Raw genomic sequence first — 57,671 nt, 5'->3', positions numbered from 1 at the left:
CACCGCCCGCCAGCCGGCCGCCTTCAGCGCCTTGGCCCGGGCACCGAAGGCGATGGCCGCATAGACCATGCCGCCCACCACGCCCACCGACAGCAGATAAGCCAAGATGCGGCCAAGGATTTCCATGGCGCGAGCTTCGCGCCGGCTGCAGCTTGGCGTCAATGCGCGGAGCGCCGCAGGAAATAGTTGACATAGAAACCATATGAGATAGTTTCCTAGTCAATCACGAGGCTCATCATGCTCGACACTGCGTCCGTCAGCCCGCTTGAGACCCATCTCGGCTACTGGCTCCGCTTCGTCTCGAACCAGGTCTCCCACGCCTTCCGCATGCGTCTTCAGGAGCAGGACACGACGGTGGCGGAATGGGTGGTGCTGCGCGATCTTTATGACCGGGAGGCCACGGCCCCGAGCGAGGTGGCGGAGCGGCTGGGCATGACGCGCGGGGCCATCACCAAGCTGGTTGACCGGCTATTGGCCAAGGACCTCCTCACCCGCAGCGCCACCACATTGGACCGCCGCTATCAGGCGCTGGCCCTGACGCCCAAGGGCCGGGCGCTGGTGCCCGCGCTCTCCGCCGAGGCCGATGCCAACGACGCCGACTTCTTCGGCCATCTCGACCCGGCGGCGCGGACCGTCATTGAAAGTGTGCTCAAGGACATCGTCCGCCGCCACGGCCTGCGCGCCGTGCCGGTGGACTGACCCTCACCAACTGGAGAGACCCATGGAACCGCATGTGACCGCGGCGATGGAGGCCGCCACCCGCGATTCGGACGCCGAGCGCGTCACCTTCCCCGAAGTGGTGGCGCAGCTCATGGAAGCCGGCATCGAGCGCTATCACGCCGACCTCCAGCGGAATGAGAAGACCTATTACCTGCCCTCCGGCGCCTCCCACGTGGTGGCGGCCCACGAGGTGGGCGCGGTGCCGGCCGAAGGTTTCTCCGCCGAGGGCGTCGAGCGGGCGGTGCGGGCGGTCCAGGCCGGACAGATCAAGTACCGCGAATTCTGCGCCCGCATCGCGGCGGCGGGCTGCGTCGCCTATCTGGTTTCGCTGGCCGGCCGTCGCGCCGTCTATTACGGCCGCACCGGCGAGACCCATGTGGAATGGTTCCCCGGCGCCAAGCCGAACTGAGGGGGAAGTGCCGCCTACCCCGGCTCAATATAGCGAACCGTCATGGCCGGGCTTGACCCGGCCATCCACGGGGCTCCGCTAGGCTCGGGCGAAGGGCAAGGCGTGGATGCCCGGGTCAAGCCCGGGCATGACGGCGGAGCGTTAAGTCAATCCAGCGCCATGACCGGCGCCTCGCGGCCGGGCGGCGTGCGGCTCGGCCGTCCCACCACGCTGAGCAGGATCGCGCCCAGGGTGAAGGCGGCCACCGCCAGGAACACGCCGCGCGGCGCGTCATGGTCCATGAGCAGCCCGAAGACGAAGGGCGCGAACATGTTGCCGATGCTGAAGCCCGTGGTGACGATGGCGAACACCCGGCCGAAAGCGCCGGGCGGGGTCGCTGCCTTCACGATCAGGTCCCGCGAGGGCAGGACCAGCCCGTTGGTGAAGCCGCCCAGCCCACACACCACCAGAAGCGCCGTCGCGTCGAGCCGCAGGAGCCCGACCCCGGCGAGCGCGAGACCCGAGACGCCGAGCCCCACCGCCATCACCAGATCGTGCCGGGGGAAGCGCTCCGCCACCCAGCCGCCGACCAGCACGCCCACCGTGAGAAGAAAGAGATAGCTGGAGATCGCCGCCGCGCCGGCGAGAACAGGCACCCCCCACGCGCTCGCCAGCGCCACCACCGTATAGCCCTGGACGCCGGAATTGGCGGCGGCGAGGCAGGAGAAGACGAACACGTTGCGCACCACCTCCGCCGACCAGATGCGCGTCGGCCCGGTGTGGGAAACCACCTTCGGCCCCACATCCCGATCGCGCAGCAGCGACCAGCCGGCGAGGAGGATCAGGGCCACCACAACACCGAGGCCGGCGGCGCACATGAGCGCGCCGCGCCAGCCGAGCTGGTGCTCCAGCACGATGAGGGTGACGGGCGCGCAGGCGCCGCCGAGGAAGCCCGCGAAGGTGTGCACGGAAAAGGCATAGCCGAGCCGGGCGGGGGCGATGCGATAGGCGAGGATGCCGTAGGCCGCCGGATGATAGGCCGTGTTGGCGAGCCCCATGACCGCGAACGCGCCAATGAGCCCGAGGAAGGTGGGCGCGAGCGCGGCGCCGAGCACCGAAGCCGCGCCGATGAGAAGGCCCAGCAGGAACACGCCTCGCGCGCTCCAGGCATCGGCGAGCATGCCCACCGGCACCTGGAAGATGACCGTGACGAGGTTGAACGCGCCGAGGGCGAGGCCCAGCTCGGTGAAGGAGACCTTGTAGTCCGCCTGCACCGCCAGGAATATCGGCGGCAGCAGCAGCATGTAGTAATGGCTGACGAAATGCGCCGCGCTCACCAGAGCGACGACGCTCGCGTCCCGGCGGTGACCGCCGTCCCTGACCGCTTCCTGACCCATGAGCCGCTTTTTTTATCGTTCCGCGAAACGCAGGACCGTGCGGCCCAGCGAGTTGTTCTCCTCGATCAGCTTGGACAGCAAGGCAAGGAAGATCTTCTTCTCCGCCGCAGAGAGCGGGCCGAGGAACCGCTTCTGGATATCCGCGAAGCGTTCGTTGGCGCTGAGCACCATGTCCCGCCCGCGCGCGGTGAGATAGACCTTCTTGGTGCGCCTGTCATGGGGCGCCGTATGGCGGGCGATGAGGCCGCCTTTTTCCAGCCGGTTCAGCACGTCGGCATTGTTGGCCCGGTCGACGCCGAGCTCGGTGCCCACCGCTGCCTGCTCGATGCCGGGGCTGAGCGCGACGATGGAGAGCGCGCCGAACTGGAGCGGGGTGATCTCCAGTTCGGCCATTCCCTCCATGAAGACGGCGACCGAGATCTGGTGCAGCCGGCGCACCAGGAAGCCGGGACGCGCCCAGAGGGAGAACAGGCCGGCGACCGGCTCGGTCACCTCCGTCCCGGTCATCAACTCCGCCGCGTCTTCCACCATCCTCTGCGCCCGCTGCCCCCGTTGCCCGCGTCCCGATCTCGGGGGAGCCGTCATCCGCCACCCCCAAGGCTCGCATTCTGCCCGCGCACCGCCCAGCCCGTCATGCGCCGCTCGATGAAGGCGAAGATGAGGTACGTCACCACGCCCATGGCGGCGATGACCGCGAGCCCCGCGAACATCAGCGGCACCCGGAACTGGGAGGACGCCTGAATCATCAGATAGCCGATGCCGTCGTTCGATGCCAAGGTCTCGGCAATGACCGCGCCGACGAAGGCCAGCGTGATCGCCACCTTCAGGGAGGCGAAGAAATACGGCATGGCGCGCGGCAAGCCCACCTTCAGCAGGATGTCGGTGCGCGAGGCGCCGAGCGAGCGCAGCACGTCCTCCAGCTCCGGCTCCACGGTGGCAAGGCCCGTGGCCACGTTCACCGCGATGGGGAAGAAGCAGAGCAGGAAGGCGGTCGCCACCGCGGTCGGCTGGCCGATACCCAGCCACAGCACCAGGATCGGCACGGTGGCCACCTTCGGCACCGAGTTGAAGCCGATCAGCACCGGATAGAGCCCGGCATAGACGAGCCGCGAGGATCCGATGCAGATGCCGAGCAGCACGCCCACCACGATGCCGAGCGCGAAGCCCAGCAGTGTGGAGACCATGGTGTGCCACGCATGGTACAGGATGGAATCCTGATACTGCAGGAAGGCCGCGAAGATGGCGGTGGGCGAGGGCATCAGGAAGGGTTCGATCTTGAACACCACCACCACCGCCTGCCACACGACGAGGAGGCCGATGGTGACGATCCAGGGGGCGACCTGTTCCAGTCGTTTCTGAGCTTGTCGGGTCATGTCAGGAGGCCTTTGCCTGGGCGGCGGTTTCCTTGGCGGCCCGCTTCGCCTCGTTGCGCACCTGGGCGATTTCGCTGCGGATGGTGTGCACGAGGTCCACGAAGCGGGGCTCGAAGGTGGTGTCCACCGTGCGCATGCGCGGCAGGTCCACCTCGTGCTTGGCGATGATGGTGCCGGGGCGCGCGCTCATCACATAGATGGTGTCGGCAAGGTAGGCCGCCTCACGCAGATCGTGGGTGACGAGGATGCAGGTGAAGCGGCGCTCCATCCACACCTCCTGCAGCACGCCCCAGAGCTCTTCGCGGGTGAAGGCGTCGAGCGCGCCGAACGGCTCGTCCAGCATCAAGAGGTCCGGGTCGTGGATCAGCGAGCGGCACAGGTTCGCGCGCTGCTGCATGCCGCCGGAGAGCATCCAGGGGAATTTCTGCTCGAACTCGGCAAGGCCCACCGTCTCCAGCAGCGCCCGCGCCTTCTTCAGATATTCCGCCTTGTTGGAACGCAGGCGCGAGCGGTGCGGCTGCACGATCTCGAGCGGCAGCATCACATTGGACAGAAGCGGGCGCCAGGGCAGCAAAGTCGGGTTCTGGAACGCCATGCCGACGATCTTGAGCGGGCCGTTCACCTTCGTCCCACCCACCGAGACCGTGCCTTCGGTGGGGGGCATCAGGCCGGTCACCAGCTTCATCAGCGAGGACTTGCCGCAGCCGGAAGGGCCGACCACCGCGATGAAGTGGCCCTTCTCGATGGACATGTGGGTGTTGGAGAGAGCTTTCGTCCCCTCCGGGCCACCACCATAGGACAGGCTCACGCCGTCGAGCTTGACGAACGCGCCGGTGCCGCCGGCCGGCTCCCCGAGGGGAGCGGCCGGCTGCGCGGAGAGGGGAGGTGCGGTGAATGCCAGCATCAGGAGAACCGCCGGTCTTCTATGGGGGGCAGGAACTGGTCGTCGTAGACCTGCGCCACGGTGGGGGGCGGGGTGAGCTCAAGGCTCTCCGAGAGGATGTCCATGCCCGCCTTGAGGCGCCCCTGGGTGATGGCGCCGAGGCCGTTGGCCAGGACGTTCTTCGTGAGCACGTGCTTCTGGTAGACGAAGTTGAGGCGCGCCAGTTCCACGGTGGGATCGAGCAGGCGCTCGCGCTTGGTGACGGCGGCGATGCAGCCTTCCCGGTCCTTGTTGCCTTCCACCCAGCAGCGGGCGATGGCCTTGGCAAGGCGCTTGGTGAGGTCGGGCTTGGTCTCCATCATGGCCTTGGAGGCGACGAGGGAGTTGCCGGGGAAGGCGAAGCCGTTCTCCGAGTAGTACAGGAGAACGATATCCTCCTGCTTCACGCCGCTCTCCATGAGGTTGAAGATGGCCGTGTAGTCGAACGCGATCACGGCATCCACTTCGCCCTTCAGCAGCATGGTGTCGCGCAGCTTCACGTCGATGTTCACGAAGTTGATCTTGTTCGGGTCGATATTGTGGGCCTTGAGCAGCGCAGGGAGGATCTTGGTGGCGGCGGAGGACGCCCCCACCCCGATCTTCGCGCCCACAAGCTGCTCCATCTTGGTGAGCGGCTTGCGCTTGAGGCTGAGGATCACCGCCGGGAAGTTGTCGAACACCATCATGGTGGACTTCAGCCCGACATTGGGATTGCGGCCGACGAACTCCACCACGGTCGCCGCATCGGCGGTGCCGAACTCGTGGGTGCCGGCCGCGATGCGCCGCACCGCCTCGCCCGAGCCGGCGGAGCCGTCGAGCTGGATGTCGATGCCCTGGTCCTTGAAGAAGCCCTTCTCCACGCCATAGAAGAACGGCGCGTTGCCGCCATAGATGCGGAATTCCAGGCTGAAGCGGACGGTGTCCGCCGCCTTGGCGATGTGCGGCATGCCGATGATGCCAGCCGCACCCAGGGCCGCACCCGCCCGCAGCAGTGTGCGCCGGCTCAGACCGGACGCAATCGATGTCGTGTCGTTGGTCATGTTGATCCCCATCTCTTCTGAAGTAGAAGTTCGAGAGTCCTGGAAGTCATATCTTCTACGAACCTTGTCCCGGATCGTTTCCGAAGCATGGGGCCGAAGCCCCATGGGTCAAGCCATCTTCATCATGCGCCGCAGATTGCCGCCCATGACCTTGTCCCGCTGCTCCTTCGTGAAGTCCATCTTGTCGAGAACCGCCAGGGTCTCGCGGATGAACTGGTAGCCGCCCTCCGGATCGAACGGGCAGTCGGAGGCGAAGACGATCTGGTCGATGTCGAAGAATTCGAGGCCGCAGCGGGTGCCGGCGACCGAGCCGAACAGCGCCGTGTCGGCATAGAACATCTTGAAGTAATCGATGGGCCGCTTCTTCATGGACTTAAGCAGGCCCTCATAGTCCTCGTCGCCGGTGCGCGAGCCGAGCTGGTCCCAGCCGGGGCCCACGCGGCCGTCGAAGAACGGGATCATCGCGCCCATATGGTGGGTGATGACCTTCAGGTTCGGCAGCTTCTCCAGGATCCTGGAGAAGACGATGCGGGACATGGCGGCGCTGGTCTCGTAGGGCCAGCCGAAAGTCCACCAGATCTCGTACTTGGACTTCTGCTCGGACTTGTAGTCGGAGAAGTCCTGCCCGCGGCTCGGATGCAGCCAGATGGGCAGATCGTGGTGCGCCATGCGCTCGAAGACCGGGTAGAATTCCTCGTCATCGAGGGGGCGGCCGTTCACGTTGGTGAAGATCTGGATGCCCTTGGCGCCCAGCTGGCCCACGGCGCGGTCGATCTCCTTCACCGCTTCCTCGGCATTGTTCATGGCGACCGAGGCCACGAAGGCGGGGAAATGGTCGGGGTGCTTGGCGATCAGCTCGGCGAAGCCGTCATTGGCGATGCGCGCCAGCTCGGGGGCCACGTCCGGGCCGGCGAAGAACTCCACCGCCGGCATGGAATTGGCGAGCACCTGCTGGTAGTCGCCGAAGCTGTCGATCATGCGCAGGCGCGCTTCCACGTCCCACAAGGTCGGCAGGTTGAGCCAGCGCTTCACAACATCCCTGTTGGTGATGTGGTCCTGGATCCGCTTGAAGTAAGCCGGCGGGAACAGGTGCGTATAAGCATCGAGACGCATGGGAGAAACCTACCCTTCAAGCCAAGGATGAAACCGTATGCATGGGACGTGCCGCGGCCTCCGGATGGAGTTCGGCGGCGGCGGAGCGGATGGCGGCGACGATGCCCATGTAGCCGGTGCAGCGGCACACCTGGCCGGACAGCTCCCGGCGCACCGTCGCCTCGTCGGGCTGGCCGTGGCGGGCGATGATGTCCCGTGCAGCCATCAGCATGCCCGGCGTGCAGAAGCCGCACTGGAGGGCATGCTGCTCATGAAAGTGCCGGCGGATGACGTTCATGGCCGCGTCGTCGCGGGTGCCCTCGATGGTCTCCACGCTCTTGCCGTCGCACATAACGGCAAGGACGATGCAGGAGCGGGCGGGCACGCCATCTATGGTCACGGTGCAGGCACCGCAGGCGCCGTGCTCGCAGCCCAGATGCGTGCCGGTGAGGCGCAGGCGGTCGCGCAGCACGTCGGCGAGGATCTCGCGCGGCTCCACCGCCTCGGTCGTCTCCTCGCCGTTAAGGGTGAAGGTGAGGGCGGTCATGAGAGCGCCTCCGCGGCGGCACGGGTGACGGTGGCGAGGTGGCAGCGCACGCGATAGGCGTCCGCATCCGGGTCGAGCTCGGCGATGTCCGCGCGGGCGGCTTCGCGCAGCGCCGCGACATTGCCGGAGGGAAGCGCTTCGGAGGCGCGCACCAGCAGGCCCGCATGGGCCGTGGTTCCGGTGAGCGCGACCCGCGCCGAGCCGTCGCCCGGCAGCACCGCGATGGCGAGGGAATCCGAGAAGGCGCCGCTCTTGCGAGCCACCTTGAAGGTGCCCCAGCGGGCGGCGGGCGGCAGCTTCGGGATACGGAACCCGACGATGATCTCGTTCGGCTCGCGCGCGGTCTCGTAGGGCCCGAGGAAGAAGCCGTCCGCCGGCAAGGCGCGCTCCCCGTCCGGGCCGGCGAGGATCACCTCAGCTTCGAGCGCGATGAGGCCGCAGGGCCAGTCGGCGGCGGGGTCCGCCAGCGCCACCGAGCCGCCGATGGTGCCCATGTTGCGCACCGCCCGATAGGCGATCTTGGAGGCCACCCGCGACATCAGCCCCTGCGAGGGGTCCGGCACCTTGCCATCCTCGATCATGGCATGGGTGGTGGCGGCGCCGAGGAAGACATGGCTGCCTTCATCCTCGGTGCGCTTCAGGGCCTCGAGGCGGGAGACATCCAGCAGGGTCTCGAAGGCGGTGAGGCGCAGGCTCATCATGGGCACGAGCGACTGGCCGCCCGCCACCATCATGGCGGCATCACCGGCCTCGTTCAGCATCGCGCACGCCTCGGCGAGATCCTTGGGGCGGGCATAGTCGATGGCGGCGGGCTTCATGCCGGCTCTCCCATCGCTTCGGCCACAGCGTCAGAGACGCGGCGCGGGGTGAGCGGGGTTTCCCAGATGCGGGCGCCGGTGTCGCGCAGCGCGTCGCACACCGCATTGGCGATGGCGGCAGGCGGCGCGATGGCCCCGCCCTCCCCCATGCCCTTCACGCCATATTCTGTGCCGTGCGCGGGGGTGATGAGGTGGTGGATGCGCAGCGCCGGCAGCTCGGGCGCGCAGGGCAGCATGTAGTCGCCGAACGTGGTGGCGAGCGGCTGGCCGCTCTCGTCATAGGGCATCTCTTCATAGAGCGCCGTGCCGATGCCCTGGGCGACGCCGCCGATGATCTGGCCATCCACGATCATGGGGTTGATCATGGTGCCGCAATCCTCCGCGATGGCGTAGTCGAGGATGGAGGTGACGCCGGTCTCCGGATCCACCGCCACCACGGCGGCATGGGCGCCGTAGGAGAAAAAGCCCCCGGATTCCTCCGGTTCGTAGGTGGCCGTCTCCTCGAGGAGCGGCGGCATGCCTGCGGGCAGGAATTCCTGGCGCACATTGGCGGCGCGGGCGATCTCGGCGAGGCTCACCTTGCCCGCAGGGCCGTGCACCGCGCCGTCGGCGAGATGGGTCTGCTCGAACTCGATCTGCATCAGGTGGGCGCCGATGCGCCGCGCCTTGTCGGCAAGCGCGCGCGTCGCCCGGGCCACCGCGCCACCGGAGAAGACGATGCTGCGCGAGGCAAAGGTGCCGAAGCCGAAGGGGGTCAGCGCCGTGTCGCCATAGCGCACGGAGATATTGGCGGGATCGACGGTGATTTCCTGCGCCGCGATCTGCGCAAGCGTGGTCTCAAGGCCCTGGCCGTGATTCTGGATGCCCACCAGCAGGAGCATGGTCCCATCCGGCAGCATGCGTGCGGTGGCGCTCTCATAGCCGGGGACGATGCGCGACTTGCGCTTCATCCATTCGGCCGCGCCGTGCCCGCTCTGCTCGGTATAGACGGCGAAGCCGACACCGATGCGCCGCCCATCGGCCTCTCCCTCCATCTGGCGCCGGCGCAGGGCGGCGAGGTCCACCATCTCGCGGACGATGGAGAGGGCCTTGGGATAATCGCCGCTGTCGAGACGCATGCCGCCGATGGTGCGGTAGGGCATCTGCTCGGAGGCCACAAGGTTGATGCGGCGCACGTCCGCCGGCTCCAGGCCGAGCTCATGTGCCAGTTCGTCCACCGCCCGCTCGATGGCGAAGCAGGCGCCGGGGCGCGCCACGCCGCGATAGGGCCCCATGGGCGACTTGGAGGTAGCGACCGTGTGGGTCTCCACATGCAGCGCCTGCATCTGGTAGGGGCCCGGCAGGTTGCGGGCCGCCATGCTGGCTTCCATGAACGGGCCGGAGGGCCACAGCGAATAGGCGCCGGCATCGATATGCACCTCGCCCTTCAGGCCGAGGATGCGCCCGTCGCGCTCCGCATAGAGCGTGATGTCGTAGTGATGCTCGCGGCAATGCACCGAGGCGATGAGGTGCTCGCGGCGGTCCTCGATCCAGCGCACCGGCTTGCCGGTCTTCAGGGCGATGGCGCAGATCGCCACCTCCTCCGGCATCAGCCGGTTCTTGCCGCCGAAGCCACCGCCCACGTCAGGCGCGATCACCCGCATCTTGTGCTCGGGCAGGCCGAGCGCGAGGCACAGGCCGAGGCGCATCATGTGCGCGCCCTGGGTGGAGAGATAGACCACCAGCTCGTCCAAGCGATGGTCCCAATAAGCGAGCACGCCGCGCCCTTCGAGGGGCACGGTCGCCTGCCGGTTCATGCGGAAGGTGCGCCGCATGGAAACGGGCGCGGTCGCGGCCACCGCCTCGATGTCGCCCTCGCTCACGGTGGCATGGATGAAGGCATTGTCGGCGAAGCCGTCGTGCAGGATCGCCGCGCCGGGTTTCAGCGCCTCCACCGTGTCCACCACGGCGGGCAAGGCGTCGATGTCGGCGAACACCTGGTCGGCGATGTCCTCCGCCTTGCCCCGCGTGGGGGCGATGCAGGCGGCGATGATCTGGCCGACGAAATGCACTTTTTCCCGCGCGAAGGCATGGTAGGGCGCGGTGCGGAAGGAGGGCAGTTCCGGGCCGCCGTCGATGGATTTGAGATCCGGGAAATCGGCGGCGCTAAAGACGCGCGCCTCGAGCCCTTCCGGCTTCTCGATGCCGGACAGGGTGCCGTGCGCAAACTGGCTGCGCACGAAGGCCACTTCCATGAGGCCGGGCACGCGCACATCCGCCGTAAAGGTGGAGGCGCCGATCAGGTGCCGCGCGTCTTCCTTTCGCAGGAGGCGCGCTCCGATCCAGCCATTTGGGTCAGCGTCTGCCGACATGTCCCGTGCCTTCGTTCGTGTGCCGCTCCGACCAGCCGGAGGGCGCATAGTCTTCACACCTCTCCCCGAGGGGGAGAGGTCGGCTGCGCAGCAGCCGGGTGAGGGGGCTCCGGCGGTTTAGGACTTGAGAGAGTGGCTCCCCCTCACCCCGGCCCTCTCCCCGTCGGGGAGAGGGGGTACCCCTTCTCCCGGTCAGAGAACCGCATTGGCCTCGTTGAGGCTGTCGAACAGCGAGGAGCGGTAGAGGAACTTCTTGTGCAGTTCCAAGTCCTCGGAGGTCTTGCGCAGCCGGTCGAGATGCTGGGCGCGCAACACCGGATCGCGCTCCTCCAGCGACTTCTTGTTCTGGATGGTCTGCGCCTGGACGAAGTCCACCTGCGCCTTCCGGCGCTGGCGGGTGTAGCGGTCGAACACGTCCGGCTGGGCCCGGCCGAACCACACGTCCGAGAGCTTCTCGGCAAGGTTCATGGCGTCGTGGATGCCGCCATTCATGCCCATGCCGCCGATGGGGTTGTTCACGTGGGCGCTGTCACCGGCGAGGAGGACGCGGCCCTTGTTGAAGGTGGCGGCGACGCGCTGATGCACGGCATAGAGCGCGTGATAGGCGATGTCGTAATCGCCCGCCTTCGGGAACAGGCCCTGGAGCCGGCGCTGCACGCCTTCCACGCTCATGGCCGCATCGTCGGGCTCGTCGGCCGGCACGGGGAAGATGCCGCGCCACACGCCCGTCTCGTCCTCGCCCTTCACCTTGAACAGGTTCAGCCACTCGTCGGGATCGGAGAAATAGTTGCGGGTGCAGTAGCCGGTGCCCGCGCTGATGAAGTCGAACTGCGTGCCGATCTTGATGAAGCGCTCCTGCCAGGTGAAGCCTTCGAACTCGATCTCCGCGAGGCGGCGCACGGTGGAGCGCCCGCCATCGGTGCCGATGATGTAGCGGGCCTGGATGATTTCGGTCTCGCCCGCCGCGTTGACGACGGTCGCCTCCACCTTGTCCTCGGTCTGGCCGAGATCGCTGAGGCGGGTGGAGAAGCGCACGTCCGCCAGCGGCTCGTTCTCCAGCCGCTTCATGACGGCGCGCACCAGCTTGTACTGCTCCCACTGGAGCACGAAGGGATAGGCCACCCGCCCCTTCAGCACGTCGACGTCGAAGATGGCGACCAGATCGCCATTGGTGCGGTCGCGGAAATGGAAGATGGGGGACTGGAGGCCGGTCTCGAACGCATCGTCCAGGAGGTCGAGCTCGGCCAGCATCTCCACCGTCGGGGGATGCACCGTCGCGGCGCGCTGATCCATCTTCGGCTCGGCATCCGCCTCGATGACCGTGACCGGGATTCCCTTGCGCACGAGAGCGAGCGCCATGACGGCTCCCACCGGTCCGCAACCCGCCACGATGACCCGATCCACCGCCTTCATCACCACACCCTCACAACACCGGCCCTCTTGGCCCGAGAATGTAAGGATACTTACAAACTTGCCGGGTCGGATCAATAGGTCGCGCGTAATTTTTGATCCAGATCAATGCTTGTGCAACTGCAGCATTCTTAGGCAGCAGAATCGTTGCAGCGCAACGAAAGCGCAATGCGTTCGGGTTGCTCGTAAAAGCGCTATTTCTGGATACAGGAGGCGGTTTTGCCCTGCCTCGATGGAAGGCAGCCGACGCGTGCGGTGCACATTTCCGAAGGCGGAAATGGTGGTCATGCCCGGGCTTGTCCCGGGCATCCACGTCCCTCCCTTAGGCGCGCACCAGCGGAGCCGTATTCTCCCTCTCCCCGCGGGGGAGAGGGTTGGGGTGAGGGGGAACCATCCTCTCAAGTTCTGATCCGCCGGAGCCCCCTCACCCGGCCGCTGCGCAGCCGACCTCTCCCCCTCGGGGAGAGGTGAAAACCCGTCCGAGCAGTTCCTCAGGTCACCGTCAGACCACCACCCGCTCGTGGAGATTCAGGACCGCCCGCGCAAGGCTCAGCGGCGCGAGCCAGGAGGTCTTGGGATTGGCCGGCAAGGTGCGGGCAAGCACCGAGATGGAAAGCTCCCCGAAGGCGCCGCGCGCTTCCAGAAGATGCCGGTTGCCGGTGACCGTCGGGTCCGCCATCAGCGCCACCTGCGTGGCGTCGAAGCCGAGGCCGGCGAGGGACGCCGCCGCCACCACATTGGCGTTCTGGGGAAAGGCCAAAGCCGCTTCCCGGGCGGTGCCTTCGAAGAAGATGGTAGGCGCGGTGACGCCGTCGAGATCCACCATGGTCTCCGCCGCCGTGCCGCGCCACGCACGGGGCGCCTTGCGGGAGACGTAGCGCACCTCGTCCAGCCCCGCGCGGCGCGCCGCCGAGAGGGCATCGAGCCCCGCCAGCGCACCCGCTGGAATGACGAGGCGCCCGCCCTTCGCGGCGGCTTCGCGCAATGCAGCCTCGGTGGGGGCATCGGCCAGAGCGCCGACAGAGGCGATCACCAGATCGAAGCCGGCGGCGAGCGCGCGCGGCCCATGCTGCCGCAGCCCCTCATGGCCGGCGCATTCCACCATCACGTCCGGGCGTGTCGCGGCGAAAGCGGCGAAATCAGCGGTGACGGTGACATCGTCCGGCAGGGCCGCCTTCGCCGTCTCCAGCGAAGCCTCCCGGCCAAGCGCGGCGACGATCTTCGCGCCGCCCTCCTCCAGCGTCTCCCGGAGCGCGGCGCCCATGGCGCCATAGCCGATGATGCCGACTTTCATGAGCCCCTCAATAGACGCCGATGGCGGCGCAGCCGGTGCGCGGATCGGCGGCGGCAAGGTGCAACCCGCCCTCCTCCGACAGCGCGATGATCTGCTGGCAGGAGCGCAGGGCGAGCGCACCCACCGCCTTGTCCGGCGCAACGCCGTCCGGCAGCGCGTCGGGCTCGGCGGACAGCACGTCCTGCGCATCCAGCGCCCAGCGCGGCGCGGTGACGGCGGCATCGGGGGCGGCGCCCCGCGCGAGTTCCGTCACCATCTGCACGTTCCAGGGCATTTGGTTCACCCCGCCGGGCGTCGCGCCGACGATGCGGGCACCGTCGCGCTCCATCATCCAGGCATGCACCGTGGTCCACGGCACCTTGCCGGCGGCGGGCGCGTTCGCGGCGCCTTCGGGCGCGGTGAGGTCGAAGCCACGGCCGGGGCGGTTGTTCAGGATCAGCCCGTCATCCATGACGATGCCGGAGGCGAATTGCGGGAAGGAATTGGAGTGGAGCACCACCACCACATTGCCCTCCGCATCCGCCGCGGTGACCAGCGTGGTGCCGCCATCCAGATGCTCGCGGCCCTCGCGCTTCGCCGCCGCGCGGGTGGCGCGCACCGCATCGAGGGCGGAGGCGGTGCCAGCGAGCACGTCGGTGGCAGCCGAGATGAGGCGGGGGCCATGGGTCGGAAACGGGGTCGCGGCAAGAACGCAGCCGGGCGCGATCTCCCGCACCTCCGGCGCAAGTCTCTGGCCGGGGCGCTGGGCGAAATCCGCCATGCGCAGGATACCGCCGCGGCGGGCCAATTCATCGATGATCCGCTCGCCGACCCCGGTCTCGAACAAAGCTTCGCCGTGCTGGGCGAAGGCTTCCAGCAGGCGGCCGAGGCCCGGCATGCGGCGGGTCTCGCCCAACTCCGGGATCACGCCGCCGGGGGCATAGGGATTGGTGGGGCTGAGCTTGGCGAGGAGGTCCTTCGCCTCCACCACATAGGAGCGCGAGACGCGGCTCCAGGGCACGCCCGCATCTGCCGCGCCAACCGCCGGAGCGATGAGCGTCGGGAGGTCGAGGCGGGCGTATTCGTGCAGCAGCTTGTATCCATGAGGCGCGCCGGGCACGCCGACGGAGCGCGGGCCGACCCGCTCCAGCGTCGCGCCTTCGCCCAGCGCGAGGCAGCCCGCGCCGACGCTCACCAGCGCCTCAAACGGCCCGCCCGCGCGGCGCACCAGCGCCACAAGGTCGCCGAACAGGCCGCACTTCATGGGCAAGGTGATGGTGTCCATGAAGCAGGCGGCAAGCGCCGCATCAAAGGCGTTTCCGCCCTTCGCAAACGCCGCCGCGCCCGCCGAGGCGGATGCGAAATGGGCGGCGGTGACCACCCGCGGCGCGCTCGCCGTGGCGTTCTCGCGGATCAGGCCGAGCAGCGCGTCGCTCACGGCTTGAAGCCCGTGAACTTCACCTGCGAAAGCTCCTCGATGGCGTAGCGCACGCCCTCGCGGCCAGTGCCCGAGAGCTTCATGCCGCCGAAGGGATACATGTCGAGCCGGAAGCGGCTCGCCTCGTTCACCCAGAGCGCGCCCACCTCGAAATCCTCCGACACCCGCATGGCGGAGGCGAGCGAAGAGGTGAACACCGCGCCCTGGAGGCCGAAGGGGGAATCGTTCGCCATCGCCAGCGCCTCGTCGATGCCGTCGAACGGCACGAGGATCGCCACCGGGCCGAACACCTCCTCCTGCCACAGGCGTGCCGACTTCGGCACGTCGGTGAGGATGGCGGGGGAGAGGATGCAGTCTTCCTGGCGCGGCTCCAGCAGATAGCGCGCGCCCTTCTCGATCGCGTCGCGGCACATGGACATGACGCGGTCCGCCGAGGCGCGGTGCACCATGGGGCCGACGTCGGTGGCTGGATCCTCCGCCGCACCCACCTTGAGCGTCTTGGCCGCCGCCACGAACTTCTCCGCGAAGGCATCGATGACGGCGCGGTCCACCAGCACCCGCTGGGCGGAGATACATTGCTGACCCGAGGCCTCGAAGCCAGCGGAGGCGATCTTCTTCGCGGCATCCGGAATGTCAGCATCAGCGAGCACGAGGTTCGCCGCGTTGGAACCGAGCTCGGAGCAGAATTTCCGCACGCCCACCGCCCGCGCCAGTGCCTCGCCGGCGGTCGTGCCGCCAGTGAAGCTCACCACGCCCACGTCCGGGTGCGCGGCGAGCGCCAGCGCCGTCTCGCGGTCGCCGGTGACCACATTGAACAGGCCCTCGGGCCAGCCCGCCTCGCGCAGCAGCCGCGCGAAGGCAAGCGCCGTGCGGGTGCCTGACGGCGCGGGCTTCACCACCACCGCATTTCCGGCGGCGATGGCGGGCGCCACCTTCTGCACCAGGAGGTTCGCGGGCGCGTTGAAGGGCGTGATGGCGCCGACCACGCCATAGGCCACGCGCCGTGTGAAGCCGAAATGGCCCGCCCCATTGGCTGTGGCGTCCACCGGAACCACCTCGCCCGCCGGCACGTGCGGCAGGGCGTTGGCGGTGGCCTCGATGAACTCGGCGGAACGCCGCGCCTCGAACTTCGCGAGGCGGATGGGCTTGCCCACATCCGCGCTGATGAGGTCGGCGATCATGTCGGCATTCGCCGCAATGGTCGCCTGCGCCGCCTTAAGCCACGCGACCCTTTGGGCAATGGTGGATTTGCGGTGCTTGGCGAAGGCCGCCTTGGCGGAGGCGACCGCCTCGGCCACGCCCGCCGCGCCCGCTTCCACGAGATGTGCATGCACCTTGCCGTCCTGCGGGCGCACGAGGTCGAGCACCGCGCCGTCATGGGCGAGCGTGCTGCCGCCCACGTAAGAGGTGAGCCGCACGGGGCCGCCATCCATCATGCCCATGGGTTCACTCCGCCGCCGGCTGGCGCGGCTTCAAGCGCTGGATCTGCATGTTGGCGAGGAACGGCACGAGCGGGTGCACGCCCATGGCCACCATCTCCGGCACATTCAGGTTGGCCAGCGCCGCCTTCTGCGCCTCGGGAAGGTTCAGGGGCGCCACATAGGCCTTGGGGTCCGCCACATAGGCGAGGCGCTTGTCATTGTCGTGGGCGAGGGCGTGCAGGGCGCTGGTCAGCTCCACCAGCTCCGGCTTGATGTTGGGGTAGTGGGCCGTGTGGTCCTGGCTCTTGGGCTCGAACCAGCCGAGGGAGGCATAATTGTGGTGCCAGCTCGGGTCCATGGAGACGAGGTCGGGCTTGCGCTCGCCCAGCGCGCCGGCGCCGCAGGCCCAGCAGCGCAGCTCGATGTTTCCGGTGTCGTCCAGTTCCACCTCGTCATAGCCCACCAGCGACTTGAGGTTGCCGGCGGCGAGGCGCTCGAACGCCTTGTTGTCCCAGTCCAGCTCGGGGTGCGAATAGCGGTCCGTGCCGGGGAAGTGCGACATGCCGCCGGAGCAGATGACCACCGTGCGCAGGCCCATGGAGGTCACCGCGCGGGCGATGGCCTGCCCGAACGCGTAGCAGCGCTCCATGGTGGGCTGGGGCGGCAGATAGGCGTTCACATAGATAGGCAGGACAGGTGCGGTGACGCCGAGATGGGTGAGCGGGATGCCGATGGCGTAGTCGATCTTGGCGGTGGAGGTGAAGGCCGGGTCGAAGCCCTGGCGATACATCTCGCGCACCAGCTCGAAGCCGATCTCGCTCGGCACCTGCCAGTGGAATTTGTGGCCGGCGAAATCGCCGGACGCCTCGCCGCCCACATGGATGGTGAAGGGCGGGGCGGAGGTGTGGAAGAACTGCTCCGCATGGTCGTTGGAGAAGATGATCCAGAGATCCGGGTTCAGCGCCTTCAGCTTCGCGCCGATGTCCGCGCCGGCCTTCTTCACGGCGGCAACCGTGGCCTTGTCCTCGGTGTCGGGCAGGGTGAAGAACTGGGGCGCGTGGGGCAGCATGGCGCCGCCGATCACAGTCGAGCGCATCGGAACCTCCTGAAAGGATGCGGAGCCTTGGTCGCTCTCCGCTTGAAGATCAGGATAGGCCTTCGGTTTTGTGTGCGTTAGCGCTAATCTGTCGAAGAATAGCTGTGAAACGACAAAGACCACCATGGCCGACATCCGCCCGAAATTGCCCGATCCCAACGGCTTCGTCGCCGACATGCCGGTGCCGGACCGGCCGCACCGCGTGGTGGCCTTCAAGGCGGACACAGATCGGGGCACCGGCAAGACGCCCCATGCCCACCAGCGCGGCCAGCTCCTCTCGGTGCTGTCCGGCTCCATCGCCGTGAACTCCGCCGAGGGCACTTATGTGGTGCCGCCGGAGCGGGCCCTGTGGATTCCCCCCGGCATGCGCCACGAGACGCGCCATCTCGCCGCCACGCAGCTTCGCACCCTGTATGTGGCGCGCGAGGCCGCGCTTGCGCTCCCGGCTCGCATGGCGGTGGTCCAGGTCTCCCCGCTCCTGCGCTGCCTGATCGATGCGGTGATCGCGCTTCCGCCCGATTATGACGAGGCGGCGCCCGCCGGCCGCCTCGTGTCGGTTCTGCTGGACCAGATCGCAGCCTCACCCGTGGCGCCCCTGCATTTGCCTTTGCCCACAAGCCTCCCCTTGCGCAGCCTCGCCGAAAGCATCCTCGCCGACCCCGCCGATCGGCGCACGCTGGAGGACTGGACCGCCCCGCTCGGCATGTCCGCCCGCACTCTGGAGCGGCGCTTCAAGGCGGAGACGGGCCTCAGCCTGCGCGCCTTCCGCCGCCAGGCGAAGCTGTTCCGCGCGCTGGAGATGGTGGCGGCGCGCGAGCCCGTGAGCCGCATCTCGGACAGCCTCGGCTTCGAGGGGCCGAGCGCCTTCATCGCCATGTTCAAGACCGCCTTCGGCGTCACCCCCGGCCGCTATCTCTCCGAACGTCCCGCTCCTCCACCGCACCCTTGAATGTGCTAGGATGACGTTGGGTAAAACCCTTGATCTGCCTCAACGCAGCTTTTCCCGAAGACGCCATCCTCGTCGCAGGAACGAAACGGGAGGATCCTCATGCTCCACGGCATCAAGAGCATACTTGTCGGCATCACCGAGGAAGGAGTGGACGAACCCTCCACCGCCCTCGGCTATGCCCTCTCGCTCGCCCGTCAGGCGGGCGCGCACATGACTGTCCAGGCCGCTTCGGTCCGGATCAGCCTGACCCATGCGAGCGTCAGCGATTTCGCCAACAACCTCGTGGCGGCGGAGAACCGGCGGCTCCAGGTCCTGGCGGAAGCGGTCGCCGAACGCAGCCGGGGCGCGGCGGAAGCCGCCGGCGTCACCTGCACGGTGGAAAGCCGCCAGCTCAGCTACCAGGATCTGCTGAAGAGCTTCCTCGCCCAGGCGCGCGTCAACGACCTCGCCATCCTCGACGCCGAAACCACCACCATCGATGTGGACCGCGGCCTGATCGAGAGCGCGCTGTTCGAGAGCGGGCGCCCGCTGCTCCTCGTGCCGCCGAAGGTGCGGACCTTCGCGGCGAACCGCATCGTGGTGGCCTGGGACGGCAGCGCCCAGGCGGCGCGCGCCACCCACGACGCCTTGCCCTTCCTGCGTGCGGCCGAGGCGGTGGACCTCGTGTCCATCATCCACGAGCGGGAGCTTGCGGGCACGCTGGCCGGCGCGGACATGGCCGCCTTCCTGTCCCGCCACGGCGTGAACGTGACGGAGACCGACCTTCCCGCCGGCCCCGACGGCATCGCCCAGACGCTGCTGCGCTATCTGGAGCGCCACCCGGCAGACATGGCAGTCATGGGCGCCTACAAGAGCTCCATGCTCTGGGAATGGATCGCGGGCGGCGTGACGCAGTCTCTGCTGAAGAGCAATCCCGTGCCGCTGCTCCTGGCGCATTGAGGGCGGAAGGCTCTCTCCCCGTCATGGCCTGACTTGATCCGGCCATGTCTCTCATGACCGGATGCACCAGGAATGACGGGAGATCCCCGGATCAAGTCCGGGGATGACGGGAAAGCTTCAGGCGAGCCGTCACCCGAGGCGAATTGTCCACGCCCCTTGCGGAAGAGCCGGGTTTCCGCTTCCGATGGACGGCGGGAGCGTGATCTTTTCCAATGACCGGACCCGCCGAACCGACTGAACGACCCGACCCGCACGATGCGGAAGAGGATCTGCGCACGACGCTCGACGATGCGGGCATCGGCACATGGTCGCTCGACCTCCATACCGGCCGCATCGCCATGTCGGCCACCTGCGCCAGCCTGTTCGGCGCGGCCGAGCGCAAGGTGAAGGATTTCGCGGCGCTCCAGGCCATCGTGCACCCCGACGACCGGGAGATGCGCGAGCGCGCCATCGCCCGGGCGCTGGCGGGCGGCGGGCGCTATGCCATCGACATCCGCATCCTGCATCCGGACGGCCGGATGGGCTGGGTCCGTTCCCAGGGCCAGGTGCGCACGGATGCCTCCGGCCAGCCGCTATGGCTGCGCGGTGTGGTGTTCGCCATCGATGCGCAGAAGGCGGCCGAGGTGGAGCTGCGGGCGCGGGAGGAGCATCTGCGCTCCATCCTCGACACCGTGCCCGAGGCCATGGTGGTGATCGACGCCGCCGGCATCATGCGCTCCTTCAGCGCCACCGCCGAGCGCCTGTTCGGCTACAGCGCCGAGGAGGCCATCGGCCGGAACGTCTCCATCCTCATGTCGGAGCCCGACCGCAGCCGCCATGACGGCTATCTCGCCCATTACCACCGCACCGGCCAGAAGCGCATCATCGGCAAGGGGCGCATCGTCAACGGCCAGCGGCGCGACGGCTCCATCTTCCCCATGGAGCTGGCCGTGGGCGAGATGCGCTCCGGCGACCGGGTGCATTTCACCGGCTTCATCACCGACCTCACCGAGCGCCAGCAGACCCAGGCGCGCCTCCAGGTGCTCCAGTCCGAGCTGGTCCATGTCTCGCGCCTCACCGCCATGGGCGAGATGGCCTCCACCCTCGCCCACGAGCTGAACCAGCCGCTGGCGGCGGTCAGCAATTATCTGAAGGGCTGCCGCCGCCTCCTGGACCAGGCGGACCTCGAAGCCCTGCCCAAGGTGAAGGAAGGGCTCGACAAGGCCTCCGAGCAGGCGGTGCGGGCCGGGCAGATCATCCGCCGGCTGCGCAACTTCGTCTCGCGCGGGGAAACCGACCGGCGCCACGAGAAGGTCTCGCAGCTCATCGACGAGGCGGGCGCCCTCGCTTTGGTGGGCGGGCGCGAGGCCGGCATCATCTCGCGGCTCGAGCTTCATCCCGACGTGACCACCGTGGTGGCGGACCGCGTGCAGGTCCAGCAGGTGCTGGTGAACCTCATCCGCAATGCGGTGGACGCCATGCAGGCCTCTCCCCGCCGGGAGATCACCCTCTCCGCCCGGCCCAGCGCGGGCGGCATGGTGGAGATCGGCGTCTCCGACACCGGCCCCGGACTGTCGGAGGAAGTGGCGGGCCGCCTGTTCCAGCCTTTCGTCACCACCAAGGAGAACGGGATGGGCGTCGGCCTCTCCATTTCCCGCACCATCGTCGAGGCCCATGGCGGCAGGCTCTGGGTGGAGCCCAGCGCGGGCGGCGGCGCCTCCTTCCGCCTCACCCTCCCCGCCGGGGACAGCGAGGAGCCACGCGATGCCGGACACTGAGCTGATCCATGTGGTGGACGATGATGAGGCCATGCGGGAATCCCTCGCCTTCCTCCTGGGCTCCTCGGGCTTCTCGGTGCGCCTTTACGATGGCGCGGGCGTGTTCCTCGACGCCATCGCAAGCGTGCCGCCGGGCTGCATCCTCTCCGACATCCGCATGCCCGACATTGACGGTCTGGAGCTGCTGCGCCGGGTGAAGGCGGGCGGACGGCCGCTGCCGGTGGTGCTCATGACCGGCCATGGCGACGTGCCGCTGGCGGTGGAGGCCATGAAGCTGGGGGCCGCCGATTTCATCGAGAAGCCGTTCGACGACGAGGTGCTGCTGAAGGCGCTGCGCGCGGCCCTGTCCCACGCCCGCGGCGAGGAGCGCGCGGAGGCGGCGCAGGACGAGTTCGCGCGCCGGCTGGCAACGCTCAGCCAGCGGGAGCGGCAGGTGTTCGACCGGCTGGTGGTGGGGGACCCCAACAAGGTCATTGCCCGCATCCTCGACATCTCGCCGCGCACCGTGGAGGTCTACCGGGCGAACGTGATGAGCAAGCTCCAGGCCTCCAGCGTCTCGGATCTGGTGCGCAGCGCCGTGCGGGCGGGGGTGGCGTAGCAGAGGTCCACAGAGGGGGACCGTTGCCTTATTCCCTCTCCCGCTTGCGGGGGAGGGTTAGGGAGGGGGAAGGGTGCTCGCCGCAGATCCGGATGCGATGTCCTGCTTGAGGAGCCCCCTCCCCAGCCCTCCCCCGCAAGCGGGAGAGGGAGCCTGGCGGGCGTCTCGCACGGGTCTTCCCTCGGAGGGGGGACATGCAGACATTCCCCCCGACTTGATCCGTCTCAAGTCGTCTCCGCCGCTCCCGTGCTGAAGTCGACCATGGACCCGAGCACGGTCCCAGGGGAGACCGCCATTGCCAGCCGAGACAGGGGCCGAGCCGCTGCCGATCATCATCGTGGACGACGATCCCGGCGCGCTGGCCTCGCTGCGCTTCCTGCTGGAGAGCGAGGGCTATGCCGTGAAGGCGTTCCATGGCGGGCCGGAACTGTTCGCCGCGCTGCCGGGCGGGTTGCCGGCCTGCCTGATCATCGACGTGAAAATGCCCGTCATGGACGGCATCGACGTGGTCCGGCGGCTGCGGGAGCTTGAGATCGACGCGCCGGTCATCCTCGTCACCGGCCATCCCGATCCCAAGATCGCCGCCCGCGCCCACGCCGCCGGGCTCGCTTTAATCGAGAAGCCGCTGTCGCAGGACATGCTGCTGAGCGCGGTGCGCGCGGCCAAGGCCGGCGGCCTACGTACTTCCCCTTAAGGGGGCCTCCCTAGGGGCTCGTCACGACATTTCCGGCGGTCGATACGCTGCTAGCTTCTCCTCGTCCAGACATTGAGGAGCCGGCCGTGAGACACGAAGCCCCCATCACCGCGTGGCCCATTCCCGGCCTGCCGCCCGCCGCCCCGGAGACCCTCCTGCTTTCCACCTGCGCCGAGCTGGTGGGGACATCCTTCTTCTATGCCCGCGAAGAAGAGATTTTCGGCGACGGCGAAGAGGCGGATTTCGTCTACCGCCTGGTCTCCGGCGCCGTGCGCACCTGCAAGCTGCTGAGCGACGGGCGCCGCCAGATCGATGCCTTCCATCTACCCGGCGACCTGTTCGGCTTCGAGCCGGACGCCCACCACCGCCTCACCGCCGAGGCGGTGGCCGACACCACCGTGCTGCTGTTCCGCCGCCGGCAGATGGAGGACATCGCCCGGCGCAATGTGGAGGCGGCCTGCCGGCTCTGGGACCTCACGCTGCGCAGCCTCGGCCATGCCCAGGAGCACATGATCCTGCTGGGCCGGCGCACGGCGCTTGAGCGCGTCGCCGCCTTCCTCATGCATATGGATGCGCGGCTGGGCGGCACCGGGCATGTGGACCTCGCCATGCCCCGGCGCGACATCGCCGATTATCTCGGCCTCACGCTAGAGACCGTCTCCCGCGCCTTGTCCCAGCTCCAGCACGAAGGTGCGCTGCGCCTCTCCGGTGCCCGCAAGGTGATGCTGGACCGGCGGCGCATGGCCGCCATCGTCGGCGACTGAGGCGCCCTCAGCCGCGCTCGGCGAAGGCCTTCTCCACCACGAAATGGTTCGGCCGGTGGCCGGCACCTTCCTCGAACGCCCGCGCTTCCAGGAAGGCGCGGGTGTCCTCGATCATCTGGGGGCTGCCGCAGAGCATCACACGATCATGCTCTGCGTCCATGTCCGGCAGGCCGAGATCGGCGAAGAGCTGGCCGCTTTCCATGAGATCCGTGATGCGCCCGCGATTGCGGAACGGCTCGCGGGTGACAGTCGGGTAATGGAGGAGCTGGGTGCGGGCGTAGTCGCCGAGGAATTCATGGCCGCGCACGTCATCCACGATGGCCTCGCCATAGGCCAGTTCCGCCACCTCGCGGCAGCCATGGACGAGGATCACGCTCTCGAACCGCTCATAGGTCTCCGGGTCCTTCACAATGGAGACGAAAGGCGCGAGGCCGGTGCCGGTGGAGAGCAGGTAGAGCCGCTTTCCCGGCTTCAGATTGTCCAGCAGCAGCGTGCCCGTGGGCCGGCGGCCCACCAGGATGGGATCGCCTGCCTTGAGCTCCTGGAGGCGCGAGGTGAGCGGCCCGTCCGGCACCTTGATGGAGAAGAATTCAAGCTGCTCCTCATGGGTGGCGCTCGCCAGCGAATAGGCGCGCAGCAGCGGCTTTCCCGCCACCTCCAGCCCGATCATGGTGAACTGGCCGCTCTTGAAGCGGAAAGCGGTGTCGCGGGTGGCGGTGAAGCTGAACAGCCGGTCGGTCCAGTGGCGGACCTCCAGCACGGTCTCCTGGGCAATATTGCTCATGTGGGGTGCCTGTGATGGTGAAGATCAATCCGCCCCGCCGGGAGCTTCGCTGAAGGCGCTCTCATACTTGCCGTCGACGCCCATCCATTGCTGGGCGTCCTCTGGCGGCTCCTTCTTCTGCGAGATGTTGGGCCATGCCTTCGAAAGGCGGGTGTTCAGCTCCAGCCAGCGCGCCGCCTCCGGATCGGTGTCAGCGATGATGGCTTCCGCCGGGCATTCCGGCTCGCAGACGCCGCAGTCGATGCATTCGTCCGGATTGATGACGAGCATGTTCTCGCCCTCATAGAAGCAGTCCACGGGGCAGACCGCGACGCAATCCATGAATTTGCAGCGAATGCATTTGTCCGTGACCACGTAAGTCATGCGCGCATCCATTTGGAAATCATGATGGATGCTAGCAATGGAGATCACGGGAGACAGGTGATTTGAGATTTGGGCGACAACTAATTTCTAAAAAAGCTTTGGCTCGAGCATGACCCGGCGGGGATCACTCCCTCTCCCGCTTGCGGGGGAGGGCTGGGGAGGGGGCATCGAGCGGAGCGAGATGAGGGACAGGCGGTGGATGGAGGCGAAATGAACCGGGCTGCGCCCGGCCCCCTCCCTGCCCTCCCCCCGCAAGCGGGAGAGGGTTAAACCAAAAGCCCTCACAGCACATCGGAAATACTCGCGCCGTGGAGGTTGATGGCCAGCCCCTTCAGCGCGTCGGCGTTCAGCTCGCCGCCCATGGCCTTCAGGCTCTCCTCGCGGATCAGCGCGGCCAGCTCCGCCCGCAGCGTCAGGAACTCGGCGGACAGGGCCAAGGCCGCATCGCGCGGGCGCGGCAGGGGCACGGTGACCTCCGCCTTGATGGAGCCGGGGCGAGCGGTCATCACATAGATGCGGTCGGAGAGGAAGATGGCCTCGTCGATGTCGTGGGTGACGAACAGAACCGAGATTTCCAGCCGCTCCCAGAGATTGGTGAGGATCTGCTGCATGATCTGGCGGGTCTGCGCATCCAGCGCGCCAAACGGCTCATCCAGAAGCAGCACCCGCGGCCCGGTGGCGAGCGCGCGGACGATACCGACGCGCTGCTTCATGCCGCCGGAGAGCTTGTCGGGATACTGGTCCTCGAACTGGGAGAGGCCGGCGAGGCCCAGCAGCGTGCGGGCAGCGCGCTTGCGCTCATCCGCCGGCATGCCGCGCATCTTGAGGCCGAACTCCACGTTCTCGCGCACGGTCTTCCAGGGGAACAGGGAATATTGCTGGAACACCATGCCCCGGTCGGCGCCGGGGCCTTTCACCGGCTCCCCGTCCACCGTCACCTTGCCGCGCGTGGGCTTCAGGAAGCCCGCCACGGCATTCAGCAGCGTGGACTTCCCGCAGCCGGAGGGGCCGATGATGGAGACGAACTCCCCCGGCCGCACCACGATATCGGCCTCCTCCACGGCGGCCATGGCGCCGTCCATGGTCTCGTAGCTGAGGCAGAAGTCCGAGACCTCGATGAGGCCCTTCTTCGCAGACGCGCTCATGGGTTCGCTCCTAATGCCGTGCCGCCCAGGGAGTGACGATGCGGCCCACCGCCCGGATGGCGAAGGACGAGGCGAGGCCGAGCACGCCGATGCAGATCATGCCCAGTGCGATGTCCGAATACTGGACCAGGGAATAGGATTCCCAGGTGAAGTAGCCGATGCCGAACTGGCCCGAAATCATCTCGGCGGCGATCAGCGAGACCCAGGCGACGCCCATGCCCACCGTGAGCCCGGTGAAGATCTGCGGCAGCGCCGCCGGGAAATAGACCTCCCGGAAGGTGGCCGTCTCCTTCGCGCCGAGGCAGCGCGCGGCGCGCACCAGCACCTCATCCACCGTCGACATGCCGTGCAGCGTGTTGATGAGGATGGGGAAGAAGGACCCGAGAAAGGTGATGAAGACGATGCTCTCCTCGTTGGAGGGCCAGAGCATGATGGCCATGGGCACCCAGGCGATGGCCGGGATGGGCCGCATCACCTCCGAGACCGGGAAGACGAACTCCCGCAGGATCTTGTAGCGCCCCATCAGAAGGCCGAGCGGCACCGCAACGAGCGTGGCGATGGAGAACCCGATAAGGATGCGCCGGCAGGAGATGAGGATGTGCTGGATGAACCGCCCGCTCTGGAACGCGGCCTCCGCGCTCTCCAGCACCTGGGCGGGCGAAGGCACGTTGATGAACCGCACATAGATGGACATGCGGTTGACGGTCAGAACATGCCAGAGCGCGATGAACAGACCGAGCGACAGGCACCCCAGCAGCATTGCGCGGATCGCCCCCTTATTGAGCCGAAACCAGCGCTTGAGCTTCGCCGAGAACCCCGTCTCCGGTGCAGCCGCCACAGGCCGCGCGGGGCGGGGCGGGCGCAGGACGACGGAGCCGGCAAGCGCCGGCTCCTCCGGGGCCCGTGCGAACCGCTCCGGCGCCACCGCCAAAGTCGCGAGAGCCGTATTGTGCTTCATGGCCGTCATCCCCGTCCGGAGGTCACGCTTTTCAGGGCCTCATCGAAGCCCAGCACCTTGCCGCCGTCCTTGGCCGCCGCGGCCTCGGCGTCCTTCTTCAGGAGGAAGGGCTGGATCTGCGTCTTCCCGTCCTTGGTGACGGCGGCATAGAAGGCCTCGGACGCGAACAGCTTGATGCCCTGGGCGGTGTCGAACAGGTAGGTGGTGGCGATCTTCTTACCCTGGCCCTTCAGTTCGGCCAGCGCGCCAAGCGTGCAGGCGGGGCTGGAAAAGGCCTTGATGCCCTCGCCCTCAACCCAGATCTCGCCGGCCATGCGGGCCTGCGTGATCTTCACCTTGCAGAAGCCGTCCTCGCCGCTCACCTCGTAATTGTCGAGGCTCTTCACCTGCTTCTCGTAATCGAGGCCGAGCTCGGCATAGGCCTTGCGGACATAGGTGTCATTCACCCACGCCTTGACGTCGAACTCCTTCATGCGGCCGAGCTTCTGGAGCACGCCGGCATCCATGGCGGCGTCTTCCACCAGCTGCGGCTTGATGGTGGGATCCATGGTCATGATGCCGCCCGGGCCGAGGAAGATGTAGACCACTTCCTTGTCGATGCCGGTCCATTTGGCGATGGCTTCCGCGGCCGCCTTCGGGTCCTTGCGGACCCAGTCATTGGCCTCGATGACGGCCTTGATGTAGGCGGTCACCACTTCCGGATACTTCTCGGCGAAGTCGGTGCGCACCACCACGCCGTGCCAGGTGGGCGCCTTGGTCTCGACGCCGTCGAAGATCTTGCGGGCAAAGCCGCGGAACGGCAGCAGCTCGGCGAAAGGCACGAAGTCGGCGTGGCCGTCGATCTTCTTTTCCTGGAGGTTGGTGGAGCCCACTTCCGGGCTCTGGCTGACGAGCTGGAAATAGTCGGCGGGCCAGCCCTTGTCCTGCATGGCCTTCAGCAGCATGCCGTGGGCCGCGGAGCCGAACGGCACGCTGACCACTTTCCCCTTCAGATCAGAGATCTCGTAATAGGGCGAGTCCTTGTGGACCACGAGCCCGTTGCCCGAGCCGTAGATGTTGTAGGCGGCCACCGCGATGAGCTGGCTCTTGCTCTGCGGGTTGGACTGGAAGGTGAAGCCGTTCACCACCAGCGGATAGTCGCCCATGGCGCCGAACTGGAGCTTGTCGGCCATCATGCCGTTGGTGACGGGCGGGCCGGAGGTGAAGTTCTGCCAGTCCAGCTTGAAGGCGATGTTGGCGTATTTGCCGTCCTTAGGCAGATACTTCTCCAGAAGCTTCAGCTCGCGGATCACCACGCCTGTCGTCACCGTGTTGGTGGTGGTGTCCTGGGTGCCGATGCCGACCGTCACGCTGGTCTGGGCCAGCGCCGGCGCCGCGGCCGCGCCGAGGGCCAGGGCGAGGCCGGCTGCGAGGCGAAGGGGTGAGTGGACACGGTTCCGCATGTGGGTTCACCTCTTGGAAATGCATGGCCCCAGACGCATCCGGGTGCGTCGGCTCTTGCGGCCTTGGCCAATCTTCCGCTCGGACCTTCGAGAGGTTCAAAGGAAGATGCCGCCGGATGGTGGATTAGTTGCCTTGAAAGCGGGCCTGATGAATGTTTCGGCACGAAATGCGTGCAGCGCCCTTGCGTCAGGCACCGCCGCGCATGGCGTGGAGGGCATCCACCTGGTGCACGACGATCTTTGATTTCTCGGCGGTGAGGACGCCCTGGGCCTGAAGCCGCTTGAGCGAGATGGTCACCCATTGCCGGGTGGCGCCCACCATATGGGCGAGGTCCGCATGGGTGAGCGCGGTGCCGATGACGAGGGCATTCCCCTCCCGCACCCCATAGGTGTCGCACAGGTGGAGCAGAAGGTGGGCGAGCCGCTCGGTCACCGAGCGCGTGCCGAGCATCTGGGCCAATGCCGAATAGCATTTCCCCTTGAACGTCAGCCCCTCGATGAGCCCGAATGAGAGTGCCGGCATACGCGCGATGAGGCCGCGAAGAGCCTTGCCGGAAAGGTGCACCACCACCGAATTCGCCGCGGCGACGCCCGACCAGACATGCTGGCCCTGGCCGAACAATTCCGGCCCGCCGACGAAATTTCCCGCATGCCAATAGGCCAGCGTGATCTCGCGGCCCGAGGGCGCGATGTAGAAGACCCGGATGCGCCCGCTCTCGATGAGGAAGATGCCGTCATGGGGCGTGCCCTGCGAGAACAGCATCTTGCCGCGATAGACCACGCGGCGCTGGCCCTCCTTCAGAACATCCTCGCGCTCCTTCAGGGACAGGCGCTGAAGCAAGAGGGGCGGCCCGTTGGCGAGGGCGGCATTCTCGGTCAGCAGCAGAGCCTGCGCGGGCGCGGTGTTCGTCAAGAGGACCGATCCGGTCGCGCGGGACGCACCCGACGCCTGAGTTGCCAGCATCACGGTTCTCCGAGGTTCCACATTGGAACAATCGCAAGAACTGTACCAGCTAATTTTCTATAAAGTCTATAGAATGAGTATACTCATATGCTGAACTCGGAACGTGAACGCTGGGTGTGCCCGCCGCAGCTCCGCTGTCGCTCGGCGTGCCGCGAGGCGCCACCAGCAGCGTTCACATTTTCGTATTCTTCCAATTCTAAGACCGCCATTGGTCACGGGGGGCCGAGCTGCTGGGTCGTTCCAGGCATTTGTGCCGGCGCGATAAAAGCTGCGCCGCCGGACATCCGCGGCCCGTATTTTTATTCAGCTTGGGGATATGAAAATGACCGTTTCCTCCCGGGAAAAGTGGGCCGAGGACGCGCGCTATTTCGAATATAGCAAGGTTGCAAATCCGATCGGGCATCAGACCCCGAAATGCCCTCTTGGCTCTTTTGACCGCCAGCTGCATCAGAGCGGCGAGACCCGCGTCATCCCGCTGGATCTGAGCGCGCACCTCCTGTGCCCCAGCCCGGCGACCAGCCCCAACCTCTGCGCCAATTTCATTCGCATCAATGCCGGCGAGCGCATCTCGACCTCCATCAATGCGACGTCCGAACTCTACTTCGTGATCGAAGGCGAGGGCCAGACGCAGATCAATGGCGAAGCGCTTCCCTGGGAGCAGCACGATCTCTTCACCCTGCCCCTCGGCTCGGCGACGCACATCGCCACCACCGACAGCGTCCTCTACTGGGTTCACGATCAGCCGCTGCTGACCTATCTCGGCGTTCGCGCCGAGACGCCGCGGTTCCGCCCGACCCTCTTCCGGCACGAGGACGAAGACAGCAATCTGAGCGCGATCCGCAAGGATCCGCAGGCGAAGGACCGCAGCCGCGTCAGTGTGCTCCTGGCCAACAGCCAGTGCGCGATGACCGAGACCGCCACGCATGTTCTCTGGGCCATGTACGGCGTCCTGCCCGCCGGCGCGATCCAGCTGCCCCACCGCCACCAGTCCGTGGCGCTCGACCTCATCATCCAGTGCAAGCCCGGCTGCTACAGCCTGCTGGGTGAGGAACTGGATTCCGAGGGCAACATCATCAATCCCATTCGTGCCGACTGGAACACGGCATCTGCCTTCGTGACGCCTCCCGGCTGGTGGCATGCCCACTACAACGAAACCGACGAAGATGCCTTCCTGCTGCCTATCCAGGATGCGGGCCTGCAGACCTTCATGAGGACGCTGGACATCCACTTCTTCCACAAGGATCACCAGAGCTTCATCTCGTTGAAGAAGTGAGAGCTTCTTTCTTCTGAGATTGGACACGCGATCCATCCCCGGCCCGCCGTGATTTGCGGTGTGGCTGGGAGGGATCGGACCGGGCCGCGGCGGCTCAACATGCCGCCGCGGCCCTCGTCTGTCGGCATCCTTGCCTATGGGTTGCGTTTCCAACCGTCCTTGGGATAGCTCCAACCTCGGGACCCTGGACGGGTACAGGCGTGGGCCTGCCATCCATCCAGGCAAGGGGGCATTGGGATGTCAGGGAAGAGCTGGGACAGAGTTCCGATCGACGCGCAGAGCATCGACGCGCCTCTCTCGCGAGCGGCCGTCTTTCTCGTGGTCACCGTCGGGAGCGAGGAGGCGGCGCTCGCAAAGGTCTGCTCAACGCTCGATGGGCTCGACGATCTCGTCAAGACCGTCGGCTTCCGCGATCTCGCCGCCCGGCTGTCCTGCATCGTCGGGATCGGCCGCGATCTCTGGGACCGTCTCCGTTTCGACGCCCGGCCGAAAGAACTGAAGCCGTTTGCGCGGATCGAGGGACCAGTCCATGCGGCGCCGTCGACTCCCGGCGATCTTCTCTTCCATATCCGATCCGAGCGCCCCGATCTGTGCTTCGAATTCGAGCGCATCCTGCTCGACACCCTCGGCCCCGGCGTGACCGTGGTCGATGAGGTGTCGGGCTTCCGCTATTTCGATGCGCGCGATCTTCTGGGCTTTGTCGACGGCACAGCCAACCCCACGGGCCTCGATCTGCCCGCCGCCTCGCTTGTAGGTGATGAAGATGCCGACTTCGCGGGGGGCAGCTATGTCGTCGTCCAGAAGTATCTGCACGATCTCGGCGCATGGGCACAGACCCCGACGCCGCTCCAGGAGCAGATCATCGGCCGCACGAAAATAGACAATATCGAAATCGACGACGACGACGCCCCGCGCAAATCGCACAAGTCGCTGGCCACCATCGTGGATGCCGATGGGAATGAGCATGACATATTGCGCGACAACATGCCGTTCGGCCGTCCGGGCCAAAAGGAATTCGGGACCTACTTTATTGGATATTCCCGATATCTTTGGGTCATCGAGAAGATGTTGCAACGCATGTATATCGGCGACCCGCCCGGCGCGTACGACCGGCTGCTGGACTTCTCGACGCCGCACACCGGCATAACCTTCTTCGCTCCCACCCGCCCGATGCTGCAAGCGCTCGTTCAAGCGGCAGAGGAAAAGCTCACGGCCGCTCCATCGGCTGTGTCAGGACCCTAGGCGGCCGTACGGCAGCGATCCAGCGCCCAGCGCACCAGCTTGCGCACGTCGGGGTCGGGATCGTCATAGGCACGTTCCAGCGCGCCGATGGCGGCTGGATCGGCGATCTCGCCAAGGGCGGCAGCCGCCTCCTTGCGCACATTGCTGAGCGCATGGTCGAGAGCCCCGGAGATGACGGGCACACTGGAGCGCGCCTTGATCTTGCCGAGGGCATTCACGGCCTTCGCCTGCACCTGCCAGGCCTCGTCCCCGGCGGCGGCGATCAGCGGCTCGGTTGCCTCGGGCAAGCGCGCCTTGCCGATGGAGAAGGCGGCCTCCTCGCGCACCTGCCAGTTCTCATCCTTCAGCCCCGCCAGCAGCGGCGGCACGCCTGAGGTGCCCGGCCTCACGAAGACCAGGGCTGCCATGACCGCGCGCCGCACCGTCGGCTCGGTGTCGTTCGCCGCCACCATGAGGGCCGGCAGGGCCGCCTCCGCCTTCAGCCAGCCGAGCACGCCCAGGGCCTCCCGGCGCACCTCGAGATTCGCGTCCTGCAAGGCGGCGAGCGCCACCGGCATGGCGGCCTCCACCTGCATCTCGCGCAGCGCCCGCAGCGCGGCGGCGCGCACGAAGACGCTGCCCTCCCCCGCCCGCGCGATCAGCGCATCGGCCGAGCCCGGCTCCTTCTTTTCTGCGAGGCTCTCGGCGGCGGCGAGGCGCACCGGCTCCTCCTTGTCGTCCAAGGCGGCGAGGAGAGCGAGGGCGACGTCCGTTCCCGCATGTTCGTCCAGTGCCTTGCAGGCGGCTTCGCGGACGGCGGCGTCGGTGTCGCGCGTGCCGGCGATCAGCAGCTCCACCGCCTCCGGCTCCACCGCCTCGGCGAGGCTCATCATGGCCACCCGCCGCACGCCGGCATCCGCGCTGCGGGCGCGCTCCAGGACCTCGTCCATCTCGTCGTCGAACGCCTCGAAGATCGGCATGCTCTTAGCCCTCGTCAGCGCAGGAGATAGGGGATCTCGACCTTCACCGCATGGGTGGGGCAGTCCACCTCGCAGGGCATGCAGTACCAGCATTCGTCATACTTCATGTACGCCTTGCCGGAGGCCGGGTTGATGGCGAGGACGTCCAGCGGGCAGACGTCGATGCAGACCCGGCAGCCCTTCTCGGCGATGCATTTTTCATCGTCCACGGTGACGGGAACGGAGGTGGCGTGGTTCGCGTGGGGCATGATGGATGCTCCGGAAAGGGGTTTTATTCGGCAGCGAGCGGGGCTGCGGTCCGCAGCTGGTGATAGGCGCCCATCTCCTCTTCCGGGATCGGCACCACGTAGGGGTCCACCTCGCGCTTCCTGTGCGCCATCTTCCCCGCCTCATCCTTGTAGAGGAGGGTGTGGCAGAACCAGTTCTCATTGTCAGTGGCGGGGTGGTCCACCCGCCAATGATAGAGGCCCCACCGGCTCTCGGTGCGGTAGAGCGAGGCGGCCGCCGCCATGTCCGCGCAATCGAGGATGGACTGAAGCTCCAGGGAGCGCATCAGCTCGTGCGGGTCGCGCACGCACATCGAGGACAGGTCCTCGCGCACCTCGCGGAACCGCTCCTGGGCGATGCGATATTTGGCGGTGACCTTGGGCGGCTGGAGATAGTCGTTCACCAGGCGACGGGTCTTGAACTCCATCTCATAGGGGGTGAGCCCGTCATCCCGCCGGGTCGGCGCCAGCACCCGCTCCTGCTCGGCGGCGACGAAGGCGTCGTCATAGACCGGCAGGTCGGTGGAGGCGCAGTATTCCGCCGCGTCCCGCCCGGCGATGCCGCCATTCACGAAGGCGCCCAGCATGTAATTGTGCGGCACGCTCGCCATGTCGCCGGCGGCATAAAGGCCGGGCACCGTGGTGCGGGCGTTCTCGTCCACCCACACGCCCGAGGCGGAGTGGCCGGAGCAGAAGCCGATCTCGGAAATGTGCATCTCCACCATGCGCTCGCGATAGTTCGTGCCGCGCTTCTCATGGAAGCGGCCGCGCGAGGGGCGCTCGTTAGAATGCAGGATGGTCTCGATCTCGGTGATGGTCTCCTCGGCGAGATGGGTCATGTTGAGGAAGACCGGCCCGTTGCCGCTCTGAAGCTCGGAGAAGAACTCCTTCATCATCTGGCCCGACCAGTAGTCGCACTCGATGAAGCGCTCGCCTTTATTGTTGGCGGTGTAGCCGCCGAACGGGCCGGTGACATAGGCGCAGGCCGGGCCGTTATAGTCCTTGATGAGCGGATTGATCTGGTAGCATTCGAGGTTCGCGAGCCCCGCCCCCGCATGATAGGCCATGGCATAGCCGTCGCCGCAGTTCGCCGGGTTCTCATAGGTGCCGAACAGATAGCCGGAGGCCGGAAGCCCAAGCCGCCCGGCAGCGCCCGCCGCCAGCACCACCGCCTTCGCCCGCACCACTAGGAACTCGCCGGTGCGGGTGTTCACCCCCATGGCGCCGGCCGCCTGCCCGTCCGGGCCGGTGAGAAGGCGGGTGGCCATGTAGCGGTTGGTGATCATCACCTGGAGGCGGCGCAGCTGGCGGTAGAGCGCCTTCTTCACATGGTGGCCTTCCGGCATGGGCAGCACATAGGTGCCCATGTGGTGGACCTTGCGGACATTGTATTCGCCGGACCCGTCCTTCTCGAACTTCACCCCGATGGAATCCAGATACTGGATCATGGAATAGGAGCCCGTGGCATAGGCCATCACCGCCTTCTGGTGGACGATGCCGTCATTGGCGACGGTGATCTCCTTTACATATTGCTCGGGCGTGGCGTAGCCGGGAATGACCGCGTTGTTCAGCCCGTCCATGCCCATGGAGACAGCGCCGGAGCGCTTCACATTGGCCTTCTCCATGAGCACGACCTTCAGGGAAGGATTCTTCTCCTTCGCCTTGATGGCCGCCATGGGCCCGCCGGTGCCGCCGCCAATGACGAGGATGTCGCAATCGACGATCTCGGTCTTGATGTCGCTCATGGATTTTGCTCCGCGGTGTCGGCGTCGGCGAGGGCGCGCAGATAGGAGAAGGGGTAGATTCCGCGCTCGTGACCGTCGGAAAAATGCAGGTTCAGCGCATAGTCGGCGATGGGCGCCACGCTGGTGACGGCGATGCCGGCAAAGCCGCCGGGAAACCGCTCGTCCGCCCGCGCCCTCGTGCACCAGGCGCACCGGCAGGCGGACCTCAGCGCCTCGGCGCCGAACGCGCGCGGCGCCCGGCCCTCCCAGGTGAGGATCAGCGCGTCCCGCGCCGCGTTCAGCCGGATCTCGTCCGGAACGGCTGCGGGATCGAAGAGGGATAGGGTTGGCTGGGCCGTCATGGGTCCGATTGGACACCGCCCGGCCTGGCGTCGATAGCAACTAGTTGCTGAACTGGTCTATTTCCAAGGACCGGATTCTGGCCCGCGCTGCCGCCGGAGCGGACGGCAGCGCGGGGACCTCTCTCAGCGCAGCGGGTGCTTGGCCAGCGCCTTCTGGTCGACGCCGAACGTGTCGGCGAGCCAGTCGATCATCAGCTCCTGGCCCAAGGTGGGGTTGTCGTGCTGGCAGTGCTCGGCGCCGGTCATGTCCGCTTCCACGAGGATCATAGTCACGTCCACGCCTGCGGCCTTGGCGTAGTCGTAGCCCTGCCGCGCCGCCTCCACGCCCAGCACGTCATGGCCGCCATGGAGGATGAGGTAGGGGCATTTCATGTTCTCGAACACGCCGCGCATGTCGAAATCCTTGGTCTTCTCCGCCACCCCCTTCATGCTGTCCGCGCCGAACACCCATTTCATGTGGCCGGCGAGGCCGTGATCCTCGGCGCGGTCCTTGTAGCGCTCATAGAGGCTCAGCACGCCGCCATGGGAGATGGCGGCGGCAAGGCGCGGCTCCATGGCCCCCGCGCGGGCGGCGTAATAGCCGCCGAGCGAGGAGCCGGAGACGGCGATGCGGCTCATGTCCACGTCGTCGCGGGTGGCGAGCCAATCGATGCAGCGGCCGACCGGCACCTCGTAATCGTAGCGGTTCGGCAGATTGTGCCGGCGGATGGTCGCCCCCTGCCCCGGCCCGTCCATAAGCAGCACCGAGATGCCCCGCTGGAGCGCGCCGCGCCCGGTCATGAACCAGAGCTCGTCCTTGTAGGAATCGAGCCCGCCGAAGGAGATCAGCACCGGCTGCTTGCCGGTGTCGTAGGGCGCGCGGATGAAATAGCCGTACATGGGCTTTCCATCCTCCTCATAGGGCACCTCCACGAACTCGCCCTTCGGCACCGTGTATTCGAGGAAGCGCCGGGTGGAGAGTTCGGCCTTCTCGAAGGTGGGCATGCGCCGCGGGTCCTTCGGGTCCAGCCAGAACTCGGCGGAGCGATACATGTCGGCGGCGCGCAAATAGCAATTCATGGCGGTCTGGATGTGGCCCTTGGCCTCCTCCTTTTCGCCGCGCCGGAAGTTGTTGTCGGCCACCACCATCCATTCATCGTGCCATGAGTCATAGTCGCCGGGGATCATGCGGCTCGCGGCGAGGAAGGATTCGGAGACCGTGCCGCCGCCCTCCTGGCTCTCGCCCAGCGCCCGGCGATACTGGTAGGACGGCCAGGGGAATTGCGGCCAATGGTGCCAGCCATAGGGCTCGTAATGGGGCGTCGTGTCGGTGGCGACGGCGTCGATGAGCTTCGCTTCTGTGTCGGCCATGGGAGGCTCCTTGCGGGCGTGCGGAGGCTGGCGCCGGAGCGCGTCAGCTCTTCGGGATGTTGGGACATGGGGCTCCCTCTCCCGCTTGCGGGGGAGGGCTGGGGAGGGGGCACCTCAAGCAGGACAAGCGCCTGACACTCCGGAGAGGATGGCTTCCCCCTCCCTAACCCTCCCCCGCAAGCGGGAGAGGGAATCTTGCGACAGTCTCTTCGTCAGACGGTCTTCATGCCCCAGCGCTCGATGGTCTTCTTCTCGACCCAGTCGAAGAACCAGTTCTCCGAGACCCAGCCGATCATGGCGATGGTGATCATGCCGCAGATCATGATGTCGGGGCGGAGCTGCCAGCGGGCGTCGTCGATGAGGAAGCCGAGGCCGGTGATGGAGGAGATCATCTCCGCGCCCACGATCACGCGCCAGCCGACGCCATAGGTGAGGCGCATGCCGGTGATGATGTAGGGCAGCGAGCCCGGGATCAGGATGCGCCACGTATAGAGGCGGCGGGAGGCGAGATAGACCTTCGCCACCTCGGTGTACTGCCCCGACAGGGTCTGAACGCCGGTCATGGTGTTGAACATGATCGACCAGATGCCGGAGAAGAAGATCACGAACACGGTGGAGGTGAAGCCGATGCCGAACCACAGGATGGCGAGCGGGATCCAGGCGATACCGGGGATGGGATAGAGCAGCCGGCACAAAGGCAGGAAGGCGGCGCGCACCGTGGGCGATGCACCCATGATCAACCCGGCCGGAATGCCAACGAGCGCCGCCAGCGCGACGCCGGTGATCTGCCGCCCGACGCTCGCCGCGGTATTGGTGAGAAGGACGCCGTTGAGGATGAGGTCGCGGAAGGCGAGCACCACCTGCCAAGGCGAGGGGAAGGCCCATTTGGGCATGAAGCCCAGCGTGTAGACCATCTGCCAGATCAGCAGGAAGCCGGCGATGGTGCCGAGGCCCAGCAGGCGCTCCCGGTTCGGCATCCTGAAGCGCCAGGCGGTCTTTGCAGGAGGGACGATGGCCGGCTTGGATACGGCCGATTTGGAGGATGCCATCATGGCCATTCTCACGCTCCCGCCATCATGTCGGCCTGCTCCAGCGCGGCCGCGCGGTTGATCTCTTCGCCAAGCACTGCGCGCACCTCGCGCTGGAGCCGGCCCATGGTCTCGCTGGTCATGTCGCGCGGGCGCGGTTCCTCGATGGTGACGATCTGCTTGATGCGGCCGGGGCGCGCGGTCATCACCACGATGCGATCGGAGAGGTAGAGCGCCTCCTCGATGGAATGGGTGACGAAGATCACCGTCTTTTTGTACTCGCGCCAAATGCGCAGGAGCTCGTCCTGGAGCGTCTCGCGGGTCTGGGCATCGAGCGCCCCGAAGGGCTCGTCCATGAGCAGCAGCGAGGGGTCCACCGCCAGCGCGCGGGCGATGGAGACACGCTGCTTCATGCCGCCGGAGAGGTGGTGGGGGAAGCGGTTCGCGAAGTCCGCAAGGCCGACGATCTTCAGCAGGCGCTCGGAGACCTCGCGCCGCTCCTTCACCGAGCGGCCGCGGGCCTGGAGGCCGAACTCCACATTGTCCCGCACGGTCATCCAGGGGAACAGCGCATAGTCCTGGAACACCACCGCTCGCTCGGGGCCGGGTCCGTCCACCAGCTTGCCGTCGATGCTCATCCGGCCGGACGTCGCCGGGATCAGCCCGGCGACGATCTTGAGCAAGGTGGACTTGCCGCAGCCCGAGGGCCCGAGGAGGCAGATGAACTCGCCCTCCTCGATGGTGAGGTTGATGTCCACGAGCGCGGAGACCTCCGCGCCCTGGTTGCCGTATTTCTTGTTGAGGCCCTCGATGATCACCATCGCGCCGGCCTCACTTCTTCAGCTTCTCGTAGCCGGGATAGCCGGGATAGCTCTCGGCCATGGAGAGATCGACCGCGTCCTCATACTTGATGGGCTTCTGGAGAAGGTTGTCCTCGGCCATCCAGCCGAGCAGAGCCTGGATCCAGACCTTGGGCGGAGCATCGTAGTTCCAGCCGCAATTGTCGTAGGACTGCTCCAGGAGCTTCGAGTCCATATTCGGCACATAATGCTTCAGCACCTGCATGCCGAGCTTCTTGTCGGTCTTCATGATGTGGACCGCATCGAGGTGCGCCCAGACGAGACGCTTCGCCACCTCGGGGTGCTCTTTCACGAACTTCTTGGTCATGATGAGCCCGTTCCGCAGCATGTCGGAATCGAGCTTCTTCTTGTCCACGAGCTGGTCTGCCGCCAGCAGGAGCTTGGCTCCCTTGTCGAGCGCATTGGTGCCGTAGGGCTCGAACGGGAAGGCGGCGGCGATGTCGCCGGTGAGCAGCGCGGACGCCACTTCCGGCACCGGCACCAGCGCCAGCTGCACGTCCTTTTCCGAGAGGCCGAAGCGCGGAAGGATCTCATGGGTGAGGGTGAGATACTGCACGTCGAACTTGGTGACGATGCCGATGCGCTTGCCCTTCAGGTCCGCCCAGGACTTCACGTTGGGCGAGGCCACCATCATGGCGCAATTGGCCGAGGACGCGGCGACGATGACGTTCTCGATGCCGGCCGAGAGATAGCGCAGCGCGCTGGCATACTGGTTGTAGCCGGCATCATAGTCGCCGATGGCCATCAGCTGGTTGGAGCGCTGATAGTTGCCGCCGATGAACTCGACCTTGACCCCGTATTTGTCCCAGAGCTTCAGGTATTCGGCGATGTAAGGCTGGATATGGTCATAGCCCGGCGTGCCGGCCACCAGCTTGACGGTGTAGTTGTCCACGGTCTGGGCCGCCGCCGTGCCGGCTGCGACCGCGCCCATGAAGAAACCGAGTAACGCGCCCCTGATCGTCATTTGTTGTTCCCCTGGAAGGATGTTTGACAATTGGGGGAGTCGCCTCCCCATGGGGTGGAGGGTTCTATTCGGCTGCGATCCCGTGCTGCTTCGGGGCGGCTTCGGTGATGTGCTTCACCTCGCTCCAGGCCCGGGCCATGCTTTCCAGCGCCGACAGTTCCATCTCGGCGATGCGCGAGAGGATCTCGCCGGCCTTCTTGAGATCACCCTCGTAGCGCAGCACGCGGAAGGTGTCGGAAGACTTCTGCATCATGTCGGCGGCGGCGGCGGCGTCCGCCGTCTTCAGCCCGCGCATGCCAAGCTCGCGCGTCACCCGGCGCAGATAGCCGGCGGCGCCGGCGCGGCCGAGCACGCCGTGGTTGGGGATCTGGCCGCGCAGGAACAGCGGGCGCAGTTCGCCGGTGGGCGCCAGCACGTCGCCAATCTCGCCGGAGCGGATCTTCTCGGCGAAGGCAGCCATGCCCGGCGCGCCGGTCTCGAAGCGCGGAATCTGCCACTGATTGCCGAACAGCGCATAGGGCTTGGGATAGTCGCCGCAGAGAATTTTCAGGTTGCGGCGGAAGGAGTGGCGGATGGATTTCGCGATATCCCAATCCGGATCGCGCCCCCGCTCCACCCACACCATGAGGAAGGGGCCGTATCCGTCATGCAAGGTCCACTCGCCGCCATAGGGGTGGTGGTGCTCCCACGGTTCGTAGCCGGAGGGGCCGCGCTGCTTCGCCTGCGTCCACGCCTCGCGGAACACGCTGATGGGCGCGTCGTAGCGCGAATGGGGCATGATGTCGTTGGGCTCGAAAATGGTGACCGTGCCCGCTTCCAGGTCATAGCCCGCCACCACCACATGGTGGCCGAAGCCGGTCTTGCCCATGGTCTCGTGCTGGAACTTCAGGCGCGGCGAGCCCTTTGCGCCGTAAGGCAGCATCAGGGAGTAATGCAGGCCCACCTGCACCGGAATGCCCTGGTCGATCAGCCCGCAGAGCTTGGCGAACGCCTCCTCGAAGCCGTTCTCGTGGTCCTCTTCCCAATGGCCTTTGAAGCCGAGGGACTGGGCAGTGTATTCCCAGATCTCGTGGAACGGCCCCGCCCCGCCATTGAAGGCCGGCGCGCCCCATACGGGGGTCCAACGGAAGGAGAAGCCGTCGCCCGAGGTGCCGTCCGCAAACAGCACGTCGCTCTCGCCATTGAGGCGGTACATGGCGAGCGGGCCGGTGAAGTAGCACCGGCCGGAATTGCCGCCCTCCGGATAGCCCCGCGAGCCCATCCAGGTCATGGAGTAATAGGCGTCATCGTAACCGTCGACGTAGGCCATTGGGGTTCTCCGGAAAGGGGTGCCTGGTCCGTCCGCTACCTGTCAGATGAGGGGATTGGTGATCTTCTTGCGCAGCTCGCGCTCATCGATGCCGAACACGTCCACCAGCCAGTCGGCCATCAGCTCCTGGCCGATGGTGGGGTTGTCGTGCTGGCAGTGGTCGGCGCCCGTCTCCTCCTCGGTGACGAAGCGCAGGGTGACGTCGACGCCCTTTGCGGCGGCATAGTCCGCCACCTTCTGGGCGGCGGCGACGCCGAGCACGTCGTGCCCGCCATGGACGATGAGGTAGGGGCACTTCATGTTGTCGAGGTGCCCTTCCAGGACGAAGGGCTTCGCCTTCTCCATGGCCTCCTTCATGGTGGAGGCGCCGAACACGGTCTTGATGTGGTCGGCGAGCCCGTGGTCTTCTTTCGCGCCTTCCCACAGCTCGGGGATCGACCAGATGGCGCCATGGGAGATGGCGGCGGCGAGGCGGGGCTCGTAGCAGCCGGCGCGGGCGGCATAGAAGCCGCCGAGGGACGAGCCGCAGACCGCTATCTTGGACGGGTCGATATCGTCGCGGGTCAGCAGGTAATCGATGCACTTGCCGATCGGCACCTCATAGTCCGGCCGGGTCGGAATGCGGTGGCGGCGGAGTGTGCCGCCCTGGCCGGGGCCGTCGATCATCAGCACCGAGATGCCGCGCTGGAGCGCGCCATGGGCCTGCATGAACCACATCTCGTCCTTGATGGAATCCAGCCCGCCCATGCAGATGAGGACGGGCTGCTTTCCGGTGTCGAACGGTGCGCGCACGAAATAGGCGAACAGCGTCTTGCCGTCCTCATAGGGGATCTGGAGCACCTCGCCGGCGGGATTCAGGTTCTGGATGAACTTGCGCGAGCACTCCTCCATGTCGGTGAAGGCATCGAGCCGGCGCGGGTCGGCATATTCCAGCCAGAACTCGGTGTGGCGATAGTAATTGGCCGCCCGCAGCCAGCAATTCATTGCAGTGCGGATGTGGCCCTTGGAAAACTCCTCGTCGCCGCGCTCCTGGTTGAAGTCGGCGATGTGCTTCCATTCGCGGTGCCAGCTCTCCTTGTCCCCGGGGATCATGCGGCTCGCCGCGAGGAAGCATTCGGAGACGGTGCCGCCGCCTTCCTGGGTCTCGCCCAAGGCACGGCGGAACTGGTAGCTCATCCAGGGATATTTCGGCCAATGGTGCCAGCCATAGGGCTGATAGACCCCGTGGGTCACGTCCATTTCCTGGTCGATGAGCAGCTCTTCCGCCATTTCCGTCTCCCTTGGTGATCGCCCGCCGCAGGGCCACCACAGGGAAAACGTTACTCCAATCGAGGATCCATTCAAGCGACTTGAATGTCAGGAAAGCTGACGTAAAGCCAATATTTGTGCAGGTTTGCCGCTTGCCCGCGCAGTCAGGCATGCCGGCGCACCCGCAGGGACGCGGCGCGCGATGCCCAATCGTTGAATGCGCAAAAACTTTATGCAGCGCGTGAAAACGCTAGAAGGTCGGCGGCGTATTTACGAAGAGAATCCGCGCTTCTTCATCGCCCACGTTGCGATAACCGTGGGGTATTTCGGAACGATAAATAAAAGAGTCCCCGGCATTGACCCGGAACACGCGGTCCCCGAGAAGTAATTCTATGGTTCCCGACAGAACATAACCGACTTCTTCGCCGTCATGGGTCACCACGCCCTCGCTGCTGCCGCCGCGGGCGATCACATGCATGGTGCTCTGGAGGAGGTGGCCCTTGGTGTAGGGGATCAGGCGCTCCATGCGCACCCCCCGCCCCTGAACGGGGTCGAGGTCCACCACCACGCGCGCATCCTCGCGCACCACCACGGTGTGGTCCGAATTGGGGGTCTCGAACAACTGGCCGATGGTGAGGTTCAGCGCGTCGCAGATGCGCGAGAGCATGTTGAGCGACGGGTGGATCTTGTTGTTCTCAAGCTTGGAGAGCAGGCTTTCCGAGCAGCTCGCGGCCTCGGCCACGTCCTTCAGCCGAGCCCCGATGGTAAGGCGCGCATGCTTCAGCCGGGTGCCGACCTGAATCCGCACATCGGGCGCCTCCGCCGTGGCCACGCCCGTCCCTTCTTGCTCCATCGAACCGCCCATAACGTCTGCCGCAGGGCCTAGCTAGAACACTTTCGCCAGCGCTTGTCACCCATGCTTGCGTACATAAGGATAACGCTGCACGCAACGATGCCTCGCCGGATCGGCGGTCACCTGCGCATGGCCGCGGACCTGCACCCCGTCCTCAGGGCACCATACGGGGCGGAGCAGACCTTCTCCGCTTTCGCCGCGACCCGCCACCGGAGGGCCCACCTGGAGAAGCTGTTCCCCGGCGTCCCGGCGCCGCCTGGCCAAGTTGCCGTCAGGCAGCGCGGCTAGGGGCCTCCATGGGAGGCGTGCCGTCCTTGATCGCACCTTTCAGGAATTCCCGCAGTTCCGGCGTGTCGTCATGCCCGTGCAGTGCCACCGCATGCTGAACCGCCGCCTCCAAGACCTCGGCCTCGGTATCGGCGCTTATCGCGACGGTGCAGTTCATTTCGCTCGGCACCTCACGGCAATCGATGAATTTTCGAGCCATGGTCGCCTCCCTTGTCCGGGCCGTCCGAACGGCCCTGGAACCTTGCTATCAGACGCCGCCACTAAGAAATTTTTGAGGCGGTCCGATCGTCGCGCCCGGTGGCCCGGGCGCGGTTGCGCGATGCTGCGGCGCCGCCGCAGCGCCAAGCGGGTGGTCCCGCGACGCCTAGACCACGGCGTCCACGAAGTGTCCGGGAACGGGCGTCAGCCGCATGACCATGTCGTTATAGTCGAAGTCCGAGCCCTGATCGTAGGCGAGATCCTCGAAGCCGAAGGTGTTCTCTCCGAACATCCGCACATATTCGAACCCGCCGGTATTGCCGTTGCCGACCACGAAGACCTGACCGGAGGGGGTCATCAGGACCGGGGCGTAGTAGCCGGTGGTGCCGGCCACGGTCCACGTGGCGTCCTCGTTGAAAGAGGCACCGCCATGGGCGGCGGAGAAGCCGGCGTCGAGCTGCGCGGCGACCGCGTGGTGGAAGGCATCGGTGTCGCCATAGGCCACCCCGCCGACGCTCCAGGCGCCGGTGGCCCCATCCACGTCGATATGCACGAAGCTCAGCGTATTGGTGTTGGCGGAGCTGCCCGCGAGTTCCACGTTCAACGTATCGCCCTGGTGCAGGAACAGCAGAGGCTCGCCGCTGTCCCGCTGGAAGCCGGCCAGTTCCGCGCTGTCGGACAGCGAGCTGTTGGTGATGGCGCTGACCTGCAATCCCGCGACATCCAGATGCAGCGAGCCGTCCGCCTTGGCGAGGATCTCGATGGGCGGCGAGAGGTCGACCGCGTGGTTGCCGCTGAGAAGCGCGAAGCGCAACTGCTCGCCCGCGTTGAGGTAGACCGACTGGCCGCCGAGGAGAATGTCGTTGCCGTGATCGTCCGAGACGGCGCCGATGGTGGCGAGCGTGGCCGCGTCCAGCGTCACATCGGTGCCGACATGGTGGTCGGCGCGGCTGACGAGGTTGCCGGCCGCGTCCACGGCATAGACCAGCAAGGTCGCGCCGCCCGGAAGCGAGGATCCCTGGGCCTCGAACCTCACCCAATGGCCCGGCACGGCATGGTCGGCATCGAACATCAGTTCGATGCCGTGACCATCCAGGGCGGCCTTCAGCGAGACGCCGTCGACCACATGGCGGCTGGGATAGAGCGATCCGACCTCCGGAACATTGTCGGCCACCGCCTGATCCAGGGCCGAGCCGGTATGGGCGGCGATGGCCGCGTTGAGCGCGCCGGCATCGCTTCCTGCCGCCCGGATCGCATCGGCGGCCGCGCCCTGGGTGTCGATGCTGATGGCGAACACGGTGCGCAGGAACGAAGCGGCATCGGACTGGGAGGACGCGGCCTGGGTCACGAGGGTGTTGGAGGCCGTCGCCAGCGCCGCCACCGCCGCGCTCGCGGCGGCTCCGACGCCGGCCTCGATGGCAAGATTCTGCACCGTGGTGGCATTGGTGAGATCGAACAGCGCGCCGGAGGACATCTTCTCCGCCATGAAGCTCACCGCATCGGCTGCGCCGGCGGCTTGCAACAGGGTGATCGTGTTGAGGACCATGGACCCGGCCGCCAGGACTTTCCTGGCATCGAAATCGCCCGCAAGCGTCTCGGAGACGGGATTGAAGGTCATGAGGTCGATGTCGGAGGCAAGGCCCAGCGCCGTCGAGATGGTCGTCTCGGCGGTGGTGGGATTGGCATCGCCCGGCGTCGCGAGCTTGGAAATGAGAGTGGTGAGCGGGGTCAGGACGGATGAACTCGCCGGAGCCGTCAGGGTGCCGGTGAACGCAAGGCCCGTGGCCGTGTCGATGCCGCCTCTCAGGGTGATCCGGCCAACCGGGTTGACGAGGGTGTAGCCCCCGGTCGGACTGACCGCCGCGCTGGCCTCGCCGGGATCCTGGACGCCGTTGAGGTTCCTGTCGGCGAAGACCGTCGCACCCTCGATGTAGCCGTCGATGCCGAAGATGTTGCTCACGATCCAATCGCCGACATCTTCGGCGCGCTCGGACAGATAGGCGACGCCGGACACAATCCCGTCGAGCGTGAGTTCGAGGCCAGAGCCGAGCGTGTAGAGAGCCGAATTGATGGTCGCGGAATAGGTGATCAGGGATTCCCCGATGATGCCCACATAGACGTTCGAACGGAACAATTCGACGAAGTCGTCACCGAGGCGGGTAATGTCGTGATGGAGAGCGTCCACGTCCCCGGTCGCCAGATCGCCGAGAAAGAAGCCGAGGCTCGTCGCCAAGTTTCCGGCGACGTTCAGGTCGAAACCGGTGGTGATCTTGTAGTAGTCGCTCACCAGATGGCCCGAGGCGGACAGGATCCCCGCCGTATCGCCGTTCTTTACGGCATTGCCGAAATCGAGAAGGTGGGGGACAGCCGTCTTGCCGTTGTCGACGGCCTCCTGGCTGGATTCGAACACGATCGAACTGATGAGGCCCGCCGTGGCCCCCGCGATGGTGAAGGCGCCGCGCAGCGTATCGGTGAGGCCCTCTCCCAGGAAGTTTGAGACGACACTTTGGGACAGAGCGTAGAGCGCGAGCTTCGAACCGATCCCGGCGACGGTAAGGGTCGACCCGCTGACGCCCAGGAGGTTCCGGCCCAATTCGCTCGCCAGCGAGCCGCCCGCCAAAGCGGCCCCGAGCCTGGCATAGCCCTCGACACTGGTGGGATCGGTTACGATGTCGTCGTGGATCACGCCGAGGAAGTTCTGCATCCCCTGCGTCTTGGAAAATCCGGTATCGAGAAGCCCATAGAGGTTCTGCTGAACCGATGGGCTGCCGCCCCCCAAAATGGTGTCGATGTCGTTCTGGATATCGCCGGCGTGGGCGGGCAGATATCCATTCTTCATATAATCTTCGGTGGCGGCGGCCAGCTGATCGCGCGCGTATACGCTGGAGGGCAGCGATATGAGCGCGCCGAGGCCGGCAACCACGTCATCGACATAGGCGGCCGACAGCAGCTGACCGCGCAGGTTCGATTCCACGTGGCCCGAGTTCTGCGAATTTAGACGCCCGACGCCGGCACGATCGTTCACGAACAGCCACGCAAGGGCGATCTGGCGCTCCAGCTCCGGATCTGAATCGCTGCTGGCCGTCCGCGCGAGGTCGGCCTGGGCGTCGAGGAGGGAGAGCGCCAGGTCGAGATCGACCGTCAAATGGTTCGGCTGAGAGCGGTCCGTAACGTAATCGACCACGTCGGCCGCAGCTTTTCCGTACAGCAGGAGCTGGCCGATGGCCGCCTGGGCTTCGGCCTTGGCGGATGGGCTCGTGGTCGGGGATTCGATCAGTGCGCCCAGCGCCAATTCGAGACCGAACGATGAGCGGTTGGCAGGGCCCGGCAGCAGATACTGCACCCCCGGGGCGACCGTGATGGTGGCGAAAGGGTGGAACCCCGACACACTCAGCGCCTGGCCGGCATTGATCTGGGCCAGCAGGTAGGCCTCGGCCGCGAACTGGTCAGTGTAGGTGTCCGGATCGTGCTGGTAATTGGCGATGCCGGTCGGAAAGAACCGGGTAATCGCCTCGTTCATGGTCAGCGCGTTGCCGGCCGTCTGCATGTGGTGCGCGAGATCGAACTGGAGATCGCCACTCTCGATGCGGGCGAACACGAATGCCTTGATCTGGTTTGCGCTCACGGCGTCGGTCGGTCCGAACAACCGGCTGAGGTTGAGAAGCGCTTCGTCGACGGACGCGCCGCTGCCGGTTGTGAAGGTGATGAGGTCCGCCGCCGCTTCGGCGATGGTCATCAGCCCGTGCGTGACCCGGAAGTAATCGTAGCCCACCTGCGCATCGGAGGCGGACAGCCACGTATCCGCCAGCAGATGGTCGCCCATGGTCCGGAAATGCGCCACATAGTCGGCCGTGAAGGCGACCTTGGTGGCCTCGTCCGGCGCATCGGTCAGAACCGCGACCCGCAGGATCTCGAAATGGCCGGAGGCGATCGCGTGCGCGGCGAGCTGGGCCGCGCTGAGCCGGCCTTCGTGGAAGATCTCCAGCACTTCGGCGAGCGCCGCGGCCGTGGTTTGAGCACCGAAGCGAGAATTGTCCGCGATGCTGAGCAGCGCGTCGATGGTCGCGGCCGCAAGGGTCGGATCCGCGACGAACGCGTCGTGGATCGTATCGAGGCCGCCCGGAAGTCCGAGCAGGATATCCAGGATCTCCCCGTGCCCGGTCGAGCCCGCAGTCGTGAGCGCCCTCAGGAAGATGGCCGCGCCCTCGGGCGCCGTGAGGCCCGCGTCCGATACGAGAGCGGGGACGTGGGAGGCGGCCCATGTGCCGAACACGCCGGCCGGATCGGAGGTCTCGGCCACGAGCAGCCGCGCTGTGACATGAAGCGCGTCGAGCGCCGCCATCCATCCCGACTGGATGGCGCCCGTGATCCCGTCGCCGACCGCCGGCGAGCCGCTCGCGATGTCGGCAACCACCTGCGCGAAGGCGGCGTCCTGGATCGGGCCGTTGCCGTGGAGGGTGAGGCGGAGCAGAAACTCCTCGGCGACTTCCGGCGCAAGCGCGAGGCCCGCGGCGACGCCGGCCGGGGTCGTGCCCGACAATTCATGGACAGCGCTCGCCGCGGCCACGGCGGTGATGTAGCCGCCGTTCACCAGGGCCGATACGGCCTCGACAGAACTCTCCAGGGCCGGCTCGGACATCTCGACGAGGAGGTGCACCAGTTTTCCGGCGGGATCGCCGGAACCCTGGGCAAAGCCCGTCATGACGGAGACGAGCTCCGCTGTGGTCAAGCGCCCGCTGTCCAGCAGCGCGCTCAACTCGGTGGCTGCGGCCAGCACGGCGTAGGGGCCGGGCCCGTCCTCGGTCGCAAAGCTCGTCAGGAGGGACGCGAGCCGCGACGCGCTCAGCCGTCCCGCCACGAGGGCCGCATCCGCGACGGCGATGAACTCAGCCATCGCTGCGGCGGCCGCTGTGGCGTCGGTCAGGGCAGCGAGCGGCGCCGCAAGGAAATGGCCCAGGCCGCGATAGGAGAACGCGGCGCCCGGCTGGAAGGCGGCGCCGGGCGACAGATCGACAGCTCCAGCGATGGCGAAGGCCATGGCTTCGAGCTGCGCGGGGTTCCCGCCCGCCGCCCGCGCTGCCTGCAGATCGGACAGGATCGCATCCCGCGCGATCCGGCCTTCGTCGATGTGCGAAACCACCTCCAGGACCAGGCTGTCCGATACCGGACCCGCAGCGAGTTCGATGACGAGACGGCCCACCGCAGGAAGGTTCCCCTCGTGCAGCAGCTGGCCCCACGCCGCGAGCGCCTCATCGATGGTGATCGTCCCGGCCGTGATCAGGTCTCGTGTCGCGCCAAGGACGGCAGGATCGTTGCTCGGGACGGCGACGACGATCGCGGCGAACAGCTGGAGATTGGTCTCCGGCGTTCCCGCCGACGTGATGGCGGTGAGGATGTCCGTGATCGAAAGTCCGGGCCGGACCAACGAGGCGAGTTGCTCCCCCAGCGACATCGTAATCTGGAAGAAGAAGGGGTCACTCTGCGGATCGTGATTGGCGAGAACCGTGGCGGCGAATATCCCAGCCTGGGTGCCGTGGATAAGGCCGGCCGCGACCGCGTCCGCAAGCGCCGATCCATCATCCAAATAGTTCATATAGGCCGCAGCAGCTGCGGCCGAGAGGGCGAGGTCCGCGCTCACGCCCAGCTTGATCAGGAGCTGTGCTGTCTCGCTCTCCGGCAGCGTCGTCCCCGATGCCAGAACTTGCGCGACCGCCTGCCCGGCATCCACGGCACCCGTCGCGATCAGCGCCCGGATGAGCGAGGCGATGGCGGTCGTCGTATCAGGCACGGCCGCGGTCCCGAGGTCCTTGACGGCGTCGATGGCCTGCATGACCGTCGTAGCGGGCGGCTCGTTCGGGACGAGAAGCGCCACCATCGCGGCGGCGGCGTCCGCCGTGTAGGCGCTGTTGAGCGCCGCCAGGATGGCGGACAGCCGCATGCCTTCGGCGGGAACGACAGCGCCGCTTGTCACGGCTGCATCGATTGCCTCGAAGAGATCCGCGACTTGGAGGAGCGAGATCAACTTCGTTGCGATTGCGATGTCCGTCGAGGGAACAACCGGAATCGCGTTCAACAGAAGGAACGCCGCCTGGGGCACCGTCAGGGTCTGCTGCACGATGCCCGTGTCGATACCGGCGAAGATCTGAGCGGACGTGATCAGTCCACGGTCGACCATGCCGGCGATGGCGTCCACCGCAGCGCCCTGAAGCCCGGCCTCGTTGACGGCGACGCGGGCGATCAGGAAGGCGAGGTTCGCATAGTCCGAACTGCCGGCGGGCGAGGCCGCCGACCCTGGGAGAGTGGCATTGGCAAAGCCGACTAGGAAGGCCAAGGCGGCCTGTTGGGCGACCACCCCCTGCTGCAGCGCCGTGATGACATTGGCCGCGAGGTTTTGAGCGGGTGCCTGGAAGTCGAGCCGGACAGCGATGTCGGCCGCGAACGCCTGCGCGCCGGACGAGAGGCCCAGGACGAAATTGGTCTGCTGGGCGAGCGTGAGGTCGTCGACGAGGCCGGCGAGCACCGTGGAACTGACCACCCCTGACAGGGCCGCCGCGTGTCCGGCGGAGACTTGCGCCCCAATCGCCCCCACTGTCGCGACGGCGAACAGGATGTCCAAAGTGTCGTTGACACTGGCCAGCGGCACGGATGCGAACGTGGCCAGAGCCTGGTCGAGGGTCAGGGATGGGAAGCCGATCGCGACGTCGATCAGGCCCTGCGCGATGGCGGCATCGGTGACCACCGGGGCGGACGGATCGCCCAGGCCCGGATTCTGCGTGGCCGTCAGCAGCGCCAGAACGTGGACCGCGTCCACCCTCGAAATGGCAACACCCGCCGAATCCACGATCGCCTCGACGATCCCGGCCGCGTCATGGCCGAGCGCGCCGAGGAAGGCAGCGATGAGCGCGGCTTCGCCGAGCTGGGCGGCCCCGGTCGGTGCCGCGAGAAGGACATGCTCGGCGCCGGCCAGCGCGTCGTCTTCGGTGATCTTGCCGGCCGCGACGAGGCCGGCGATGGCGACGGCGCCCGCATGGGTGACATCGGTTTGGCCGACCTGACCGAAGCTCGACAAAGCGAACACGGCTTGGGCGGCGGTGAGCGCGGGACCGGCTCCGCCGACCGCCCCGGCGATGTCGCTCGCGGCGGCTCCCGCCGTCGCGCCGGACGTCAAGGTGTCGGACAGCAGGCGGGCCAATACGGCCGTGAGCTCGCTCACCGGCACAGCCGGGTCGATCATTCCTGCCAGAAGGACGATCCCATCCTCGGCGGCCGAGAAGGCATTCGCGACCTGGGCGGTCGTCGCGCTTGACCCCTGGATCAGGGAGGCAAGCTCTGCTGCGACCGCCGCATCGAGGCTCGACCCGCCGCGCGAGGTGAGTTCGATCAGGATGCCGAGGCCGTGCGCGACCGTCACGAGGCCGCCCGCCATAGCGGTCTCCACGCCCGCCACGACGGTTGCGTCAGGCAGAGTGAGGAGAGCTGCGTAGAGGCTGTCCTGCAATGCATGCAGCGCCGAACTCGGCGCCGATGCGAGCCGGGCGTCGACGACGTCGAGGATCTCGATCAGCAGCTTGGCATCGGGAGAGGGCGCGGCGAAGAAGCTCGGGCTGAGCGACCCGGTCTCCATCAGCGTTGCGAGGCTCGCCACGCTGGCGGCCACGAGGGCGGGGATCTGCCCCGATGTGGACGAGTTGTTCGCGAACTGGGCCAGCAGCGCGGCGATCGTGGTGGCCGGAACGGTCTGAGGCGCCGCTTCCGTTGCGGCGACGAGCTGGGCGGTCGCGGCGGCGGGCGTGATCGCGCCGCTATCGATCAACGCGTAGACGAGAGCGCCTGGATTGACGAAATCCGCCGGGCTCTGGAGCGCCAGCGCTCCGATGAACACGGCGCGGCCGCTGTCGAGGGCCTCTGATGCAACCGCCATCTGGAGGGCCGACTGGATCAGGAAGAAGCCGTTGCCGGTCGTGATCCCGAGATGGCCGTTGGACACCAGCGACACCAGCTCCGCGGCGACCGCGACGTTGGCGGTCGGGCCGAACCCGGCGGCCAGGGTAAGCAGTTGATCGAGGGCCTCTGCTCCGGTGAGGGTGCCGGCCACAACCGATGCGTCGATGGTTGCGATCGCGCCTGCGACTTGCTCGGCTTCGATGAAGCTGGCGAGCAACCTGTCGCCGATCTCCGACACGCCGGCGTTCGCAGCAGAAGCAAGCCCGAGAAGGACTTGGATCGCCTCGCCGATGGTGATGACCGGGGCGTGGCCGGAGAGGTCGCCGTTGATGCCGAGCAGCAATCCGGCCGAGAGCTGGGCTTCCGTCACCCAGCCCGCCGCCAGCCATTCGCCGAGCGCCAGTCCGATGTCGGTCTCGTGCGCGGTGGTTTCTCCGGCCGCGAGCGCCATCACCACCTGCAAAGCGGCGCTGACCGAGAAGAACCCGTCCCCCGCCGACGGCCCGAGCGCGGCGACGGCTTCGGCCGGTGTCATCCCGCCGCTGGCGACCAAGGCCTCCGCGATTGCGATCGTCGTCGCGACATTGCCGAAGGAGATGGAGGCGGCGGCAGCGGCATCGATGGCCTGGACGGCCGTGATGGTGTGGTCAAGGACGGCGTCGCTCATCCCGCTCGCCAGGACCGGAGTGGTCAGGAGCGTGCTGAGATGGCTCATGATCAGGCCGACGGCGGCCGCCCCGCCGACCGAGACCACGCCGAGGGTCAGGGCCAGAGCCTGTGCCGGTGACACGGTCCCGCCATAGGTGGGCCCATCGATCGCCGCGACGACCTGCGTGGCCGAGAAGGAGCCGTCTGTGTAGAGCCCACCGATCGCGCGGCCGGCCTCCAGCTGCACCGCATTCCCCCCGGCGATCGCGGTCGACACCAGAATGGCTGCGGCCTGGGCGTCGGTGATCCCGGTCGAACCGGCTGTCGCGGCCATGATATCGGCCACGATGTCGGCGGGCAGCAGCGTCGCCGAGGCGAGGGCGACGATCTGTGCCCCGATGGCGGCGAGCTGCGCCGGCGCGGCATCCGCGGAGGCCTGCGCAAGCGCGGTGACCACCTCGTCCAGCGAAAGGCCGTGTGAGGTCAGATAGGTGAGTTCGTCGTTGACGGTCGCCAGCAGCGTCGCCGTCGCGGCTTCGAAAGCGGCGCCCGTAAGGTCGTGGGAGTCCACCTGGGCCAGCCGGAACAGGTATGCCTTCTCGATCAGCGCGAGGGCCTGCATGGGCGTTGCGTGCTGGCTCGCGACGGCGTCGTTGAGGCCGGTCAGGATGTCGGCGGCCACCAGGGCGCCGACGCTCGACGCGCTGCCGCCGGTGATGGCGTCGGCGATCGCTTCGGCGGCTGCCGCGACGATGGCGGGCGAAGCCGACCCATAGGCGATGCCCACCAGCGTATCGATCGCCTCCGCGGTCGGCCATTGCGCGCTGGTGGCGAGATGGATGATGGCAAAGGCCACATCCGCCGCGCTGAGCTTGCCCGCCGCCATCAGCGCGTCCAGTTCGGCAATGGCGAACGGCCGCGAAACGTTGGCATAACTGCCGAGCACAATCTCGACGGCGTTTTGCGGGCTCAGTTGGTTCAGCCCGCTGCCCATCACCTCGCCGAGCCCGCTCAAGGGCATTGCGCGGGACGCGATCTCGAGCCCATAGGCGAGCGCCTGGCCCGTCAGGCCGCCGATCTGGGCGAGCAGCGCGGCTTTCTCGGCCGCGGACAGCATGAAGGCCTGCACGATGATGCCGGCCAGATCGGACGGAGAGAGACCCCCATTGGCGATGTCGATGATCGCGACGGCAGCCGAGCTGCTTTCGCCCATGCGGGCACTGAGGTCGTTGGCCAGAGCGAGGATGACGTCGGTCAGCGTCACCCCACCGGTGCCGTTGACGGCGATCGCCTCCAGATTGGCGTAGATGGACGCTTGGCTCGCGCTGATATGGGAGAGCGCGACCAGTGTGTCGAGCACCTGCTCATGGGTGATGACCGGGCTGCCGGTTATGAGCTGCGTGCGGAGAGCGGTGATCGCCTCGTCCGTGGTGAGCCGCCCGTCGGCGAGCAGCGACACGAGTTCCGTCTGCGTGTCGGCAGCAACAAGGATGTTGCTGGCGTTGAGGAAGGGCAGAAGCGCCTCGAACGCCGCTTTGCCGAGGCCCGGCACCACCGCGAGCGCGTCGATGCCGGCATATCCCGTTTCACGGTTGGACGGGTTGGTGCTGCCGGCGAGCGCCACGAAGATGGCCAGCGCCGCCTGCCCGAGCCCGGCATCGGTCCCAGCGAGGGCCGCAACCTCGGTAAGGGCGTCCGCGCGCACCGTGCCGTCCGCGCGCGAGATGACGGAGCCGAGGATCTCAATCGCGTCGAGGGGCGCGATATTGCCCAGCGCCACTTCGGCATCAAGGGCCGCCACCGTCAGATGCGCGTCGACGATCAGTGTCGCGAACAGCGTCCGGACGGAGCCCGGCTCGACGGGAAGAAGGGCCTCGAGCAGGGTAACGGCGGCCGCAGCCGTGATTTCTCCAGCAGCGATGGTCGAACCCAGCTGATTGGAGATGATGAAGATGGTGATGTAGGGCGCGATGTGGCCAGGCGGGATGGTGCTCGCGAGGCTGACGATGGACGCGAGCGCCGCGACCCCAGCGTCCTCCCCTTCACCATAGAGATCGAGCAGGAATTGCGAGGCTTGCTCGGCGGTGATGTCGTTGCCGGCCGCGATCCGGGCCGGCAGCGCGTCGAGCACGGCCTGCGCAGCCGCCACGTCCGTGGCGAACAGGGCGGCAATGAGATCGCTGACGTGAAGAACCTGGGCGGCGCTGCCGAGACCGGCCGTCGCGGCGAAGTTCGCGGGCGTGGTGAGGATGGTGTCGAGTTCGCCCGCCAACGCGGCCTGAAGGGCGGCCGAGGCACCGGGCACCTGGAGATCGATCAGCGCCAGGACCACCTGCCGGGCCGAAATGGCCCCGCCATCGATCAGGTCCTGAAGCGCGTCTTCGATGAGATTGCCATCGAGGCCGGCGGCCTGGAGATTGGCGAGCGCGGCGACGGCGCGAAGCGGGCTGAGCGTCCCATTCCCCACAGCGATCGCTACGTCCGCCACAGCGCTCTCTGCCGTGAGCAGACCCTCAGTGACAAAGGCCGCGATCTGGGTGGCCGCTGCCAGCGCGACGCCCGCCTGGACGGCTTCTTTCTGGACGCCGAAGAGAGCTTGCCCGGCCGTCTCGACGGCCGCGAAAAGGATCGCGGCGACATGATCTGCGTCGGGGCTTCGGGCCGCGAGCGAGATAGCCTCGGCGAGGATCGCGGAGGCAACCGGGGCCGTGGCCAAGGCCTGGATATTAACCAGGAGCGTGAAGGCCTCGTCGAAGCCGAGCGGCGAGCCCGGCCCGCCGATCGCGCCATCGAGAACCGCGAGGTTCGCGAGGTCGGCGGACAGCAAGGACGCGATCGCATTCCAGGCCGCGATCTGCCCGGCGGCGTTCGGTGCCGTCGCCACACCTGCCCACAGCACGGTCGCCTGCGCGCTGGTCAGGGCCTGCGTGGCCACCGCCTCCAGCACCTCCGCCACGCTGTCCGCGGGGACGAGACTGGCGTCGCTCCCGATGATCCGCGCGATCTGGCGTCCGGCCAGGACTTCGTTCGCGTCGCCCGTCGTCGCGCCCGCAAAGCCGATCACCACCGCGATGGCTTCAGCCCCGCCATGACCGGCATTCGCCACAACCTGCGCGCCGATGGCCGCAAGCGCGGTCGCGACGGTCAGGGCTTGGTTCTCGACGTCGCGGATTCCGGCCGCAGCCGACTGCGCCAGTGCGGCGCCGATCTTGGCATGCACGTCCGCGTCGCCCGAAGCGAGGGCGGCCTGGACGAGGACCTTCAGGGTCAGGGCGCTGGAATCCGCCAGGAAGGCCCTTGCAAGATCAGCCGCGATGCTGGCGGACGACATGCTCGGGCTCGCGTCGAACAGGTCCGCCAAGGCGGCGGCAGCGGCGGCGATCAGGGCGTCGTTGCCGACATACTGGAAGGTGTTGTTGAGGAGTTGATAGTTGCCGTTCGCCCCGATGCCGAGGAGCACCGTGACGCCCGCGTCGTGCGTGAGGCCGAAGCCGGTGATCGCGTCCTGGATGGCCGCCGCGGCCTGCGCCGCGGTCAATGTTCCGTTCTCCACGAGCCCGCGGATGGCGGTGCCCGCGCGCTGGAGCGGGTCCTGCGACGGCTGCGAGGGCGTGCCGGCGGCGCTTGCAATGCCGGCCAGCAGGGAGACGGCTTCCGATGCCGTGAATTGCCCGGCCGCGAGACCGGAGGTCACCGCCGTCACGGCGGTCTGCGCGCCCACGCTCGTGGACGGGGCCGAGGAACTGCCGTTCACCAACCCGGCCAGCTGCGCTCCGGCAACGTTGAACAGGCTCGGCTCCGCCCCGGCAATGGCGACGAGATACTGGAGCGCACCTGCGCCACCGCCTCCGGAGGCGAGGCTCGCCAGGCTCTGGGCCGAGGCGACGAGCGCATCGATGGCGGCAGCGGAATCGATCTCATCGGCCTGGACCAGGGCGATGACCCCTGCGGCCACTGCACTTGCGGCGTTCGCGAACGCGACACTGCCGAGCGGGGCGCCGTACAGGATGCCGACGCGGCCGAGGAGCGCGATGGCATCCAGGACCGCGAGGTTGTCGCTGTGTACGAGGCCGTCGAGCGCCGTGGCGAGATCGGCGACGCCGAGCGGCACGGACGTCAGCAGCTTGGCGATCTCGGCGGCCGGCTCATACCGATGGTTCGCATCGGCAACCACGAAAGCGGCGGCGAGCGCCTCGATGGCGAGGTTCGCCTCGGCTGCATCGTGTCCGACGAGGCTCCCGAGCTTTGCTTCGGTGTCAGAGAGAATGACGGATGACGGACCTGCGAGGATGCCGGCCAAAAGCCCGTAGGCATAGGTTGGCGGCGTCGCGCCGAACGGGAACGCCGTTGCGAGGATACTGACCAGCTGGGTCGCGGCCTGGAAGGAGCCACCAGAGCCGCCAACCCGAGGATTATTCTCGACGAGATATGCGATCCCGAGCCCGGCCTGGATCTGAAAGTCGAGGTCCCCTGACGCCGCGAGCGCAATCAGCTGATTGGTCGCGTCCGTGAAGGTGAGGGGGGTCGCAAGGAAAGCGCTCTTGACTGCGTCAATGGACGCATAGGGGCCGCCGGGCATCGTTCACTCCCATGAGGCAGCCTGAAGGATCGCTGGTTTTGATTGTTCGAAGACTGTCCCGTGCGGGCCACGCCTGAAGCTTCGCGCCCCCACGCGCGAAGCTGAACAACCCGACACCCCCGAGCTCTCGGACAGCTAATGCCAAGCTTTCTCACATCCGGGCAATCTGTGCAATGCCGAAAGGCCGGCTCCCATCTGGGCTCACGGGAAAGTTTCTCCGTGCCGGCGTCTCACGCCAGGGCGCGGCGGGGGCGGCCGGACGGGCCGAGCAGGATGATGAGCCCGAGACTGAGCAGGAGCGCGCCCGTGATCACGGCGAACATGGCAAGTGGCCCCGAACCCGTGAGCAGCGGCAGAAGCACGAGGGGAACGCAGATCGACACCAGCCTGCCCATGCCCCAGGCGCCAGCCGTCGCCGACGCCCGCCGCGATGTCGGAAACATCTCGGCTGCATAGAGGCCGAGGATGGCGCTGTAGACCGCGCTGGCGAGGTTGAAGGCCAAGCCCAGCAGCACCAGCGGAATGAGCGCCGTGGTGGCCGCGAAAGCGATGCCTGTGCAGACCATGATGCTCGCGGTGACAACGAGCGCAACGCGCCGGTCCAGCAGGTCGATGGCGGGGGCGGCTCCCAGGATGCCCAAGGCGGGGCCCAGCATGGACAGGCCGGAGAACAGGATCGAGTCGCCGATCGAAAACCCCTTCTGCACCATGACGGCGGCGCTCAGGAGCGGGAAACCCAACGTCGCCCAGGGCCCCAACCCGTAAAGGATGGCGAGGAACGCGAACCTTCGGCCGTTGCGCCCTGTTTCGGGCGGCGCTGTCTCCCCTGGCGCGCGTGGGGAGGCGGCGACGGGGGGCGAGGACCTGGAATGACGAGACGCCGCCGCCTCGAAGCGCCGCAGAGCCGAAGCCGCCTCATCATCCCGCCCGCGCGCCGCCAGCCAACGCGGCGATTCCGGCACCCATGCCAGCAGCACCGCCGGGATGGCCGCCACCAGACCGCCTCCCGCCAAGACCCAGCGCCACCCCTCCAGGCCGAAGGTCAGCGGCGAAAGCGCCTTCATGGCGAGGATCGCTGCCGGCGCTCCAAGAAAGGCCAATCCTGCGCAGACCATCATGAGAACGCCGCGGCGGGCCGGCGGCAGGATGTCGGACAGATACGTCGCGGTGAGGGGCGGGTAGCCCCCGATCGCAAGGCCCGAGACGAACCGGGCGATGGTCATCGACGTGATGTCCTGGCTTGTCGCCGCCGCCGTGGAGCTCACCGCGATGATCACGAGCGCGATCTGCAGCGCGAGGCGGCAGCCGTAGCGGTCGGCCAGCCATCCGAATATCGGAGCCCCCAGCGCGCCGCCCGCGAAGACCGATGCGAGGAGGAGGGAAAGATCCGATCTCGCCAGACTGTAAGGAGGCGCCAGAAAGACGGCCGCCAGCACGTTGCTCAAGGCGACTTCGGCGATATCCGCCGAAAGGCCGACGGTGCAGAGCGCCAGGATCGCACGGTGGAGGAGCGTGACGGGAAGCGCGTCCATCCGCGCGCCGATGGCGGCAAGGCCAGGGTGGAGAGCACGGACGTTCTGACCTTCCGCCGACCCATGTAAGGCTGCCGGTTCGAAAGAGACTGTCGGTTCGGAAGAGCCGGCCGTAGCCGCTTGCGTCGATCCGGATTCCACGGCCCTGGTGCCCCCAGCCGGCCGATCCGACTGCCCCGACGGTAGCGCAAGATGAGCTCCCGCGCCTAGGCTGAACACGCCGTCGGGCGAGAATTGTGGCCTATCTCCGAACGGTTTGCCGGCGTGCAGGGTGCGGCTTTGCGCGGGCATCGCTCTTGGATGCCACCGCGCTGCCGAAGAGAATGCTATGGCACATCAGGCGATAACGGCCCGACAGCTCCGTCAGCGCGGGGGGCGGCAGGGCTTGGTTGACCCCGCGC

46 protein-coding genes (2 of these 46 running past the window's edge) are annotated in these 57,671 nt (G+C 67.1%); 10 read left to right on the top strand and 36 right to left on the bottom strand.

Annotated features, from left to right (window positions below):
- A protein-coding gene (locus ABLE91_RS12040) for a DUF3592 domain-containing protein (RefSeq protein WP_348931059.1) crosses the window boundary here: on the bottom strand, window positions 1-126 show its beginning. The gene continues 321 nt to the left of window position 1, outside the view; only the first 126 of its 447 coding nucleotides appear in the window; the start codon lies at window positions 124-126; its stop codon lies off the left edge, out of view.
- Window positions 127-237: 111 nt separating this feature from the next.
- On the opposite strand from ABLE91_RS12040, the gene ABLE91_RS12035 reads away from it, so the two are divergent.
- Window positions 238-699, top strand: a complete 462-nt coding sequence (locus ABLE91_RS12035) for a MarR family winged helix-turn-helix transcriptional regulator (RefSeq protein ID WP_348931058.1) — start codon at window positions 238-240, stop codon at window positions 697-699.
- A gap of 22 nt (window positions 700-721) precedes the next feature.
- Window positions 722-1,129 (top strand): DUF1398 domain-containing protein, encoded by a 408-nt coding sequence (locus ABLE91_RS12030; RefSeq protein WP_348931057.1) that lies wholly within the window; start codon window positions 722-724, stop codon window positions 1,127-1,129.
- 146 nt (window positions 1,130-1,275) lie between these two features.
- Here ABLE91_RS12030 and ABLE91_RS12025 read toward each other — a convergent pair whose 3' ends face one another.
- The 14 genes from ABLE91_RS12025 to ABLE91_RS11960 all read right to left on the bottom strand — a co-directional run bounded on the left by ABLE91_RS12025 (window position 1,276) and on the right by ABLE91_RS11960 (window position 17,286).
- Complete coding sequence (locus ABLE91_RS12025) at window positions 1,276-2,505, bottom strand: MFS transporter (RefSeq protein WP_348931056.1); 1,230 nt, start codon at window positions 2,503-2,505, stop codon at window positions 1,276-1,278.
- A gap of 12 nt (window positions 2,506-2,517) precedes the next feature.
- Complete coding sequence (locus tag ABLE91_RS12020; RefSeq protein ID WP_348931055.1) at window positions 2,518-3,012, bottom strand: MarR family winged helix-turn-helix transcriptional regulator; 495 nt, start codon at window positions 3,010-3,012, stop codon at window positions 2,518-2,520.
- Between the two features lie 74 nt (window positions 3,013-3,086).
- Window positions 3,087-3,878 (bottom strand): ABC transporter permease, encoded by a 792-nt coding sequence (locus tag ABLE91_RS12015; RefSeq protein WP_348931054.1) that lies wholly within the window; start codon window positions 3,876-3,878, stop codon window positions 3,087-3,089.
- Between the two features lies 1 nt (window position 3,879).
- A complete protein-coding gene (locus ABLE91_RS12010; protein WP_348931053.1) occupies window positions 3,880-4,782 on the bottom strand; it encodes an ABC transporter ATP-binding protein in 903 nt (300 codons plus the stop codon).
- The gene (locus ABLE91_RS12005; protein WP_348931052.1) at window positions 4,782-5,840 is read right to left on the bottom strand and encodes an ABC transporter substrate-binding protein; all 1,059 of its coding nucleotides are present in this window, start codon (window positions 5,838-5,840) and stop codon (window positions 4,782-4,784) included. The genes ABLE91_RS12010 and ABLE91_RS12005 overlap by 1 nt, the downstream gene beginning before the upstream one ends.
- A gap of 108 nt (window positions 5,841-5,948) precedes the next feature.
- Entirely contained in the window at window positions 5,949-6,953 is a 1,005-nt protein-coding gene (locus ABLE91_RS12000; RefSeq protein WP_348931051.1) for an amidohydrolase family protein, read from the bottom strand.
- Between the two features lie 16 nt (window positions 6,954-6,969).
- Window positions 6,970-7,479 carry a (2Fe-2S)-binding protein gene (locus tag ABLE91_RS11995; protein WP_348931050.1) on the bottom strand — a complete coding sequence of 170 codons (510 nt, stop codon included), beginning with the start codon at window positions 7,477-7,479 and terminating at the stop codon, window positions 6,970-6,972.
- A complete protein-coding gene (locus ABLE91_RS11990; protein WP_348931049.1) occupies window positions 7,476-8,297 on the bottom strand; it encodes an FAD binding domain-containing protein in 822 nt (273 codons plus the stop codon). The genes ABLE91_RS11995 and ABLE91_RS11990 overlap by 4 nt, the downstream gene beginning before the upstream one ends.
- Window positions 8,294-10,648 carry a xanthine dehydrogenase family protein molybdopterin-binding subunit gene (locus ABLE91_RS11985; protein ID WP_348931048.1) on the bottom strand — a complete coding sequence of 785 codons (2,355 nt, stop codon included), beginning with the start codon at window positions 10,646-10,648 and terminating at the stop codon, window positions 8,294-8,296. The genes ABLE91_RS11990 and ABLE91_RS11985 overlap by 4 nt, the downstream gene beginning before the upstream one ends.
- 192 nt (window positions 10,649-10,840) lie before the next feature.
- A complete protein-coding gene (locus ABLE91_RS11980; protein ID WP_348931047.1) occupies window positions 10,841-12,061 on the bottom strand; it encodes an FAD-dependent oxidoreductase in 1,221 nt (406 codons plus the stop codon).
- Window positions 12,062-12,560: 499 nt separating this feature from the next.
- Entirely contained in the window at window positions 12,561-13,352 is a 792-nt protein-coding gene (locus ABLE91_RS11975) for an aspartate dehydrogenase (protein ID WP_348931046.1), read from the bottom strand.
- 7 nt (window positions 13,353-13,359) lie between these two features.
- A complete protein-coding gene (locus ABLE91_RS11970; RefSeq protein ID WP_348931045.1) occupies window positions 13,360-14,769 on the bottom strand; it encodes a gamma-glutamyltransferase in 1,410 nt (469 codons plus the stop codon).
- Window positions 14,766-16,211 carry an aldehyde dehydrogenase family protein gene (locus ABLE91_RS11965; protein ID WP_348931044.1) on the bottom strand — a complete coding sequence of 482 codons (1,446 nt, stop codon included), beginning with the start codon at window positions 16,209-16,211 and terminating at the stop codon, window positions 14,766-14,768. Before ABLE91_RS11965 ends, ABLE91_RS11970 begins: the two co-directional genes overlap by 4 nt.
- A 4-nt stretch (window positions 16,212-16,215) precedes the next feature.
- On the bottom strand, window positions 16,216-17,286 hold the full coding sequence (locus ABLE91_RS11960; protein WP_348931043.1) for a DODA-type extradiol aromatic ring-opening family dioxygenase: 1,071 nt from the start codon (window positions 17,284-17,286) through the stop codon (window positions 16,216-16,218).
- 124 nt (window positions 17,287-17,410) lie between these two features.
- Here ABLE91_RS11960 and ABLE91_RS11955 point away from each other — a divergent pair, with 124 nt between their 5' ends.
- From ABLE91_RS11955 to ABLE91_RS11930, 6 genes are all read left to right on the top strand, one after another.
- Window positions 17,411-18,235 carry an AraC family transcriptional regulator gene (locus ABLE91_RS11955; protein ID WP_348931042.1) on the top strand — a complete coding sequence of 275 codons (825 nt, stop codon included), beginning with the start codon at window positions 17,411-17,413 and terminating at the stop codon, window positions 18,233-18,235.
- Window positions 18,236-18,334: 99 nt separating this feature from the next.
- Window positions 18,335-19,174, top strand: a complete 840-nt coding sequence (locus tag ABLE91_RS11950; protein ID WP_348931041.1) for a universal stress protein — start codon at window positions 18,335-18,337, stop codon at window positions 19,172-19,174.
- 212 nt (window positions 19,175-19,386) lie between these two features.
- On the top strand, window positions 19,387-20,931 hold the full coding sequence (locus ABLE91_RS11945) for a PAS domain-containing sensor histidine kinase (protein ID WP_348931040.1): 1,545 nt from the start codon (window positions 19,387-19,389) through the stop codon (window positions 20,929-20,931).
- Complete coding sequence (gene fixJ, locus ABLE91_RS11940) at window positions 20,918-21,529, top strand: response regulator FixJ (RefSeq protein WP_348931039.1); 612 nt, start codon at window positions 20,918-20,920, stop codon at window positions 21,527-21,529. The genes ABLE91_RS11945 and fixJ overlap by 14 nt, the downstream gene beginning before the upstream one ends.
- A gap of 295 nt (window positions 21,530-21,824) precedes the next feature.
- The gene (locus tag ABLE91_RS11935; RefSeq protein WP_348931038.1) at window positions 21,825-22,223 is read left to right on the top strand and encodes a response regulator transcription factor; all 399 of its coding nucleotides are present in this window, start codon (window positions 21,825-21,827) and stop codon (window positions 22,221-22,223) included.
- A 104-nt stretch (window positions 22,224-22,327) separates the two neighbouring features.
- The gene (locus ABLE91_RS11930) at window positions 22,328-22,987 is read left to right on the top strand and encodes a helix-turn-helix domain-containing protein (RefSeq protein WP_510181939.1); all 660 of its coding nucleotides are present in this window, start codon (window positions 22,328-22,330) and stop codon (window positions 22,985-22,987) included.
- A 7-nt stretch (window positions 22,988-22,994) separates the two neighbouring features.
- Here ABLE91_RS11930 and ABLE91_RS11925 read toward each other — a convergent pair whose 3' ends face one another.
- The 6 genes from ABLE91_RS11925 to ABLE91_RS11900 all read right to left on the bottom strand — a co-directional run bounded on the left by ABLE91_RS11925 (window position 22,995) and on the right by ABLE91_RS11900 (window position 28,643).
- Window positions 22,995-23,771: a ferredoxin--NADP reductase gene (locus ABLE91_RS11925; RefSeq protein WP_348931036.1), complete on the bottom strand. Its 777-nt coding sequence runs from the start codon at window positions 23,769-23,771 to the stop codon at window positions 22,995-22,997.
- Window positions 23,772-23,795: 24 nt separating this feature from the next.
- Entirely contained in the window at window positions 23,796-24,134 is a 339-nt protein-coding gene (fdxA, locus tag ABLE91_RS11920; RefSeq protein ID WP_348931035.1) for a ferredoxin FdxA, read from the bottom strand.
- A 281-nt stretch (window positions 24,135-24,415) separates the two neighbouring features.
- Window positions 24,416-25,279, bottom strand: a complete 864-nt coding sequence (locus ABLE91_RS11915; protein ID WP_348931034.1) for an ABC transporter ATP-binding protein — start codon at window positions 25,277-25,279, stop codon at window positions 24,416-24,418.
- Window positions 25,280-25,289: 10 nt separating this feature from the next.
- Window positions 25,290-26,237 (bottom strand): ABC transporter permease, encoded by a 948-nt coding sequence (locus tag ABLE91_RS11910; protein WP_348931033.1) that lies wholly within the window; start codon window positions 26,235-26,237, stop codon window positions 25,290-25,292.
- A gap of 5 nt (window positions 26,238-26,242) precedes the next feature.
- Window positions 26,243-27,679, bottom strand: coding sequence for an ABC transporter substrate-binding protein (locus ABLE91_RS11905; protein WP_348931032.1), 1,437 nt, complete (start codon window positions 27,677-27,679; stop codon window positions 26,243-26,245).
- Between the two features lie 187 nt (window positions 27,680-27,866).
- Complete coding sequence (locus ABLE91_RS11900) at window positions 27,867-28,643, bottom strand: Crp/Fnr family transcriptional regulator (RefSeq protein ID WP_348931031.1); 777 nt, start codon at window positions 28,641-28,643, stop codon at window positions 27,867-27,869.
- A 322-nt stretch (window positions 28,644-28,965) separates the two neighbouring features.
- Between ABLE91_RS11900 and ABLE91_RS11895 the strand changes: the two genes are divergently transcribed.
- Together ABLE91_RS11895 and ABLE91_RS11890 are read left to right on the top strand one after the other, a co-directional pair.
- Window positions 28,966-29,916, top strand: coding sequence for a cupin domain-containing protein (locus tag ABLE91_RS11895; RefSeq protein WP_348931030.1), 951 nt, complete (start codon window positions 28,966-28,968; stop codon window positions 29,914-29,916).
- Window positions 29,917-30,153: 237 nt separating this feature from the next.
- The gene (locus ABLE91_RS11890) at window positions 30,154-31,158 is read left to right on the top strand and encodes a Dyp-type peroxidase (protein ID WP_348931029.1); all 1,005 of its coding nucleotides are present in this window, start codon (window positions 30,154-30,156) and stop codon (window positions 31,156-31,158) included.
- On the opposite strand, the gene ABLE91_RS11885 is transcribed toward ABLE91_RS11890, so the two are convergent.
- From ABLE91_RS11885 to ABLE91_RS11815, 15 genes are all read right to left on the bottom strand, one after another.
- Complete coding sequence (locus ABLE91_RS11885) at window positions 31,155-32,117, bottom strand: HEAT repeat domain-containing protein (RefSeq protein ID WP_348931028.1); 963 nt, start codon at window positions 32,115-32,117, stop codon at window positions 31,155-31,157. The genes ABLE91_RS11890 and ABLE91_RS11885 overlap by 4 nt on opposite strands.
- 14 nt (window positions 32,118-32,131) lie before the next feature.
- A complete protein-coding gene (locus ABLE91_RS11880) occupies window positions 32,132-32,365 on the bottom strand; it encodes a 4Fe-4S dicluster domain-containing protein (protein ID WP_348931027.1) in 234 nt (77 codons plus the stop codon).
- 23 nt (window positions 32,366-32,388) lie between these two features.
- Window positions 32,389-34,128 (bottom strand): fumarate reductase/succinate dehydrogenase flavoprotein subunit, encoded by a 1,740-nt coding sequence (locus tag ABLE91_RS11875; RefSeq protein ID WP_348931026.1) that lies wholly within the window; start codon window positions 34,126-34,128, stop codon window positions 32,389-32,391.
- Window positions 34,125-34,469 carry a DUF971 domain-containing protein gene (locus ABLE91_RS11870; protein ID WP_348931025.1) on the bottom strand — a complete coding sequence of 115 codons (345 nt, stop codon included), beginning with the start codon at window positions 34,467-34,469 and terminating at the stop codon, window positions 34,125-34,127. The genes ABLE91_RS11875 and ABLE91_RS11870 overlap by 4 nt, the downstream gene beginning before the upstream one ends.
- A 123-nt stretch (window positions 34,470-34,592) precedes the next feature.
- A complete protein-coding gene (locus ABLE91_RS11865) occupies window positions 34,593-35,819 on the bottom strand; it encodes an alpha/beta hydrolase family protein (protein WP_348931024.1) in 1,227 nt (408 codons plus the stop codon).
- Between the two features lie 212 nt (window positions 35,820-36,031).
- The gene (locus ABLE91_RS11860) at window positions 36,032-36,877 is read right to left on the bottom strand and encodes an ABC transporter permease (RefSeq protein ID WP_348931023.1); all 846 of its coding nucleotides are present in this window, start codon (window positions 36,875-36,877) and stop codon (window positions 36,032-36,034) included.
- 2 nt (window positions 36,878-36,879) lie between these two features.
- The gene (locus ABLE91_RS11855) at window positions 36,880-37,668 is read right to left on the bottom strand and encodes an ABC transporter ATP-binding protein (RefSeq protein ID WP_348931022.1); all 789 of its coding nucleotides are present in this window, start codon (window positions 37,666-37,668) and stop codon (window positions 36,880-36,882) included.
- Between the two features lie 10 nt (window positions 37,669-37,678).
- A complete protein-coding gene (locus tag ABLE91_RS11850) occupies window positions 37,679-38,671 on the bottom strand; it encodes an ABC transporter substrate-binding protein (protein WP_348931021.1) in 993 nt (330 codons plus the stop codon).
- A 64-nt stretch (window positions 38,672-38,735) separates the two neighbouring features.
- Window positions 38,736-39,980, bottom strand: a complete 1,245-nt coding sequence (locus ABLE91_RS11845) for a C39 family peptidase (protein ID WP_348931020.1) — start codon at window positions 39,978-39,980, stop codon at window positions 38,736-38,738.
- 42 nt (window positions 39,981-40,022) lie between these two features.
- On the bottom strand, window positions 40,023-41,249 hold the full coding sequence (locus ABLE91_RS11840; protein WP_348931019.1) for an alpha/beta hydrolase family protein: 1,227 nt from the start codon (window positions 41,247-41,249) through the stop codon (window positions 40,023-40,025).
- Between the two features lie 229 nt (window positions 41,250-41,478).
- Entirely contained in the window at window positions 41,479-42,060 is a 582-nt protein-coding gene (locus tag ABLE91_RS11835) for a cupin domain-containing protein (RefSeq protein ID WP_348931018.1), read from the bottom strand.
- Window positions 42,061-42,352: 292 nt separating this feature from the next.
- Entirely contained in the window at window positions 42,353-42,568 is a 216-nt protein-coding gene (locus ABLE91_RS11830; RefSeq protein ID WP_348931017.1) for a DUF1059 domain-containing protein, read from the bottom strand.
- Window positions 42,569-42,733: 165 nt separating this feature from the next.
- Window positions 42,734-55,738 (bottom strand): hypothetical protein, encoded by a 13,005-nt coding sequence (locus ABLE91_RS11825; RefSeq protein ID WP_348931016.1) that lies wholly within the window; start codon window positions 55,736-55,738, stop codon window positions 42,734-42,736.
- 230 nt (window positions 55,739-55,968) lie between these two features.
- A complete protein-coding gene (locus ABLE91_RS11820) occupies window positions 55,969-57,270 on the bottom strand; it encodes an MFS transporter (RefSeq protein WP_348931015.1) in 1,302 nt (433 codons plus the stop codon).
- Window positions 57,271-57,511: 241 nt separating this feature from the next.
- Window positions 57,512-57,671: the end of a TetR/AcrR family transcriptional regulator gene (locus ABLE91_RS11815; RefSeq protein ID WP_348931206.1), read on the bottom strand. 464 nt of this gene lie beyond the right edge of the window; only the last 160 of its 624 coding nucleotides appear in the window; its start codon lies off the right edge, out of view; its stop codon occupies window positions 57,512-57,514.

The sequence above is a fragment of the Aquabacter albus genome (assembly GCF_040049275.1).
In the GTDB taxonomy this organism is placed as follows: domain Bacteria; phylum Pseudomonadota; class Alphaproteobacteria; order Rhizobiales; family Xanthobacteraceae; genus Aquabacter.
This window is presented reverse-complemented; position numbering and strand designations above follow the sequence as displayed.

Coding starts and splice junctions, on each gene's coding strand:
- ABLE91_RS12035 (WP_348931058.1), top strand. CDS start 238: ATGCTCGACACTGCGTCCGTCAGCCCGCTTGAGACCCATCTCGGCTAC.
- ABLE91_RS12030 (WP_348931057.1), top strand. CDS start 722: ATGGAACCGCATGTGACCGCGGCGATGGAGGCCGCCACCCGCGATTCG.
- ABLE91_RS12025 (WP_348931056.1), bottom strand. CDS start 2,505: ATGGGTCAGGAAGCGGTCAGGGACGGCGGTCACCGCCGGGACGCGAGC.
- ABLE91_RS12020 (WP_348931055.1), bottom strand. CDS start 3,012: ATGACCGGGACGGAGGTGACCGAGCCGGTCGCCGGCCTGTTCTCCCTC.
- ABLE91_RS12015 (WP_348931054.1), bottom strand. CDS start 3,878: ATGACCCGACAAGCTCAGAAACGACTGGAACAGGTCGCCCCCTGGATC.
- ABLE91_RS12010 (WP_348931053.1), bottom strand. CDS start 4,782: ATGCTGGCATTCACCGCACCTCCCCTCTCCGCGCAGCCGGCCGCTCCC.
- ABLE91_RS12005 (WP_348931052.1), bottom strand. CDS start 5,840: ATGACCAACGACACGACATCGATTGCGTCCGGTCTGAGCCGGCGCACA.
- ABLE91_RS12000 (WP_348931051.1), bottom strand. CDS start 6,953: ATGCGTCTCGATGCTTATACGCACCTGTTCCCGCCGGCTTACTTCAAG.
- ABLE91_RS11995 (WP_348931050.1), bottom strand. CDS start 7,479: ATGACCGCCCTCACCTTCACCCTTAACGGCGAGGAGACGACCGAGGCG.
- ABLE91_RS11990 (WP_348931049.1), bottom strand. CDS start 8,297: ATGAAGCCCGCCGCCATCGACTATGCCCGCCCCAAGGATCTCGCCGAG.
- ABLE91_RS11985 (WP_348931048.1), bottom strand. CDS start 10,648: ATGTCGGCAGACGCTGACCCAAATGGCTGGATCGGAGCGCGCCTCCTG.
- ABLE91_RS11980 (WP_348931047.1), bottom strand. CDS start 12,061: ATGAAGGCGGTGGATCGGGTCATCGTGGCGGGTTGCGGACCGGTGGGA.
- ABLE91_RS11975 (WP_348931046.1), bottom strand. CDS start 13,352: ATGAAAGTCGGCATCATCGGCTATGGCGCCATGGGCGCCGCGCTCCGG.
- ABLE91_RS11965 (WP_348931044.1), bottom strand. CDS start 16,211: ATGGGCATGATGGATGGCGGCCCCGTGCGGCTCACCTCTTACGTGGGC.
- ABLE91_RS11960 (WP_348931043.1), bottom strand. CDS start 17,286: ATGCGCTCGACTGTGATCGGCGGCGCCATGCTGCCCCACGCGCCCCAG.
- ABLE91_RS11955 (WP_348931042.1), top strand. CDS start 17,411: ATGGCCGACATCCGCCCGAAATTGCCCGATCCCAACGGCTTCGTCGCC.
- ABLE91_RS11950 (WP_348931041.1), top strand. CDS start 18,335: ATGCTCCACGGCATCAAGAGCATACTTGTCGGCATCACCGAGGAAGGA.
- ABLE91_RS11945 (WP_348931040.1), top strand. CDS start 19,387: ATGACCGGACCCGCCGAACCGACTGAACGACCCGACCCGCACGATGCG.
- fixJ (WP_348931039.1), top strand. CDS start 20,918: ATGCCGGACACTGAGCTGATCCATGTGGTGGACGATGATGAGGCCATG.
- ABLE91_RS11925 (WP_348931036.1), bottom strand. CDS start 23,771: ATGAGCAATATTGCCCAGGAGACCGTGCTGGAGGTCCGCCACTGGACC.
- fdxA (WP_348931035.1), bottom strand. CDS start 24,134: ATGACTTACGTGGTCACGGACAAATGCATTCGCTGCAAATTCATGGAT.
- ABLE91_RS11915 (WP_348931034.1), bottom strand. CDS start 25,279: ATGAGCGCGTCTGCGAAGAAGGGCCTCATCGAGGTCTCGGACTTCTGC.
- ABLE91_RS11910 (WP_348931033.1), bottom strand. CDS start 26,237: ATGAAGCACAATACGGCTCTCGCGACTTTGGCGGTGGCGCCGGAGCGG.
- ABLE91_RS11905 (WP_348931032.1), bottom strand. CDS start 27,679: ATGCGGAACCGTGTCCACTCACCCCTTCGCCTCGCAGCCGGCCTCGCC.
- ABLE91_RS11900 (WP_348931031.1), bottom strand. CDS start 28,643: ATGCTGGCAACTCAGGCGTCGGGTGCGTCCCGCGCGACCGGATCGGTC.
- ABLE91_RS11895 (WP_348931030.1), top strand. CDS start 28,966: ATGACCGTTTCCTCCCGGGAAAAGTGGGCCGAGGACGCGCGCTATTTC.
- ABLE91_RS11890 (WP_348931029.1), top strand. CDS start 30,154: ATGTCAGGGAAGAGCTGGGACAGAGTTCCGATCGACGCGCAGAGCATC.
- ABLE91_RS11885 (WP_348931028.1), bottom strand. CDS start 32,117: ATGCCGATCTTCGAGGCGTTCGACGACGAGATGGACGAGGTCCTGGAG.
- ABLE91_RS11880 (WP_348931027.1), bottom strand. CDS start 32,365: ATGCCCCACGCGAACCACGCCACCTCCGTTCCCGTCACCGTGGACGAT.
- ABLE91_RS11875 (WP_348931026.1), bottom strand. CDS start 34,128: ATGAGCGACATCAAGACCGAGATCGTCGATTGCGACATCCTCGTCATT.
- ABLE91_RS11870 (WP_348931025.1), bottom strand. CDS start 34,469: ATGACGGCCCAGCCAACCCTATCCCTCTTCGATCCCGCAGCCGTTCCG.
- ABLE91_RS11865 (WP_348931024.1), bottom strand. CDS start 35,819: ATGGCCGACACAGAAGCGAAGCTCATCGACGCCGTCGCCACCGACACG.
- ABLE91_RS11860 (WP_348931023.1), bottom strand. CDS start 36,877: ATGGCCATGATGGCATCCTCCAAATCGGCCGTATCCAAGCCGGCCATC.
- ABLE91_RS11855 (WP_348931022.1), bottom strand. CDS start 37,668: ATGGTGATCATCGAGGGCCTCAACAAGAAATACGGCAACCAGGGCGCG.
- ABLE91_RS11850 (WP_348931021.1), bottom strand. CDS start 38,671: ATGACGATCAGGGGCGCGTTACTCGGTTTCTTCATGGGCGCGGTCGCA.
- ABLE91_RS11845 (WP_348931020.1), bottom strand. CDS start 39,980: ATGGCCTACGTCGACGGTTACGATGACGCCTATTACTCCATGACCTGG.
- ABLE91_RS11840 (WP_348931019.1), bottom strand. CDS start 41,249: ATGGCGGAAGAGCTGCTCATCGACCAGGAAATGGACGTGACCCACGGG.
- ABLE91_RS11830 (WP_348931017.1), bottom strand. CDS start 42,568: ATGGCTCGAAAATTCATCGATTGCCGTGAGGTGCCGAGCGAAATGAAC.
- ABLE91_RS11825 (WP_348931016.1), bottom strand. CDS start 55,738: ATGCCCGGCGGCCCCTATGCGTCCATTGACGCAGTCAAGAGCGCTTTC.
- ABLE91_RS11820 (WP_348931015.1), bottom strand. CDS start 57,270: ATGGACGCGCTTCCCGTCACGCTCCTCCACCGTGCGATCCTGGCGCTC.